Consider the following 48571-nt stretch of genomic DNA (forward strand, 5'->3'; position numbering starts at 1 on the left):
CTGGAACGAATTTCCTGGGCCTGACGAAAGATGCCGGTCAAGGTATCTTTATCTCCGGCCGCCATAACCGCCTCAAATTGATCCAACCAATGCCGGAAATGCCTGATCATCTTTATTATTTTTTCCGCATTGGCCAGGCAAATATCCCGCCACAATTCCGGGTTGCTCCCGGCAATACGGGTTGTGTCCCGGAAACCGCCGGCGGCCAGGGTAAGAATATCCGGATATTCGTCCGCCAGCCCTCCCACCGTGTTTACCAGCGCGGCGGCAATCACATGGGGAAGGTGACTGACGGCAGCTACAATGAGGTCGTGTTCCTCGGGAGAAACCGTTTTAACCCGGGCACCGGTTTTTTCGATTAAAGCCGTCACAATTTCCAATGCCTGCCGATCGGTACGTTCCGTCGGCGTAAGAAGGTAAACGGCATTTTCAAAAAGATAACGATCGGCAGCTTCAATTCCCGCCCGTTCTGAGCCCGCCATGGGATGACCGCCTACATAGTGGATTTGCGGATAAAACAGTTCTTCTAAATTTTTTACAATGTCCACTTTAGTACTGCCTACATCAGTAACTATACTGCCGGGAGCGAGAAAAGGTTTTATCTCCCGGGCCACAGGCACAATCTGCCCGAGGGGAACGGCCAAAATGACCAGGTCAGCCCCCCGTACGCCCTGCTCCAGGTCCTGGGTTCCATGGTGAATGGATTGGGTGGCCAAACCCAGTTCCAGGCTGTTCCGGTCCCGGTCAATGCCTACCACTTGTTCTACCACATTTCCCTGCGTAAATGCCATGCCCAGAGAGCCGCCGATTAGGCCCAACCCTACTATGGCGACTTTTTCAACTCGTTTCATTTTTGTTCCCCCATGTCCCTGGGATATGAACCGAGAATCCTCAGTAAAGCCGTTTTCCGCCGCAGTCTGTCTAACACCCGGCTGAGCTTGGGGTCGGTAGCATGGCCTTCACAGTCCAGAAAAAAGAGGTACTCGCCCAGTTCCTTTTTAGTCGGCCGAGACTCTATCTTAGTCAGATTGATCTCCTCAGCGGCGAACTCCTCCAAGACCCGATAAAGCCCTCCCGGTCGGTCCTGAGGCAGGGCCAGTACCATGGAAGTTTTATCTTTTCCGGTAGGTTTTACCGGACCTCTCCCGACGGTTATAAAGCGCGTCTTATTTCCCCGGTAATCTTCTATGTTTTCGGCCAGCACTTGAAGCCCGTACAGTTCGGCGGCAAAACGAGAGCTGATGGCAGCCCAGCTATCCGGTCCCGAAGCTACTATGCGGGCAGCTTCTGCCGTACTCGCCGCCGTCCTGAGACTTACCCCCTGAAAATTTTGCCGAAGGAAGCCACGGCACTGGGCTAAAGCCTGGGGATGAGAATAAATAGCCTGGACTCGTTTCCAGTCCGTCTGTTTGCCTATCAAATGGTGGTGAACCTCTAATATTACCTCGCCTATAATGCTCAGACTTTTTTCCTCGACCAGCATATCCAGGGTGACATTAACCGTCCCTTCAATGGAATTTTCTACCGGAACTACCGCTGCATCCAATCTTTTCTCCGCTACTCCCAAAATAACTTCCGGTATGCTTTCATAAGATACTAATTCCCACCCAGCTTTGTCGGCAATCCAGCGCTGAGCAGCCTGCTGGGAAAAAGTTCCCTGCGGTCCCAGGTATCCCAGTTTCATGACCGGTCACCGGCAATTCTCCGGCCCAGAACCCGGGCTACTCCTGTTAGTTGCTCCATCATTTGGCCGAAGTCTTCCGGCGTCAAAGATTGCGGTCCGTCCGACAAGGCTTCGCTGGGATTGGGATGTACTTCCACCAAAAGCCCGTCGGCACCGGCCGCTACTGCTGCGCGGGCCATAGGAGCTACCAGCTGCCGTTTTCCTGTACCGTGACTGGGATCAACTACTACCGGCAGGTGAGACATCTGCTTAACCAGGGGAACGGAACTCAAGTCTAGAGTGTTACGGGTAGCGGTCTCAAAGGTCCGGATCCCCCTCTCACATAAAATTACATCATAGTTTCCCTCGGACATAATATATTCCGCCGCCAGGATCCATTCCTGTACGGTAGCGGAAGGCCCTCTCTTGAGAAGGACCGGTTTCCTGATTTTTCCTAATGCTTTCAAAAGAAAGAAATTCTGCATATTGCGGGCGCCTACCTGAAGCACATCGGCATATTCAGCCACCAAGGGAATGGTTTCCGGATCCATAACTTCGGTCACGATGGCCAGTCCCGTCTTTTCCCGGGCTTCCGCCAAAAGCTTAAGGCCTTCTTCTCCCAGGCCCTGGAATGAATAGGGAGAAGTTCTCGGCTTGAACGCACCTCCCCGGAGAAGGGTAGCGCCGCATTCCTTAACCTTGTAGGCCGTCTCTAGGAGTTGATCCCTGTTCTCCACCGCACAGGGCCCGGCTATAACCTGGATTTCCTCTCCGCCGATCTTGATGTCTCCTATCTGAATTACCGTATCCTCCGGTTTAAATTCCCTCCCGGCCAGTTTAAAGGGCTGAAGAATAGGAACTACCTTTTCCACTCCCGGCATCGCTTCCAGAGCACCATTCTCCAGACGGGTTTTATCTCCTATAGCTCCAATAATGGTTCGAGCCACCCCCTGAGATAGGTGTACCTTGAATCCTTTATCTTTTAACCGTTCAATCACTTTGTCAATATGTTCTTTCTTGGCATCATGCCTCATAACCACAATCATTCCCTTATCCCCCCTGATAAATATTCTGGTCAGTCGTATTTCGACCAACATCCGAACATTCCCGCCTACCGTCCGCTTTCATCTCCCTTCTTTACAGGCAGCGGGTAGGGGAGGAAAAAAACAAAAAACACTCCGGCCAGGAGTGATGACTGCTCTTCCCTGAGCTTCCCCTCCTACCGTTCTGCCGTCCTACTAGGTAATTTTTTGTTTAACGTCTACCGTTCTACCGTCCCCCAGCTTGAAATGAAGGGGTATTAAAGTCATCATACCATAGCCGTGCGGAGATTACAATAGGGTCTCAAGGGACTGCGTTTTGCGAAGCGCTTCGCTCGCGGCCAAGCGGGGTTAGCATGACGGTTTGCCCATTGAGTTAGATCTGTTGCATCAACTAACATGGTTGCCTAACACCTCCGCCGGCGTTTTCCTTCCCCGTTCTGTACGGTCAAAGTCGCTATCAAAGCTTACAATGGTAAGGTTGTATTTTTCGGCAGTTACATACTGGTAAGCATCGTCGAAATCCATGTTAAATTGTTCTATTACGCGAACGAGGTGTTGGGTATCTTCAGGCTCAAGGTGAATCAGGACAACTGCTCCGTCCATAAAAGCATCCCGGACAAAACGCAACAGTGCCTCTACCCGGTTCAGTCTGCTCAACACCACCCCGATAGAATGAAAGGCAAAATCTGTGATGAAGAGACGCTCCGATGGCATGTGGTCGAGAAAGGCTCTGACCTCTTCGGATCTTGCCTGGTCCAAAAGCCGCTCCAGCCATACGTTGGTGTCTACCAGGTACATGGGTCAGTCACCTCGCCATTCCAATGCTTTTTTCTGGAGTTCCAGCGATGTATATTGGTCACGATAATCCCGCAGCGCGCCCGCCCAATCCTGGCGCAGTTTTCTCCCAGGTTTCTGTGCCCGCCTCTCCAGCAGGAATTGCACAAAGTCCTTGACTTCCTGCTGAAGCTCAGGGGGCAACTCCTTAATCATCTCTTCCAGGGTCTTCATGCCTTCACCTCCTGTCGAAATCTAACGCCACCATCCATACCGCCTCATGCCGTCGGAAATCAATCACCTTTACGGCAATCCGCTGGTGCTCACCCGGTTTTGAAGGGGAATGAAACAGAAAATAACTGTGAGCCCAAACATGACAACCTTTGTTCAACCGGTACTTCATGGTCTTATTATACCAGGAAACCGAAGCGGAACCATAGCTCAGGGGTACCTCCAAATTTCATGGCTGATTTTTATTCCTAAAAGTTCTTCCAGGAGTCTAGTCCACTAACCTACTAGGGCCTGTTTTAAGTGGGCGGTGAAAGTTTTGACCCGCCGGAGCATTTCTACGCGACTACCAGCATATTCTTCGATGATTTTGACCACGGCACTCCCCACTATCACCGCCTCGGCATGGCAAGCAACGTGCCTCGCCTGCTCCGCCGAGGAGATACCGAAACCTACCGCTACCGGCAGAGAAGTGTACTGGCGCACCATCCGGGTAAGCTGCTCCAGACCCGGCGGAAGTTGGCGACGCATACCGGTTACTCCGGTAAGGGAAACGCAATATATAAAGCCGTCCGCCTGTTCGACAATCTTCTTAACCCGTTCAGGGTAAGTAGTGGGAGCCACCAGGGGAATATAGGCCAGGCCGGCCCTGCGTGCCGGTTGATAAAGCTCGGCCCCTTCGTCTACCGGCAGGTCGGGGACAATCACCCCGTCTGCGCCGGCATTGGAAGCGTCCCGGACAAAGGCTTCCACCCCGTATTTCAATATGGGGTTGAAATATCCCATTAACACCAAGGGGATCTGACTGCAACGGCGAATATCTTCCACCAGATGAAGTATCTTAACCACACTCGTACCTGAATTCAATGCCCGTTGGGAGGCCCGCTGGATGACCGGTCCGTCGGCCAGTGGGTCGGAAAAGGGAATGCCCAGTTCTACAATGTCGGTTCCGCCTTCCTCCAGGGCCAACACCAGTTCCGCGGTAGTCTCCAGGTCCGGGTCGCCGGAACATATGTAAGTAATCAGGCCTTTGGCCCCTTCGGCCTGCAGTTGGGAAAACTTCTGCCGGATTCTAGCGGACATTTCCTTCACCTCCCCCCAGTTGCATAACGGTAGCCAGGTCTTTATCTCCCCTGCCGGACAGGTTAACGACTACTATATCCTCGGGGGAAAGTTCAGGCGCCTTTTTCACGACCCAGGCCAGGGCATGGGCGCTCTCCAGAGCCGGAAGAATACCTTCCGTCCGGGTTAAAAGGTGGAAGGCTTCCAGAGCCTCCTCATCGGTTACAGCGACGTAATCTACCCTTCCTGTTTCTTTCAGGTAACTGTGTTCCGGTCCCACCCCCGGGTAGTCCAGCCCGGCGGATACGGAGTGGGCGTTAAGGATCTGCCCGTCTTCGTTCTGCAGGACATAGGTATAAGAACCGTGAAGAACACCGGGGGACCCAGCCGTAAGAGTGGCGGCATGCCGTCCGCTTTCCAGACCTTCCCCGGCCGCTTCTACTCCCACCAGCTTTACTTCTCGGTCTTCGAGAAAGGAATTGAAGATGCCGATGGCGTTGCTACCGCCCCCTACGCAGGCCACTACGTAATCAGGCAATCTTCTCTCCAGTTCCCAAAGCTGTTTTTTTGTTTCCTCTCCAATAATGGACTGGAAATCTCTAACCATCATGGGGTAGGGGTGGGGACCTCCTACCGAACCCAATACATAGTAGGTGTTATTAACATTGGTCACCCAATCCCGAATGGCTTCGTTCATGGCATCTTTAAGCGTCCGGCTTCCGCTGGTTACCGGGATGACCCGGGCTCCTAAAAGTTTCATGCGGGATACATTCACCGCCTGTCGCTCTATATCTACTTCTCCCATGTAAATGTCACATTCCAGGTTAAAGAGAGCAGCCGCCGTTGCCGTTGCCACCCCATGCTGTCCGGCTCCGGTCTCCGCAATAACCCTTTTTTTGCCCATAGTGCGGGCCAGTAGAACCTGGCCAATGGTGTTGTTGATTTTATGGGCTCCCGTGTGGTTTAGATCTTCCCGCTTTAAATAAATTCGGGCGCCGCCCAAATGTCCGGTCAGACGCTGGGCGTAATAAAGCGGGCTGGGACGCCCTACGTAATATTTTAAATAATATCTTAATTCCCCTTTAAATTTAGGGTCATCTTTAACCTTCAGATATGCGGCCGTGAGTTCCTCTACCGCCGGCATTAAAGTTTCCGGCAGAAACCTTCCCCCGAAGCGCCCGAAATATCCTTTCTCGTCAGGTAATCCTGTCACTCTCAAAAGCCCTCCTTACTGCCGCCATAAACTCAGCTATTTTACGCGCATCTTTCTTCCCGTCCGTTTCCACACCACTGCTGACATCCACCGCATATGGCTTGACCCGGGCAATGGCTTCCCCCACATTATCGGGGTTGAGGCCGCCCGCCAAGATAATGGGCCTGCCCAGCTTCCGGGCTTCTGCGGCAATTTCCCAATCAAAGGTCTGCCCCGTTCCTCCCCGCTTACCGGGGACGTAAGCATCCAGTAAGTAGGCGTCAACCTGGTACCGGGACATATCTTCCAAGACTGAACGGTCCTTTACGGAAAAAGCTTTGATTACCTGCTGGCTGTAGCCCCGGCAGTATTCCGGGGATTCCTCTCCATGAAATTGAAGCACGTCCAGCCGGCAGAAAGTTGCTATTTCCTGCACTGCATAGCGTTTCTCATTGACAAAAACCCCTACCCGGGTAACAAAAGGAGGCAGGCGGCAGATGATCTCCCGGGCCTTTTCCGGATTAATATACCGCCGGCTGGGAGCAAAGACAAAACCTAAAGCATGAGCCCCCTGATCCAAAGCTACCCGGGCCTCCTCCCATTCAGTAATGCCACAAATTTTAACCCGAACGGTCATGGTCCACCTCTTCTAAATTATGGCCTAGAAATTCTGCCATCTTCTTTTCTACATTTTCGCTCATCATCAAGCTTTCTCCTATCAAAAAGGCGTTAACTCCGTGATTTTTTAAAAATTCAATGTCCCGCCGCGTTCTAATGCCGCTTTCACTGACCAAAATCCTATCCGGCGGAACCAATCCAGCTAGCTCTACGGTAACCTTTAAGTCGGTCGTGAAAGTATTAAGGTCGCGGTTGTTAATGCCTATAACTCGAGCCGGAGTGTCTAATACCATTTCCAGTTCCTCCCGGGTATGTATTTCCACCAGGCAGGTTAATTGCATTTTCCGGGCCAGTTGTAACAGTTCTTCCAGCAGGTCCCTGGTCATGGCCGCAGCTATGAGAAGTATGGCATCAGCTCCATGAGCCCTGGATTCCACCACCTGGTAAGGATCAATGATGAAGTCCTTCCGGAGGAGAGGAAGGGAAACAACCTCTTTCACCCGGGAAAGAAAGGACAAATCTCCTTGAAAGTACTTCTGGTCGGTTAACACGGAAATCGCGGCGGCACCACCCCTTTCATATATACGAGCAATGGCTGCCGGGTCAAAGTTGGGTCGAATAACTCCCCGCGAGGGAGAAGCTTTTTTCAGTTCGGCTATAATGCGGATGCCCGGTGCTTGTAATGCGGCTACCAGATCCCGGGTCGGAGGCAGTCCCTGGATGCGTTCTTCCAACAAATGAAGGGGAACTTTACGCCGCCGGTTCTTTATTTCCTCTTTTTTGTCCACCAATATACGCTGTAGGATCATGCGGCACTGCTCCTGGAAAATTCGATTAGGTCAAGTAATTTCTGCCGGGCCGCCCCCGAATCGATACTTTCCGCCGCCAGAGCTATCCCCTCCCGAACCGTATCGACCAAACCGCCTGCCATCAGTCCGAAAGCCGCGTTCAGGAGAACCACATCCCGGCAGGGACCCGGCCGTCCTTCCAATACCTGCCGGGCAATAGCCGCATTTATCTCGGCCGAACCGCCCTGGATATCTTCCAACCGGCCTCTTTCCAGTCCCACCTCTTCCGGTTCCAGGAAGAAAGTGCTGATTTCATCTCCTTCAAGCCGGGTTATTTTGCTGGGACCCGTCAGCGTAACCTCATCTAAACCGTCAGTGCCATGGACTACAAAGGCACGGCGACAACCCAAACGCTGAAGCACCTGGGCCATAACTTCAGTCAAATCGGGATGGAAAACGCCCACTACCTGGGCCTGGGCCCCGGCAGGGTTGGTTAGAGGGCCTAGAATGTTGAACACCGTCCTTATACCGATTTCCCGCCGCGGTTGGACAGCATATTTCATGGCACCGTGGAAGCGGGGAGCAAATAGAAAGCCAACTCCTACTTCCTTCAGGCAGCGGGCCACCTGCGATGGCGCCATATCGATATTGACCCCCAAACTTTCCAGAACGTCAGCACTACCGCACCGGCTGGAAACTGAACGATTGCCATGCTTGGCTACCGGCAACCCCGCCCCCGCTACTACAAAAGCTGCCGTGGTGGAAATGTTGAAAGTATTCCGGCCATCTCCGCCGGTACCGCAGGTATCTACTAGGCCGGAAATATCTACCTCCACTCTTTCCGCTTTGGCCCGCATAGTCCGGGCAAAACCGGTAATTTCTTCTACCGTTTCTCCCTTAATACGCAGGGCCGTAAGGAAAGAGGCTATCTGGGAAGGAGTTGCTTTTCCCTCCATTATCCTTTCCATAGTCTCCTGAGCTTCTTCCTCGCTCAAATCAATTCCATTAACCAGCTTTTCCAAAATATCTCTCATTATTTAGCCTCCTCTCAACTAATCTCAACTCGGTCTAATTATTCAACTAATCGCAAAAAGTTAGCGAGTAGCTCCTTCCCCCTTTCCGTCATAATGGATTCCGGATGAAATTGAACACCTTCTACTGGAAATTCTTTATGACGGATGCCCATTATTTCACCGTCCTCCGTCTGTGCCGTAATTTCCAGACATTCAGGCAATCCTTCCCGGCTGACAACCAGTGAGTGATAGCGGGTGGCGGTAAAGGGATTGGGTATACCGGTGAAAATTCCCCGGCCGTCATGATAGATGGTGGATGTTTTGCCATGCCTCAGTTCCCGGGCAGCGGTCACTTTGCCTCCATAAACCTGGCCGATACACTGATGCCCCAGGCAGACACCTAAAATAGGCAGGTTTCTGCCAAAATGCCTTATAACCGCCAGGGATATACCGGCTTGTTCGGGTCTACCGGGACCGGGGGAAATAACTATACCGGAAGGATTTAAGTCTTCAATAGCTTCCAGGGTTAACTGGTCATTGCGGTAGGTAACTACTTCCTTCCCGAACTCCCCTAGGTATTGCACCAGGTTATAAGTGAAAGAATCATAATTATCTATCACCAACAGCAACCGGCTCACCCCCTGCCTGCCGGAGGGCAGCTAAAAGCGCTCTCGCTTTGTTTAACGTCTCCTGGTACTCCCTCTCCGGCTCGGAATCGGCTACAATCCCGGCCCCGGCCTGTACGTATGCCCTGCCCTGGTGGAGCAGGACGGTACGGATGGTGATGCAGAAATCCAGGTTTCCGTTCAGTCCCAGGTAGCCTATACCACCGGCGTAGGGCCCTCTTCTGGTCGGTTCCAGTTCCTCAATGATTTCCATGGCCCTTACTTTCGGCGCCCCCGAAACCGTCCCTGCCGGGAAGCAGGCCTTCAAAGCATCGAGAGGGGTCTTATCCTCCGCCAGCTCTCCCTGCACCGTAGAAACCAGGTGCATAACGTGCGAGTATTTCTCTACTTCCATAAAGTCCGGCACCGTGACCGTACCGTAGCGGCTTACCCGTCCTACGTCATTCCGCCCCAGATCTACCAACATTAAGTGTTCAGCCCGCTCCTTCTCGTCGGCTTTCAGTTCCCGGGCAAGTTCTTCATCTTCTAATTCATTTTTCCCCCTCGGCCTAGTTCCGGCGATAGGACGGGTTTGAACTATTCCTTTTTCCACCCGCACTAGCATTTCCGGTGATGCTCCGACCAACTGCAGGTTTTCAAAATTTAGGAAAAACATGTAGGGAGACGGGTTAATTGCCCGCAAACTGCGGTACAGGTCAAAAATGCTGCCCTGGTAAGGCGTATCTAATCTTTGGGAAAGCACCACCTGAAAAATATCTCCGGCTCTTATGTACTCTTTAGCCTGCATGACCTTCTCGGTAAATTCCCGGCGGGAACAGTTGGAACGGTAAAAAATATCTTCCCCGCCCGTTCCGGGACTTTCTCGCAGGGAAAGAGAAGCCAAACCGCCGCTTCCTTCCAGCCTCTCTTTCACCTGTTCCACCCGCCGGCAGGCTTCTTCATAGTCCTTTTCCGGGCTGTCCGTTGGCTCAGAAAGAAAGACAATCTTCAACCGGCAGCGCACGTGGTCGTAAATTAAGACCAGGCGGGTCATGACAAAATAGCAGTCGGGAAGATAGAGGTCGTCCCGGGCCCGGTAAGGCAGCGGCTCCAGGTATCTTACCATGTCGTAGCCAAAATATCCCACGGCCCCTCCGAAGAAACGGGGGAGTCCCGGGTGATCAGTTACGGCAAAACTTTCTACAATCTGCTGCAGCTTGTCAAAAGGATTCCCGTGGGTACGGTAACTTTTTTTGCCCTTGACTATACTAATAGAACCGTTTTTGGCGCTAAAAGTCAGCCATGGATCCAGTCCGATAAATGAATAACGGGCGATGTTTTCTCCCCCCTCCACGCTTTCCAGAAGATAGCTGGGGCTTTCTCGACAAACTTTCCGGTAGATAGAGATGGGAGTCTCCATATCCACCAGGACTTCATCCCATACCGGGATCAGTTTCTCATGGCGGGACCGCTTCAGGTACTCCTGCCGGCTAGGGTTTATCACTTTTATCCCTCCTGTTTGCAACTTAAAAAACAAAAACCAGCACTCAGTGAGTGCTGGTTGTAGCCTTTAAACAAACGTACTCCAGCCCTCATCTCAGCTCTCCTAAACTCAACTAAACTCGCCTCGTCTCTAAATGTTATATTTGGTTGTTCAGGAACTACCCTTACCTAAGCTCTCCTGCTCCTCTTAAGGCTAACCACAACTGTTGATTGTATAATACTACTTCCACCTCTCCCTGTCAAGAATTTTTAGTTTTTACCGGAAAAATCATCTCAGGCATTTGCCCGGCGCATCAAGTACCCGGGTACGCAAAAATTGCCCCAGGATGTCCACCAGCGCAATCAGGATGAGGATAGCCAAAATAAGCGTCATTACCTCGTTATACCGGAAAAGCTTCATGCTGATCATGAGCTGAGTTCCAATACCTCCGGCTCCGACAAAGCCTAATACAGTTGCCGCCCGCATGTTACATTCCCAACGAAAGAGGGTGTAGGAAAGAAATACAGGAAGGCTGAGAGGTAGCCTAGCAAAAAATAACACCTGCATTTCCGTGGCACCGGTAGAACGTACCATTTCTACCAAACGTTGATCTACACTCTCGAACATTTCAGCGTAAAGCTTTCCCAGGATGCCGGTACTATGAACCGCCAGTGCCAGTACACCTGGAAGTGGACCTAATCCTACTGCGGTCACAAAAATCAGTGCCCAGACCAGTTCCGGAATGCCTCGAAAAAGATTAAGAAAAGCTCTGGCAAGGTAATATAGGCTCCAACGCAAAACCCACCTCGCCGTCCCCAGCCGTTCCCGCGAAAATTCTTCACCGCGTTGCCTGACCGCCAGCAGTGACAAAGGAAAAGCAACGAGCACAGCCAAGGCAGTACCAACCAGAGATATTTCAATCGTTTCCACCATTAAGCCAAAGATAGTTCTTAGAAATTTAACATTAGTTTCAGGTGGCCATAGCCCGCGCACAAAGCGGGTAACCGCCTCGGCATTGCCAGCCTGAAAAAGGGTTGTTAAAGAAAACTCGGTTTCCCTTGCGCTAACACCCAGGACAACCAATATAATAACTACAACTGCCAAATTTGTGGGACTAAATTTTGGTTTCAGCGGACTGTTGAGCTCCAATTCCTTTACACCGGACATGGTCGAAATCCTCCTGATAAAGGTCAATTGCTCTGATTCCACCAGGGTCTCCATCATAAATGAGACGGCCGTGCGAAAAAACCAGCAACCGGGAACAATACCGCAAAGCAAAGTCTATCTGATGCAGGCTCACCAGAATAGTTGTACCTCGTTCGCTGTTAAGGCGGCGCAATGTTTCCATCACCTTAATGGCTGTACCCGGGTCCACCGACGCAATCGGTTCATCCGCCAGCACCAGCTGAGGTTTAGAAATAATGGCCCTTGCAACCGCTACTCTCTGCTGCTGGCCTCCTGAAAGTTCATCGGCCCGGGAGTACATTTTATCTTCAATCCCCAGTTCTCGCAGAACCGCAAAAACTTCTTCTCGTTCTTCCTTCCTTAAATAAAAAAACAGTCGAACAGTTTGCGCCAACGATAACGAACCACCAGAACCCATTAAAACGTTATACACCACCGGCAGGGAAGGGACGACATTATGCTGCTGGTAGATCACTGCCAACTTGCGACGTAGTTCCCGCAGGGCATTTAAGGATATCTCACTCATCGTGCGGCCCAGAATCTTTAAGCGGCCGCTGGTAGGGTGCAAAGCCCCATTAATTAAGCGGAAAAGGGTGGTTTTCCCAGCACCACTGGGCCCCAAAATACCTACCATTTCCCCTTCTTCAATCTTTAGATTTACATCCCGCAACCCGTATACCCCACCTGGGTATATTTTGGTTAAATTTCGTGCCTCAACAGCGATCAACCGCTCTGCACCTCCGGTCTATTTACGCAACAGACCCAGCCGCTGAGCTTCTTCTTCGATATACAAGTAGTCCGCATCGCTAACCCTGGCATAACCCTCGGCCCGCATCAGCTTCAATAACTCCGGGTCGTCCATGTCTAGAAAGGCCTGCGTAATGCGCTCCACCAAGTCTTTATCCAGCCCTACTCTTACCACCCAGGGATAACCTTCGATGGGGTCCGAACGGGCAATAATTTTCACTTTGTCCGGATCAATTACACCTTGCTCCACCAGAGTATAAAAAATACGGTCCTCGACTCCCCCAGCATCTACAGTCTGGTTTTGTACAGCTAGCGCCGTAGCGTCGTGCCCGCCGGTGTATATAACTTGTTTCAAATCTTCCGGGACTTTGATTCCCGCCCGGTCAAGCATGATGCGCGGATATAAGGAACCGGAAGTTGAATTAATATCGCCGAAAGCAAAAGTCTTGCCCTTCAAGTCGGCAACCGTTTCCACCGGGCTGTTTGCCGGTGCTATAATCAGACTATGGTATTTGGTAGTGTGCGAATAACGGTCAATTTCTGTAACACTGGGATAGATTTCTGCTCTTTGCTTAGCCTGAACGTAAGTAAGGCCTCCAAAATAAGCAACATCCAACTTGCCGCTGGCCATGGCTTCCACTACAGCGGTATAATCCACAGCCACAAAAAGCTCGACAGGCATATTCAGCTTTTCGGAAAGATATTTCCGAAACGGTTCATACTGTGCCTTTACTTTGTCCGGGGACTGGTTGGGAATAAGTCCTACTCTCAATTTTGTCTCCTGTGCCTGACCGCTACACCCCGCGGCAAAGAAAAAGACCAAGCTGAGAAGAACTACAGGAAGGAGTATTCTGTGAACAATATTTAAAACCCGGTAATTAGTAAATAATGCAAACAATGCTCATCCCCCTCCCATTGTCTTACCTACCCAGAAAACCGGGCCATCCAGCCAACAGCTAACATAAATAATCTTATATTAGTAATATTTATTTGTCCAATCAAAGATTTTGATAGCTTTTTTATGTTGGTGTCAAATATTTTAATGGCTTCGTAAACGAGGTTACTCAACAACAAAACAACTATTGACCCATCCTTCAAGTATAAGGCAAAAAAAAGCGGCACCGAATGAATAAGACGCGGTACCGCGAACGGTCGGATAGTAGTTAAAGCGGGTATACTACCGGTTTACCTATTACCAGTATTTCGACCTGGCAGCCCGGTTCAAAAGCCCGGTCCGGCCTTAAGCGGCAGGAAAGCTGTATTCCGGATGGAAGCTGAACCTGGACTAGCTGGTGGTGGCCAAAGTACTCACACGATATGACCCTGGCTTTGCCCCCTTTAACCGGACGTAGTTCCAGATTCTCCGGTCGAATCATTACCTCCACCGGGCCTTCCCCATCTTCGGACACATCGGCTTTTACCAGACCGGCCCGTTCAAAATCAAACACTCCCAGCTCACAGTAGACCTTTCCGCCTCTGATTTCTCCCCTAAGGAAGTTTGCTTCCCCTACCAGGGTGGCTACCTCTCGAGTTGAAGGACGAGAATACACCTCATAGGGAGAACCGTGCTGCAACACTTTTCCCTCCCACATAACCACCAGCCGGTCCGCAAGGCTTAAAGCTTCCTCCTGATCATGGGTAACAAAAATTGCCGATGCTTTCTCTTCCTTCAAAATGCGTCGGATATCTGAACGCAGCCTCCTGCGTAGCCCGGCGTCCAAATTGGAAAAGGGCTCGTCAAAAAGAATTACCTCCGGTCGGGGCGCCAGAGCCCTGGCCACAGCCACACGCTGCTGCTGGCCACCGGAAAGTTCATGCGGCATACGGGATCCCAGACCGTCAAGACCCACCAATTTCAGGACTTCCTCAACCCTGGCCCGCGAGGAGTTCCGCAATCCGTAACTCACGTTCTGTTCTACCGTCATGTGGGGAAACAGGGCATAATCCTGAAAGACAATTCCAATGTTCCTTGCTTCCGGAGGGACATGACAATGTTTGCTGGACAACACTCTCTTACCCGTCCTGATTATTCCTTCGTCCACTCTCTCCAGCCCGGCAATCATCCGCAAAACAGTAGTCTTACCGCACCCGCTGGGGCCCAGCAGGCAGAGAATTTCCCCCCTGCGCAAAGTTAAATCTATACTGTCCACAGCGCAAAAATGTCCAAAGTATTTCGTTATCTCGTGACACCGGATAGCAAAATCTCCCACTGGCGCTCCCCTATCCAATGCAACATCTCCTTTCAGCGATCTATGCGTTTTAGCAGGCCAGTAACGGATAGCAAGGAAACCAGAACTAGCAGGAGCGAAGGCAAGGCAGCCCGGGCATAAAAACCTTCTTCCATGGCCCCCCATACAACGGTAGCCAGGGTTTGAAACCCTGTAGGGCCCAATATCATGGTTATCGGTAATTCTTTCATTACCGACAGGAAGACAATAATCATTCCCCCAAAAAATCCCGAACGCATCAAAGGCCAGGTAATGGTTGCCATTACTTCCATGCTGCTACGTCCAAGGCTTCTGGCCGCTTCCTCAATTCTCGGGTTGATCCGCAACAAAGAAGCACGGATTGCACCGCCTGCTTGAGGCAAAAACTGGACCATATATGCAAATACCAGGAGGGTCATTGTCTGGTATAAAGGCCGGGCGTATTTTATCCCGAAGAAAACCAAGGCAAGTGCTATGGCAACTCCGGGCTGTCCATAGCCGATGTAGGTTAGACGTTCCAGGGCATGGCTGAGCTTGCCGGGCTTGCGTACAGATAATAGCATTACTGGTAACGCTGCTACAGCAGTAACTACTGCAGCTACGGCTGAGATATAAAAGGAGTTCCAGACCGGTTTCAAAAGCAAACGCAAACTTTCTCCTGCTGCCACACCGCGAACTAACCAGTATGCAATAGTTAATACCGGGATAACCAGAGAAAAAAACACAATTCCCCCGCAGAACAAGAGTGCCGGCCAGCGCCAAGCACCCAACGCAACCCGGGGAGGATAACGACGGGCCCCGCTATCGGTTCGATAATACTTGGCCCTCGACCTGACCCGCATTTCGGCATACAGAATTATAATGCTCAACAACACCAAAATAAGGCCCAACGCCGCCGCGTAACTCCGGTTGAAAGCAGCCTGATACTGAGTATAAATGGCGCGGGTAAAGGTATTGTACTGCAGCATGGAAACTGCACCGAAATCACTCAGAGTATACAAAGCCACCAACAAACCACCCGCCGCTAAAGCCGGGCGCAATTGGGGAAACGTTATCCGCCAGAAAGTAGACCAGCGGTCATGTTCCAGGGTTTGCGATACTTCCTCCAGTGCAGGGTCAATGTTCTGCAGTGCTTCTCGAACATTTAAAAAAAGATAAGGATAAGTTAACAAGGTCAGAACTAAGAAGGCCCCGGGAAAGCCGTAGATATCCGGCAAACGCTGTATGCCCAAAGGCCCTTCCAGCATTTGTTGTACCATACCCTTTGGCCCCAGCGCTCCGACAAAAGTGTACGCACCGACGTAACTGGGGATAACCAGCGGAAGCGTGGCGAGTACTGTCCAGAGCCTCTGAAAAGGTAAATCGGTACGGGTAGTCAACCAGGCCAGAGGTAAAGCAACAGCCACCGCAGCTACGGTTACGGACACAACTAGAACTGTGGTGTTCAGAATGAGTTTCCAGGTTTGAGGTCTAACAATTTGTTCCCAAACTCCCGGTCCAGCCTCCAGTGTCCTTATTAAAAGATACGCTAAAGGTAAACAGAGGCTCCCCGCTACCAATATAGCGGGGAACCAGAGCAAATTGAAATGCCGGTGACCGTAGACTTTCATCACTTAATCGAGAACTCCCGTCTCCTGCAACAATTTCAGGGTGTTTTCGAGGTCGGACAGGTCACCCAGGTCAATATCGGGCGTTTCTATTTCCGACAGCGGGACCAGATCCGGGTGGATCTTAATTCCCTCCACTAAGGGATATTCGTAAGTCTCATCGGCAAAATATTGTTGAGCTTCATCGGAAAGCAGGTACGTTATTAATTTCTCTGCCAAATCCTTCTGCTTCGACGATTTCAATATTCCCGCTCCCGCTACATTAATTAAGGCTCCAGGGTCGCCACCTTTGAGATAATAATTTTTGGCCGGGAATTCATCGCCGTACTCTTTCTTCAGTCGGAAAAGATAGTAGTGATTTACAAAGCCGACATCAATTTCGCCTTTCCCGACTGCTTCTACAATCGGAGTGTTTTTAGGGTAGACACGAGGCTCATTAGCCAGTATCCCCTTCAGCCATTCCCGAGTTGCCTCCTCGCCCAGACTGACCCGCATTGCCGTAACGAAGGCCTGGAATGAACCGTTGGTGGGCGCCCAACCGATACGGCCCTTCCACTTGGGATCCGTAAACTCCAAAATGGAATCGGGGAGGTCTTTCTCCTCTAATTTATCAGTGTTATAAACGACTACTCGCGCGCGGCCCGATATGCCTACCCATTCTCCTTCAGGAGACCTGAAACGCGGTTCTACTCTCTCCAAAATACCGGCAGGTAGCTCGGCAAAAAGCCCCTGTTGGGCCACCGCTCCCAGAGCACCCGCATCTTGTGCCAAGAACACATCAGCGGGACTGTTTTCTCCTTCCTCCAAAATAGTCGCTGCCAGCTCGGCGGTCTTTCCATACCGCACCTGTACCTTTATTCCGGTCTTTTCTTCAAAGCGCTTGAATAGCGGTCCTACAAGTTCTTCACTTCTTCCGGAATACACGGTAACACTTTTCTCCTCAACCGGCTGCCGGTCAGAAGTTTGCTGCTCAGTAACCTTTCCTTCTTCCTTCGGCTGCTGAGAACCGCAACCTGCCAGGATGACAGCTAAAACCAGTAGCATGCTGAGCATAACAATCTGCCCGTATCTCTTTCGCCAAGCTTTTAGAGCCATAAATTGCATCTTCCTTTCTCCCATCGTAATTGGTATTAGATGATCATTTGCTAATGGATTTCATTATCAATGTTTATGTAAAGTGGTATTTTTTCACCCCTTCTATTGTCTCACCTCCCCGTCTTTATGTGGCCAAGACAATTATCGTATTTGTAAATGAAATTCATTCTCATTGTATAGCTATTAATACATCCCATGCAACATTGGATACCGATCAAATTTTGTCTTTTCAGCAAACTAACACTCATATACACTGTATTCCACTGTATTCCGTCCGTTTTCAACAATTTTCTGCCAGCCAGGGGATGGGGTTTCTCGAACTACAGCGGTAGAGGGCCTGAATAAAGGGCTATGTATCATCCGACTTGAAGTTGACATAGGACCTGTTATTACTACTTCAAGTCTTTTAGTAGCTCTTCTGCCATTTCTTTATCGTCCCGGCTAACCCGGATTTCAACAGGTCCAAGTAGCGGGTTAAATCCCGACCCAAAACGGCCCAATGCAAACAGGTCCTGTAATCTTTCACCTTTTGCAAAATATCGAATTCCAGCGCCCTCTAAAATGGACTTGGCAATCATAATGACGGCCGGATTTTCTGATTTTAAGACGGTAACCAGATCTACATACTCTAACTCCGGCTCCGGTGGTAGTTCTTCTACCAAGGCAACTTGGCAATCAGGACATTCTTTAACTCCCTCTACATATTCATACTTGCATTTGGGGCAAAACACATTAAATCTTCCTTTCCTTCAGTAACCTAATTTTTGATAAATCCTGTTCTTATAATAACGCAGGGCAGCATTTTTTACCCTTCTCTTCTCCATGAGAATGTTAAAGCGTAAAATTTTCTCGCTTAATTTTTGGGTTAATAATTGTTTTTCCTCTTCCTCATAACAACAGTTTATTAAATCCTGCAGGGAAATGATCTCCTTTTTGAGCTCTAATTCTTCCGGTAAAATACCGGCATTTTTAAGAATTTTATACCCGGCCCGCAGTTCCTCAGGAACACGGGACAGGTCTTCCAGTTCCAAAGGCTTCCCTTTACCGGAAAGGTTATCAAATTCACCTTTTTCCATCGCTTCACGGATCTTGTCTTCAGCAATTTTTTCAAAAATATCCATCGTCCTCACCCCTGACTTGTAGTAAGCCAGCGCAGGCCCTCGGTATCGGACCGTTCCCCCTTAGATTACAAAACCCTTCTTTGTTAGAATTGTCTGGCATGCTGGAACAGGTTAATAGAACACATAAAAAAGGGGTAGCCATAGTAAAAAGGCCCCCTTTTATTCTTCCTTTTCGTCAATTGCAACCAGGTCTTTTCTCAAATTTGCCGCTTCTCTTAAGTAAATATGTTTGATCTCCTCCTGAGATTTTAAGGTGTTCACATGCATCAGTACCCTGATTACACTAGGAATGCTACCGGGTACACTTATCTCCGTCGCACACAAAAGGGGTACCCGCGTCCAACCCAAGGCTCGGGCAGCAGCAGCCGGAAAGCTGGCATTCAGGTCATCGGTAACGGTGAAGAATATGCTAGCTATATCTTCCGGTTTGACTTCATTTGCCTCTACCAACTTTAGCAGTAGTTCTTTAGTGGCTTCAATAATTTCCTTTTCGCTGTTCTCCGTAACGGAGGTGGCTCCGCGGATGCCGCGGACATACATGAATTTCACCCTCCCCTTACGGAACGGCACGATGGCCCAGACCGATGGCTACCTCATCCAGATGCAGCAGTCCAATTCCAAAGAAAACCGCCACGCTGACATGATCTTTCTGCCGGGCAATACCGATCTTGCCTCCCACGTTTAATCCCAAGGCCTTAGGCATAATCTGCGATAGTGCTTCCCGCGTTGCGCCGGCAATCGCTCCTTCATCGGTGTGGGTTTCCCTGATCACACCTTCCCTTTTAGCGGCTACTACCGCTCTTTCCACAATCTTGTTTACCGAGCTTATAAATTCACCGCCGTAATCCACCGCAGCCGTCTTAATGCCCATTTGGTGAAAATGAGCCTTGAGTTCATTCTCTTCCTGCCGGCTTTCAGACAGAGCCATCCTTATAGCTACGGCTGCTATCTTTTTACTCCCGTAGTCGGGCATGAAACTAGCCTCCTTGACATAAACAATTAGACACTCCTGCAGGAGTGTTAGCCTAAAGGTAGCCGTCCTGCCATCCTACCTTCCGTTCTTTGTTCTTATGTGCTCTTGATTATAATACAATTCCTAAAAATGGACAAGAGGAAACGTAAGGTCAAGGCCCCGTTTCTCTAAAAATCACTTTGCCTACCTTCGCCACCCCACCCTGTACTTCAATCACCTGGCCTACAGATGGCCGGGCAATATTGGAGGAGGTTGCTACCACTTTGAACCGCAGGGGAAGAGTATAAAAGCTGCCGTCAATTTCTAAAAAATCACCGGGAAACACCCTCACGGTGACCTGTTTATCCCTGAAGTCCGCTACTTTTTCTCCGTTAACCAGTAAGATGGCTTTCTGGAGGGTGGAATAATTCTCTAACCTCAGCGTAACCGTAGCAAAGGCAACCGACCCGCTAGTAACGATCCGGGCCTCCGGATTATCCATATAAAATTCGGCTAGTTTCCCTTCCATTCTTTCTGAAAAACTGAGATAAAAGCGAATAGGGTCATGGGTTAAGAATGCCTGGACTACTACTAGAAGTACCAGCCCCAGTAAAACAGTGCGAAACAGGAAAGTTTCCGCCGCTTCCGTCCATACCAGAAATCTATCTCCCCGGGAATGCCTTTTCATCGGTTCCCCCACCTCAGTTTTTGGAGTTGTCTACCAATCGTTATATTTTATGCCTCTGGGGGAACCTTTATTCTCTACTCAAAGACGTATCGGCTGGAACTTCCAACAACGGTGACCAATCACCCAGCCACTACCCGGTTGGTCAGGGATCCAATCCCCTCAATTTTTACCGTTACTGTGTCCCCCGGCTGCATGGGGCCAATACCGCTGGGAGTACCGGTAATTAATACATCTCCCGGGTATAAGGTCATTATTTGAGATATGTAACTTACCAGCTCGTTCACCGGGAAAATCATCTGATTGGTGTTGGAAGACTGTTTAACCTCACCGTTTAAAGTTAAAGATATTTTCAAGTTGCCAGGATCAATATCAGTGGCAATGACCGGTCCCAAAGGACAAAAAGTGTCAAAAGACTTGGCTACCGTCCACTGGCCGTCTTTCGGTTGCTTATCCCGTGCGGTAACATCGTTGGCACAGGTATAGCCCAGGATTTTCTCCCATGCTTCCTCCGGGGTGACCCGGTGGGTCGTTTCTCCGATAACCACGCCTAATTCCGCTTCGTAATCCACCCGGTTGCTGAGAGGCGGATAAATTATATCCTGCTGGTGTCCAATAACCGTAGAAGGAGGTTTCAAGAAAAGCACCGGCTCCTCGGGAAGGGGCAGGTTTAACTCCTCGGCATGGTCCCGGTAGTTAAGCCCGACACAAATTACTTTAGAAGGCTCACAAGGCGCCAACAACATAATATCGTGATAACTGTACACCCGGCTGGTAGTTTCATATCTGCCGTAAATAGAACCTTCAATAGCCGTAATTTTATCTCCCCGCAGGATGCCATACTGAACTTTCTTCCCATCCCAAAAACGAACAAATTGCATAACGACCTCTCCCCCTTATTTACCTGCCGTTCATTTTGCGTTCCATCAAAAGACGGTAGCTCTGCAATTCCTCCCGGATTTGAAATAAAATCCTTTCTACTTCCTCCCGTTTCAACACCATCTCTCCAGGCTCGAGTATTTCTACCTGGCGAAATTCATCTCTCATAACAAAACGTATCACATCCGCTATGGAGTCGGCGGATATGGTCAGGATTACCGGAGCATAAGCCGTTTCAGCGCCGGATATTTCATCCGTTACAGTATATACATTGCCCGAAGCGTCAATATCTTCAACGGTCAGCCCCGGTAAAGGTACGTTGCGCAGCATGGTTATTTTCTGTTCCCGTACTTCTTCTGCCGCTTTTTCCAATTTGTTACCGCGGAAGAAAAAACCGGACGGCTTAGTCTGCCCTTGGTAGTCAAGCCGGATTTTTAGTTTCAGCGGCCTCTCTCTCACCCCGGACCCCCGCCTCTGAATAAAAATTTATCCCCAGCCTTGTCGCCAGGGATGCCCCCCATTTGCCAGTCGTATTTATTTATTCGATTTTTGTCGTCAATATCCTCCAAAATTAATTAAGAGATTACGGCCAGATCAGGTCGGAAGAACCACAGTAGGTACACCGGTCAAAGTAGGCTTCCGGCGTCTGGCATACCTGTTGTAGCCTCTGGTGGTCGAGCCCCCGGTTTTCTACATGACGAATACTTCCCTTCTCATCAAAAACAGCTATCAACCCGGGCACGGAGCCGGTTACGCCGGGAAAAGCAGCGGGAACGGAACTGCTGCCAAAGCTGGCAGTGTTGCCGCAACGGAGACACCGGGGCATGATATCAACTCCTTATATAAATATAAATTCACTCTAACTTTATTTTTCGCCATTTGCTTCCCAATATACCCTTTTATCAATCGCTTGCTGTATAAGTAAGCCCGTAACACGCCATAATACTTGGGAAAGGGGGGTAAATCAATGAGTGTAAGAAGAACTATTGTGGGTACCTTCAAGTCACTGGATCAGGCTCGCAGGGCTATTAAGGAAATCTGTGAAGAAGGCCTGGCCAACAATCAAATATCTTTAGTCCTTAAGAAAAACTATAAAGTCGATGCCGAATACGCGGAAGAAGTAGCCGGAGATTTATTTGAAAACAAACTCCATGACTTTCGGGGTATTTTAGTTCAGGCTGATGATATAGAACTACCGGAGGTAGGCACAGTGGAAGCCGGAGGCCCCCTGGCGGGAGCCTTGCGTCAGGGAGATAAGACCCTACAGGAGGCCCTCACCTACTACGGCGTAAGCAAAGATATGGCCGCCTACTACCAGCAACAGGTAAGTCAGGGTCGTGTACTGGCGGTTATTGAAACCAACAACGACAAGGTAAACCAAACGGCCAACATTTTGGACGGATACGGAGCGAAAGACGTTTTCAAGTGGAGTAAAAGAATAAACAAGCCTCTTCGCTAGGCTTAAGACTTGTCCAAAACCTTCTTCTCAATCTCCTTTAACTTTCTAATTTCCTTGGTAGTGAGAGAGCGGTACCGGCCCACCCTGAGGTTCCCAAGGTAGAGGTCGGCTACGGCCGTCCTTTTTAATCGTAATACCCGGTGTCCCACGGCATCACACATGCGTCTTACCTGCCGATTGCGGCCTTCATGGATTTTTATCTCCAGCCAGGTGTTGCCCTTTTCCCGGCGGAGTAACCGGACTTTGGCCGGGGAAGTCCACCCGTCCTCCAGCAACACTCCTGAACGCAATCGTTCCAGGGCTTTTTCGCCAGGATGGCCCTGAACCAGAGCTAAGTATGTCTTTTCTACTTCATGCCGGGGATGGGTTAGAGCATAGGCGAGGTCGCCGTCGTTAGTCAATAGAAGCAAACCTTCCGTATCGTAATCCAGTCTTCCCACCGGATATATCCTTTGGGGCACGTCTTTAACCAGGTCCATGACCGTATTTCTTCCCTGGGGATCACTGACCGTAGTAACATAGCCCCGTGGCTTGTTGAGCATTATATAAATTTTCGGTTCTCCCGCCGGGACGGGCTTACCGTCAACTTCGATCTTATCGGCTACCGGGTCAACTTTGGTACCCAGCCGGGTAACCACTTCCCCGTTAACTTTGACCCGCCCTGCTTTAATGAGTTCTTCACTTTTCCGCCGTGAAGCTATTCCGGCCTTGGCCAGTACTTTTTGTAATCTTTCCACCCGCTTCCCTCCCGCCTCTTAACTTTAATTTCCTGCAGCGGGTACCAAATTATACAGAGCGTCAGCCGTTTCAAGAATTTTATCTCTGTCCTGTACCCGGTCTTTCCAAACCAGGGGAATTTTCCCGGCACCGTGATACGCTCCGGCAATAGCCCCGCAGATGGCACCGATGCTGTCGGTGTCACCACCGGCATTCACCGCGGCAACCAAAGCATCGCGAAAACTATGGATATGCTTGAGGAAACAGTAAAAGGCGGCGGGGACGGTTTCCAGTACAAACCCGCCGGTTCCCAACCGGGCCAACCCCTCCTCCTCTTCCAAGGAAAGGAGAGGCAAAATCATTTTGATCCGCTCCGCCATCTTGTAGTTAAGGTCCTCCACAAACTCCGCCGTTTCTCGTATAAAATATTCCTGACTGAAACCGCTTTCAGCAGCAGTCAGGCAATAACTGACCGCAAAAGCCACGGCCGCAGCTCCGGCGCAGGCCCGGGAATCGGTGTGCGTTATCACGGAGGAGGTAACGGCGTCCTTCTTAAGCTCTCCCCGTCGGCAGTAGTGAAACAGTCCTAAAGGGGCAACCCGCATGGCCGAACCGCACCCGGCCGAAGGAATCCCTGCCTCCCGCCACGGGACGCCGCAGGCCAGTCTGGTGGCCGCCTCCCAGCAGGCGCGGCCGGGCCCAACCGCGTAGTCCCGCCACCGGGCAAACCTGCCGGCAATATCTTCAGGACAAAACCGGCGGTGCTCCACCAGGGATTGGGCGATAATAAGGCTCATCTGCGTATCGTCGGTGTAACTGCCCGCCGGCAGGCCGCGAGCAGGATGGAAATCCTCCAGAATACCGAACTTTTGCCGGATTTGTTCCCGGCTCATACCTTCAGCCGGCATCCCCAGCGCATCCCCAATCGCCATACCCAGCAGGCAACCCAGGAACCTGTCCCGCAGTTTTTCGCTTCTTTTCATAGGGGAACTCCTACCACAAAATTTGAATCTATATCGGTTGACATTCTACATTTTTCCTTAAATTCCTTTGCGTCACATATAACCAGCCAAGTGCTCCAAAATAGTGCCCCTCAGTTGGTTTGAGCAAACAAAAAAATCAGGTGCCGAAGTTCTCCAGAGATCGATTTACTGCTGGTTTTTCTAGTTTAATCTCCAGGTCTCTTTTCGCTTTGGGGCTCGTGTTCTCTCTCGCTTATAATAAACGTACTTTTGGAAGCGTTAGACGAAGTCATAGTCAATTGCTCAACCACCACTGGCTGGACTAAAAAAGAGAACCTCATCATCAGACTTGAGTTCATAATCTTCTCCAACAAGTTTTCCATTCACGGAAGAGCAAGCCTCGGGCAAGCCCAAGCGTTGACGCAAATCTCTTATCGTATCACCCTGCCTGACATCAATAGTACGGAATTCCCTAAATGCTGGGTAAGAAAAAGAAATAATCCCCAATAACTTTACTCTTACCTTCATAATCTCTTATCCTCCACTAATTTCATCCACTCTCCAGACTTATTTTAACTTTCATCTTACAAATCACAGGATCTTTAAACTAGTCCCTTCCGCTGCAAAAGAAGCTCTTACTCGTAAATCTGAACCACAGGCTAAAGAGATTACGAGGGAAAGGAGAAGACCTGCTTCCGCTCCTCCCTAGCGCAAGCCGCTCTCCCTTCCCTCCTCCTCTGACATACAGGGGCAATATCTTCACTGACTATTGATATAGCTCAAACTCTCCCTGATCCTCGGCCGCTCAACTGTTACTGATATCGATAGTGTTTATGTAGACCTTTTTTTGGTCGCTATTTGTCAACCCAGGGCTCTTTCTTTGTTAAAAAACATTAGTTTTGTTAGCACCTGTCATCTTTTCTTAATTGATCGCGAACTCGAGGCCTAACTCTCTAAGCTTCTCAGGTCTCGGCAGGCCGGTCTGCTTATCCCAACCCATGGCTTCATAATACGCGTCAAGCATTGTATCCAGATTTTCTACCTTAGCTCCAGCAGAAGGCCCATTGGGAATAGCCTGACTAAACCGCCTGGGCAGTTTATCATCCTTGCGAGTAAAGCCTTCACGGGCGTTAAAACACCGTTTAAGATTCCAGGAACGCTCTGCTGCAGTCAACAGTTCTGCGGCTGTTACATCCCATCCAGTAAGGGCACTGACAATCTCAGCGTAAAGCTGCGGCGTAATGCAACTACCCTCACCACCCCAGGAGTAGAAGATACACGCCCCCAGAATTTCGCTGATTTCACCCTGTAATGCCACATACCGGTAAACAACACCTTTTTGTGACGATTCATCCTGAATTTCTGCAGGCGGCCACGGCAAGCCAAATTCTTTCATACCACAGTCAAGTTGACCAAAATCCCATGTGCTAGCCCAGTTGGGATGCATATGACAAGCTCCCCTTGGAGAAACAGCATACTGAAGAGCCAGCACCTTGGATTCAGAACGCGGCTCGTGAGCTGGTAATTCCAGGCCCTTCACATGGACAGCTGCCTCTTCAGCCGCAGGACCTAGTTGTTCAGCCATACGTTTTACACCCTGGGCAAGCAATGCCCCAATTCCTTTCTGGTGAGCGATTTTTTCCACCAATTTTACCATTACTTCTGCATCGCCCCACCGCAGAGGCATTCCTTCCGTTTCCTTATCAGTTAGTAAACCCTTTTCATAACACTCCATAGCAAAAGCAATGCTCATCCCCGTGCTGATTGTATCCAAGCCATAAACATTGCACAGATAATTGCCTTTAATAATAGCTTCCAAGTCATCAACTCCACAAATAGCCCCTAACATATCTACAGTTTCGTATTCTGGACCCTCCATGGGCGGCGTGACAAACTTTCCGGTAGGCACTGAAGTATAGCGCCCACAGGCAAAGCTACATCCATAACAAGCCCGCCGTTTAATTTGGTACTTCCTGTTAAGAGTCTCACCAGAAATTTGGTCAGCCTTTTCAAAATAGGCTGTTTGGAAGTTCTTAGTTGGGAGTATACCCAGGCTATTGTTCACCGATACCAGCCCAACCGTACCCAGAGCGGGAATGCTGCCGAAGGGGTAATTATTCAACCATTGCTCCGCTTTCTCAATAGCCTCCGCAAATTTCTTCGCCTGTGCTACTTTAATACCGCCATGTCCGTTTACCACAATTGCTTTCAAGTTTTTGCTTCCGAATACCGCTCCAATACCGCCACGGCCGGCAGCCCGTCCTCTGTCGTTAATTAGAGCAGCATATAAAACCCCGTTCTCACCCGCCTGACCTATAGCAGCCACGGAGATTTCAGGATCATCAAGTTCTCGAATTAAAGTATCTGTAGTTTCTTCGACATTCAACCCCCATAAGTGTTTAGCAGGTTTAATTTCCACTTGCCCGTCGTGGATATACACATAGACAGGATCTGCCGCCTTACCCTCAATAACCACAAAATCAAATCCTGCGTACTTAAGCTTGGGACCAAAAGCACCCCCTGACCGAGCCTGATTCCAGGTACCGGTTAAAGGCGACCTAAAACACACCTCGTAACTTCCTCCGCTAGGACAAAGGGTACCAGTTACAACACCAGTAGCCAGTACCACTTTAGCCTCTGGGGCTAGGGGGTCAACCCCGCCCGGCATTTCCTGATAAAGGAGCTTGGCGGCGTAACCTGTACAACCCATGTACTTACGCAATTCACTTTTGTCCAGTTCTTCTACCTTGGTTTCACCACTGGTTAGATTAATCCGCAACAGTTTACCGGCAAACCCGTACCACATTAGTTAGCCACCTCCCATTAACTTCTAATCTTACCTGCCTGGGCCATAGCCCAAAGCTCCCGGCGCTTGGCCGCAGCTTTGCGCACATCCTCATATCGAATAGCACCGTGCGGACAATGGTCTGCACATGCCGGCGAACCACTGCACAAGTCACACTTGGCCGCTATATCCATTTCTTCATCAATTCTGAGTACTCCGTAGGGACAAACCTTTACGCAGGCACCGCAACCAGAGCAGAGATCGCTGTCCACCACGACTGCGTCAGTAGTTCGATCCCGTTTGAGCGCTCCAAGGGGACAAACGTCTATACACAAACCACAATGTATACATATTACGGGCACATCCACCCCCGGCTCCCGCCGTATCACATAAACATTACTGCGGGAAGGATTTATTTCGCCATATTTTGTGAGCGAGCACCACATTTCACACCGGTGGCATCCAGTACATAGAGTTGGGTCTACTATCAACACCTTAGACACAAGCAGTCACCTCCAAAACCTAAACTTTTAGTTTTGTTCGGTATTATCGAATGATGTTCATTTTTCCTATAAGTTTATTCGACTTCTTTTTTAAAAATCCTCTTTGTTTTGAAAAAATTTAAAAAACGAGAGATAAATTATCCTCCCCGATAGCGGACAAACCCGGGGTTTTACCCCGGGTTTGTCCGCTATCTGACCCTTACTGCCACCAGGCTGTAAGGGGTTTACCGGAAATCCGCCAGTATGTCACCAACCGACCAGGCATCACGCTCTTTTGTTCCATTTTCATTTCTTCTTAAGCAGTGCATACGCCTTATTCTTAACCAAGTCGTAAACAACCTTTATGGGAATACCTTGTTGCAAAGCAATTTGCCTGCATTCTTCATATTCAGGAGCTACGTTCAACGTGCCACCCGGGGCCCGGGCCACCTTAACCCTAACCGGACCCCATTCCGTTTCTACTTCAACAAAATCATAAGGAAGATTTTTCTTGATAACTTCATATCGCCTGACTCCAATAGTGGTGGTCTCCTCCAAAAGTACCTGCACAAGCTCCTGGTACTTGCTATACGGTGAAAGAACGCTTATCATCACCCCGGGACGGTTTTTCTTCATCTGCACTCTGGTAAGAAATACATCCAGTGCTCCCTTTTCGAACAGCCGATCCATTATGTGGTCATAGAATTCCGGGTTCATGTCGTCCAGGTTGGCCTCCAGCATGAGGGCCACTTCTTGATGACCCTTTCTACCGTCCAAATGACTGGTTCTTGATTCGTCCTCGCCGGCCGGCTGGCCTATGAAAAGGCGCAACAGATTGGGAATTTCTAAATCTCTTTCCCCTGCCCCGTATCCTATTTCTTCGATACGCATCGGCGGAAGGGGCCCAAATCCTTGCGCCAAGGCGGTGATTATAGCCGCACCCGTAGGGGTCACCAATTCCTGGTTAATGCCCCGGGAGTATACAGGCACATGGCGGGTAAGTTCCACGGTAGCGGGAGCGGGAACAGGGATGGTCCCGTGCATGGAGCTGGTAAATCCTGTTCCCACATGAAGCGGGGAAGCCAAGATTTTTTCTACCCCCATGGTCTCCAGGCCGATGACTGCGCCCACTACATCGATTATCGCATCCACCGCACCTACTTCATGAAAGTGTACCTCTTCTACTGTGGTCCGGTGGACCCGGGCTTCTGCTTCTGCCAATCGGCGAAAAATTTTGAGGCTTGTTTCTTTGACGTAATCTGATAGCCTGCTCTGCCCTATTATCTCTTCTATGTCCCGGAGAGTGCGGTGGCAAGAATTTTTGTCTTCTAAAATTACGTCCACTTTGGTAGCGCTTATACCGTGTTTCTTAATTTTCCGGCAATTTAAGGTAAACTTTCCAATTTTCAACTCTTGCAATTTCTCTTCTAAATCTTTAGGCTGTAACCCGGCATCTATCAAGGCGCCCAGCGTCATGTCCCCACTTATGCCAGCAAAACAGTCAAAATAGGCTATTTTCATTCTTCTTTCTCCCCTATCCTGTTGATCAGGGCCGCCGTGTAGCCGGCACCGAATCCGTTATCAATATTTACTACAGCTACCCCGGAGGCACAGCTGTTAAGCATAGTCAGCAGGGCAGCCAGCCCTTTGAAACTTGCCCCGTAACCGACACTGGTGGGTACAGCTATAACGGGTTTGTCCACCAAGCCGCCCACCACGCTGGCCAACGCCCCCTCCATCCCTGCTACCACCACAATTACTCTGGCCGCAAATAGTTGTTTGTGATTTAATAAAAGGCGGTGAATGCCGGCAACCCCTACGTCATAGAGGCGTTCAACCCGGCTCCCCATTGCTTCCGCGGTCAGTGCTGCTTCTTCCGCTACCGGTAGGTCGGAAGTGCCGGCGCTCATGACCAGTACGTTGCCGACTCGCTTTTGTTTGCCTTTTTGAATAACCATCATGCGGGCCAATTCATGATATTCTGCCTGGGGTATCTTCGCCAGTACCTTTTCGGCTACCTGAGGAATCATTCTGGTGGCCAGAATGTTGCTGTCGGTCCGCTGGTTCAATTGTTCTATGATGGTTATTATCTGCTCTACGGTTTTCCCTTCACAGTAAACTACTTCCGGAAAACCCTGCCGGATCGCCCGGTGGTGGTCTATCTTGGCAAATCCCAAATCCTGATAGGGCATCACTCTGATTTTTTCACAGGCCTGCTCTACGGAAATTTTCCCCTCCCGAACCTGCTGAAGCAGTGTTTTTAGCTGTTCGCCGTCCACGCCTGCCTTTCCTCCTTCAACACTTCATTCATGCTACCCGTTCGGTATCCTTCCAGGTCCAGCGTCACGTAGTTATAACCCAGGCCTTTCAATTTGCTCACTATGTTAGGAGCTTCTTTCAATATCAGAGGAAATGCGTCAGGCTTTACTTCTATACGCGCTATCTGGCCGTGATGTCTTACCCGGAGTTGCTCCAAACCCAGCTGGCGTAAATAGTTTTCGGCTTCTCCCACCATTCTCAGTTTCTCCCTAGTTATTTTGTCCCCATACGGAAAGCGGGAAGACAGGCACGCAAAAGAAGGTTTGTTCCAGGTTGGTAAATTCATAGCCCGAGAAAGCTCCCGGATCTCCTCCTTCGTCAGCCCCGCCTCACGCAATGGGCTGCGCACGCCTAGCTCCCGAATTGCTTTCATCCCCGGCCGATAGTCATGGATATCGTCTGCATTAGAACCGTCAATTATATAGGCAAGGCCTTGTTCTTCGGCAACCTGTTTTAACTTGGAGAAAAGTTCTTTCTTGCAATGGTAGCAGCGGTCAGGCGGATTGTCGGCAAATCCGGGCACTTCCAGCTCTTCCGAGCGAATTATCAGGTGCCGTACACCCAGGCTGCCGGCCAATCTTTTGGCTTCCTCCAGTTCATGCTGAGGATAAGTTTCCGAAGTAGCCGTGACTGCCAAGGCTTTGTCACCCAGCACTTCATGGGCTACCTTCGTTAAAAAAGTGCTGTCCACGCCACCGGAAAAGGCTATAACAACGCCCCCCATCTCAGAAAGGATGTTTTTCAGTTTTTCCAGTTTATGCTCTGCCGTGTTATTCATTCTCCTCCTCCTCGTACCCCAATACTTTATACTTTAAGGCTTATAAGACAGCGGTGCCTTGAAAAGCCTAGGCTAACAAAATTAAATACTTTTTTATAAAAAGCAGGGCTGTACTTCGTTAAATCCGGATCAATTCCCTGGGGTAATTAGTTAAGATTTCGGCACCATCATCTTTTACAAGAATCGTATCAGTTATCCGCGGTCCACCAATACCTTTTTTATATATAGTCGGTAATAACAGGTCTACTACCATCTTCTTTTGAATTACTTCTTTCCTGCCTTTGCCAATGATAGGATAAAACTCTGACTGCCGAAGCCCTACTCCGTAGCCAATATAGGTCAAAAAGGCTTTTTCGAACCCTGCCTTGGCAATCACTTCTCGGGCAGCAGCATCTACCTGTTCGGACGTTACTCCGTCTCTCAATTTGCCTATAGCTGCTTCTTGGGCCTGAAGAAGAAGTTCATACGTTCTTTCCTGCTCTGGGGGAATATCGCCGAGGGCTACCGTGCGGCACATTTTGGAGCAGTATCCTTCGTATGTCGCACCTATGTGGACAACAACCACCTCTCCTTCCTGGATCACTTTGTTGCTGGAATGGGGGTGACTCATGAGGGTTTTTTCCCCCGAGACTATCTGTGGTCTGAAAGGTAAGCCACTGGACCCGGCCTTTAACATGGTATACTCTGCTTCGGCAAGAACTTCAAGCTCAGAAATCCCTGGACGTATTGTTTTGATAGCTGCTTCCATTCCGCTGCAAAGTATCTGGGAAGCTTTTCTGATCTTTTCAATTTCATCTTCGTCTTTAATTGACCGCACACGATAAAACAACTCGGTGGCGTTGATAAATTCTGCTGCAGGAAATCCCTTTCTAAGTCCCTCGTAAACACTAAACTCTACAAAATACTTTTCAAAACCAATCCGCGGCGCCTTATAGCCAGCCTTCTTCAAACAGTCAACCGCTTTATCTACCAGGGTTTCCTGCGGGAAATAGTACGGTACTACCTCCATGCCCTTCTCCCGCACATGCGCTGCATCAAGCCAAAGTACGATGGCTTGGGGTTCTCCTGCTTTCGGGATGAGCAACGCCATACATTCTATCTGGGTGGTACCTACGAAATATATCAAATTTTCCCGACCCACCACAAACAAAAGATCAAGATTTCGCTCTTCCATAAGATTTTGAATACGCCGCACTCGTTCTTGCCACATAACACCCGCTCCTTACATTAATAAACCCGGGCCGGGGCTTAAACCCCGCCCGGCTTAGAACGGATTATTCGAAGTCCTGAGGTTCCACCAGTAAGGATGCGATAACGCCACCAACTAAAGCCCAGAAAGGAGCGCTGATCTTCAATAAGGTGATACCAGACATGGCGATTACCAGAGCGAAAAATGCCCCGACACGGAATTTCTTGGTAGCAAACGCCAGTTCAAAAGCGCTCAGGAGAACTCCTATCATGGCAAGACCCGCAAGTAAACTTACCAGTTCTTTGGGTAAGGCCTTTACAAACGGTACCGCTATACTAGCAAATAGTCCAAAGGAGCCAAACACAATACCGTTAACAACAGTAGCAGCGTAACGTCCTTCCTTATCCGGGCCAGCTTCTTCCGAGCTGCAGATCGCGGTCATAGGCCCAGCAATGTTAGCGTTATGGCCGCCAAAAAAGGATGTAATAATTCCTCCTATACCGCTAATAATAGTCATAGCATTTATCGGAACTTTATAGCCTTGGGTCGTTAGAACACCGTAGGCCTGAGCGTTCTCAGCGCCTATGACCAGCACTGCCAGCGGAACGGCAATGGCAAGAAACGCTCCTAACGAAAAGGACGGTGTGAAAATTTGCGGAGGCATCCAGGCAATGTTTATATCGGTAAACTTAAAACCACCTGCCCACACGGCTGCGATAATCCCAACGATCAAAGACCATAAGACTGGAGATATTTTTTTAGTTAATCTTTGCCCGAAGAAGTAAGCCGCCAGAGCTGCACCGCCGATTATGGGAGCCTTTTGGGTGGAAGTAACAATTCCCAATCCAAATTTAAACAATGCACCAGCGACCATACCCATGACTATAGGCAATGGAATCCAGCGCATTACCTTTCCGATCAGGCCGGAAATACCCAAAATGAAAACTAAAATTCCCGCCAGTAAGTAGGCACCCACTACTTGGTTGAACGGAAATAAAGTTAAGGCTGAAACAAGCATCACTGCCCCTGGGATAGACCAGGCACCGGTAATCGGTTGTTTGTAATAGAGTCCCATTACAATACTGATGAGACCGCCAAAGAAATACACGGCAAACAGCCAAGATATGGTCTGAGCATCCGTTAATTTTCCGTTTTGAGCAGCGTTCATAATAATCAGCGCGGGACCTGTACATCCAAAAACAGCAGCTACGACACCTGCAGTAATAGTATTGTAATTTAATTTACTCCAGAAATCAAACAATCCCTCTTTAAATCCCGGCCCTTTTTCCCAAACAGTCCTCTTTTTTGCCGTAACCGTCTCGGACGAAACTGACATGGTTAATTACATCCTCCCCACTAAAAAATTTGTGTACACCCCTCCGGCCCGAGGCCGGAGGGGTTTTAGTTTTAGCCCGCGACTTTTTTCAAAACCGACAGATCCACGCCCCGCTGCCGCAGCCACTTGGGCAGCAGTTCTTCATCTACCCTACGGCTCACCTCCGGAGCTTTTTTGAGTAACAGCTCCGCCAGCGGCTCGCTGACGTTAATGCCTCCCATGGCACCGTCGAAAATAATTACCTTTCTGGTACCGGTGACCTTATAGGCAAACTCCATAGCCGCCTCGGTGCTTTCCGCCACTACCGCATACTTCATGTAGCTCAGATTCTGCGGGTCGCGGTTGAAAAGCTCCGCCTGTTCCTGTCCAACGACTACCGTAGGAATATGCTCAGAGAAGAAGGCGCTGGGATAACCAGTCCAGGCGTAGTTGTGTACGCACATCTTAATGGCCGGATTGACCGGCGGAATATCCTTCAGTAGCGGTCTACCTTGCTTGCCGTAAAAAGCTTCCGTATACCATGTGTAGGCCGGTAGAGGTTTTTCGAGGTCATAGAGATCTGTATTGGCTCCGGCAAAGTTGGCGTAAATAACTCCTGCAGAAAATACGTAGGGTACCGGACAGGGGAAATCGAGAACAGCAATGCACTCGTCAATCTCTCCAAACAGGGTCATAATCTTCCCGTAGTACTGGCAGCCGGTAAAGGTTACCCGGTCGTTTAAAGCATACAAGTCGTTGTCCACGTCTACACCTACCACGCCGTTGGGAGCAATAGTGAGGAAGGCAGCAAAGGCAAATTTGCTCTGAACGAAGGGCGAGTCAAAGATGGCTCTCGCTATGAAGTTCGCTGCCCGCGGGCCAAGGTTCTGGTGATAGGTAGAGCGCGTTTCTATCCTAGCGTAGGACATACCAAAGGGTTTGACGGCTTTGTCAACCTGACGATGGAAGTGAACCTCCCGCACATCGCTGTGGTGAGTATGCACAATCCAGTCGGCGTCGTAAATTTTCTTTATCCCATACAAGGTACCAATTTCTGTCTCGATAGGAATACCTTCGTCAATAGGTGCTACCCCTATGGCCTTTCCATTATAGTGCTTGTCCAACCCATACCGTTCGATATATTCTTCCGTTTCACGAAACCGCAGACCTACACCCGCGCGAAGCCGGATGTTTTTACACCCGGTACGCTCTTCGATAATGTCTTTAACCGCTTTTAACAGTTCTGCATACGGTTCGCCTCCAAGCAATGTGAAACCGTGGTGCGAAGCCAGAACGTTTACCGTGTGCTCCGGCTTGATCATGCTCATGTCCACTTTCCTCAACGCTTCTTCTGCCGCCTTCCGCACTGCAGCAATCCCCTGCTCGCCGGGATAAATTACTTCCGGAAGATCTGGAAACAGTTCCTTAAGCAGCACCGAGGTCATCCCGGGCAGCTCCGATACCCTCGTCTTTACCAGGGAAGGATCAATACCATACTGGGATTCCCGCGGCGGAATAGGGGTAATGGGAGCCCGCACTTAAGAATCACTCCTTTCCTCAGATGTGGCGGTTGCCACTACCTGGTCTAAAACTTTGATATCTTCGTCAAAGTAAAACCCTCGCTTGCCATGTTTTTCTTTGACTTCTGCCGGCACTTCCCAGGCAGTGACTGTAATACCGTACCATTGCCAGCCCTTAGCAGGCGGCTCAGGATTTATCCCCGCTGCTCTCAGCAACCTCAACACCGGCTGAATGCACTCTACTTTACAACCCGTCCGCACTCCGGTAACCAGTGAAATCTCTTCCGGTGTCTTGGCCCCTCTTAATATCGCCGCCGCTACTTCTTCCGCTCGAGTCGCTGTGCAGTAGCATATTATCTGTTCCGGATTAAAGTTCGCCTTACGGCAAAGAGAGGCAATTTCTTTGTAATCCAGTCCCTCTAAATCAACTTTTACTACTAAAGGCTCCGCACGCTTCACCATAGTCACCGCATATTGCGGACACCGCTGCTCACATGCGGCACAACCTCGACATCTTTCTTCGTCTACCACCGCCACCCGGTCAACAATTTTGACAGCAAGTACCGGACATACCCTTTCACATGTCTTGCACCCTATGCATTTCTCCGCATCTACTTGCGCTAAAAGGTTAACTACTTTCAAACTTTAAGCTCCCCCTTTCCTTTGAGCTAGTTGGTATGCCACATCAACAATCATGTCTTCCTGCCCCCCGACCATCCGCCTCCTTCCTAATTCAACTAGTATGTCTCGAGGATCAAGGCCAAATTTCTCTGCCGCACGATAGGTATGCAGCAGAAAACTTGAATACACTCCCGCATACCCTAGCATTAAAGAAGCGTTGCGTATTACTTGAGGACGGTGCATGAGCGGCTCCAGGATTTCTTCAGCCACGTCCATTACCTTGTAAAAGTCCACTCCTGTTTCATAACCAAATTTTCGGAGCACTCCCACCAGCACTTCCGTCTGCGTATTTCCTGCTCCTGCCCCCAGGCCTCTCAAACAGCAGTCAATATAGGTTGCCCCCGCCTCCAGAGCAGCCAGGCTGTTGGCTGTAGCCATAGAAAGGTTGTTATGGGCGTGAAAACCTACCGGTACATTAACTGCATCACATACGGCGCCAACTCGCGCTTTTACATCATCAGGCAGCATGGCACCGGCTGAGTCGGCTACGTAAATAACTTCTGCCCCGTAAGATTCAAAGAGTTTGGCCTGTTCCGCCACTTTTTCCGGCGGCACCATGTGGGAAAGCATTAGAAATCCGAAGGCCTTCATGCCCAGCTTCTTGGCCAGACCAATATGCTGTTCACCTATATCAGCTTCAGTAACATGGGTCGCCACTCGAACGGCCTGGGCACCGCAGTCCCGGGCCATTTCTAAATCTTCCTGGGTCCCAATACCCGGAAGCAGAAGGACCGTCAATTTGCCTCGTTTGATGACCGAAGCAGCGGCTCTGAGATATTCTTCGTCACTGGCAGCGGCCCAGCCATAGTTGTAGGAGGACCCTGCCAGTCCGTCTCCATGCGAAACTTCGATGTACTCTACCCCCGATGCATCCAGGCCCTCGGCTATCTTGGCCACCTGTTCGGGAGTAAACTGGTGGCTAACGGCGTGACTCCCATCCCTTAGCGTGGAGTCAACTAAATGCACGCGCTTTGCTTCTCCCATACAGCTACCCCACCTTTCTTCAGCATCCTTTGCGCCAAACGCTCACCAACTGCTACAGCAGCTGCGGTTATGATATCCAAATTTCCGGAATACTTGGGCAAAAAGTCACCTGCCCCTTCCACCTGGATAATAGTGGTCACTTTGTTACCGTCCAGGATAGGAGGTACGCGAAGCTTATATCCAGGAACGTAGCTCTGGACCTCTTTGACCATGGCTAGTACCGATTCCCGGATGGCTTTTTCATCCGGTTTTTCCACTTCCACATAAACAGTGTTAGTCATCATAATGGGAGGCTCGGCCGGGTTTAAGATAATAATAGCCTTACTTTTTTGAGCGCCGCCGACTATTCTTAAAGCTTTTGCCGTGGTTTGGGTAAATTCATCAATATTTTGTCTAGTGCCAGGACCCGCGCTCTTGCTGGCTATGGCCGCTACAATTTCGGCATAGCGCGCCCCAGCAACCCGGTTAATGGCGTGAACTATAGGTACCGTCGCCTGCCCACCGCAGGTCACCAGGTTCAAATTGGGCTCTTCCGCCACTTCGTGCAAGTTCACGGGCGGAACCACATAAGGCCCAACTGCCGCCGGCGTAAGGTCAATGGCAATTTTACCCGCCTCCTTCAAAAGAGGAGCATGCTGAAGGTGCGGTTTGGCGCCGGTAGCATCAAAAACGATTTTTATGTCTTCGTCTTCCAGTATCGGCCCGATGCCTTCGATAGTGGTCTTGACTCCAAATGAACGCGCTCGCTTAATCCCTTCTGATTCAACAATGCCCGCCACCATTTCCAATTGGAGGTACGGGCTGCGCCGGATCTTGTACATCAGGTCTGAACCTATGTTGCCTGGTCCAATGATAGCTACTTTGATTTTATCCATGTGCTTCCACCTCCTAGATAATTCGCAAGGATACAGAACCTAAGCTATGGAAGGAAAAATGGAATACATCGCCTTTAGCGGCGTCAACGGCGGCGGTAAAGGCACCGGACAGGATAATTTCACCTGCTTCAAGGGCGATGTCAAATTCACTAAGCTTATTGGCCAGCCAGGCTACTGCTGCCGCAGGATGCCCCCACACAGCAGCCCCCGCACCTGTGTTTACCAGCTCGCCGTTTTTCTCTAAAACCATGCCTATGTGTCTCAGATCAAGGTCCTTCAGCGGTAACATGCGCCCGCCAAGTACGAAAAGCGCACTGGAAGCATTATCAGCTACCGTATCGGGAAGCTTAATCTTCCAGTCGCGAATCCGGCTATCCACTATTTCTATAGCCGGCATTACCCCTTCGGTAGCGCGGTACACATCCGCTATGGTCACGCCTGGACCCCGCAAGGTTTCCTTCAGGATAAAAGCAATTTCTCCTTCGACTTTGGGCTGCAGTAAGGACTCGCGTGGTACCGCTTCACCCTCAGGTACCAGCATGTGGTCCAACAGATGGCCGTAATCCGGTTCGTTTACGCCCAGAAGCTGTTGCATCCCCCTGCTGGTAAGCCCTATTTTTTTGCCGATGATTTTACGCCCGCTTTTTACTTTTTTTTCTACTCCTGCCAGCTGAATGCGATAGGCAGTTTCTACGGTGAGTTCTGGATAGGTCACCGTAAGCGGTTCAATGGGTTGCCTGTTCTTTTCAGCCTCAAGTAACTTTAAGGCTAGTTCTTGTACATCCAATTGTTTCTCCACCTCCATGCATAAACTTTTGCCACCGCTCCCGCAGAGCAGAGGCGATAACCTGGGCCAGGCTATCTTTGCTAAGCCCTTTGCGCAGCCCCTCGAGGAGATATTCACAGGCTAGCTTGACCTCGTCGTGGGGTCCCGGCAGGGCAATTAGCTTTGTTACTCCTACCTCCCCAACGGCAATCCTGACGCCGTCTTTATGATGGCGCAAGCCATCAGGAGTGAAGTTTAAAATATATGGCGTACTGGCTTCCGGATCTAGTCTCAAAACAGCCTCTACGGTAAAGTCTTTATCTTCAGCTCCCACCCCGCCGGTGGTCACGATCAGTCCGTAGCCCTTCCCTAAAGCATCTTCCAATCTGGCTGCACTTGCATCTGCATCATCAGGTAAAATACCACCGTACTCGGCCTTGTAGCCAGCCTGCTTTAAGGCAGCTATCAAGTAAGGAGAATTGGTGTCTTTGATATTTCCCGCCAAAACTTCACTCCCTGAAGCAAAGACTAGCGCCCGTTTGCTCACTGTATCAGCTACCCTGTTGGCCAACTCAGAGGAAGCTCGTAATACATCTCTGGCTTCACCAGGATCCAAGGCTATAAGACCCAAGACGCCTTCTGAGTGAATTTCAGGACTATTCATGGTAACTCCCGGAATACGCCGGAGACGCTCCATAAGCTCTTCACCTTTGCCGGCTACAGCCTCTGCCGGCACCTCCCGCCGTAATATATCAAAAGCTATCAGGTTTGGCCTTACGTCAACTACCAAAACTTCGTGAGGTGCTAGTCCCAGTACGGCCGCTGCTTCTCTGGCGATTAATCCCAGATCGGCCTTCTCCAACTGAACGCCTTCAATCCAAAAAGTAGTCTTTTCTAGCAAATTCCAATTCATTTTAACCCGCCTTTCTATCCAGTAACATCCAGCCGGAAGTCCAGAAGCGGTGCATCTATAATGGCCCGCCCCACATCTACTATGTCTGCCCCTAAATTTGCCAGCCGCGGTATTTTATCAAAAGTAACTCCTCCCGCAAAGGCTATTTTAACCCGGTCTCGCCACCCATCCCGTTGGGCCAGCTCAATAACTCGTTTTAGATCAGCTTCGTCTCCCGTATCTATCATCAGGATGCCGGCTCCAGCCTCTACTGCCTCTTTTGCTTCGCCTTCAATAGCCGGGCCGTTACCTCGCAATTGCACTACTACGCTCCGCCCCGGCAGCATTTTGGCCCGTTCAACGGCCGGCGTAATACCCCCTAACATGCGGATATAATTTTTGTCTAAATATACAAACGGCTCCTCGGTTATTCTAATGCCAGCACCCCCCAGTTTGATGGCCTGGCGAAGTTCCTGGCGCACTTCAGCAGCCACCTTTTTCCAGGCGCCGCACACCACTTTTAGTCGTTCACCAGCAAGCTCTACTGCCCGGTTCGCTGCCGTGGCAACCCCCGACGGCTTGCCCAGGCAGCCCAGCATCATTTCCTCCGCCCGTACGATTTTTTCCGCCTCACCCTTACCGCGGAAAACGCAATGCCCCGGTTCCACCCGGTCACCGTCCTGAGAGAAGAACTCAATTTTCAATCCCAATTCTGTAGCAAACTCAACAGCCTTCCTGACCCCAGCCAAGACTCCTGCTTGGTTAACCCTAATTTCAAAGCCAAAAACCTTTTGGTGCAGCTCAGCAAAGAGATGTTCTCGAATATCCAACAAAATCTCCTCCTCTAACGCAGGCCGCTAATGTTTCGTTCGGTTCAGAAATTGTACAACGCTCACACCACCAGTAATGCCTTTCTCCAAATGTCTTTAAGCAATTGTTTCATTCGATATTATCGAACTGCGTTTCTATTATTTAAATTCTCTTATTGTTTTAGCATTTCCTCTTTTTTTTATAATTTTTTATTCGATAATATCGAAACCTTTTCAATAAGGTCGTACCAAGACAGCTAAAAAAATAAAGCGCCCGAAGGCGCATTTTAAGAGCAGTTTATACCTCTTTCGTTCTCATGCAGTTTAATAGACAGATGCTTCATAACTCCCTGCCATACCGTCTGCCGCCGGACGGTAACCCAAGGCTCGGGAAATCTCATGCGCTGTCTCTACCACCAGTTTGACCATTTTCTGAAACCGTTCTCCCGAAAGACGCGCCACAGGCCCCGCAATGCTCATGGCCGCAATTACTCTTCCTTCATGGTTTCGAATAGGTGCCGCTACACAACGCAGGCTATCCATTATTTCCTCGTTATCTACAGCGTATCCCTGCTGGCGGATTCTAGCCAAATCCTCCGCCAGTTTCTCGGGGTCAGTGATAGTGTTCTTGGTAAAACGCCGCAAACCCTTTTCAGCTATTATGCGCCGAACTTCACTGGGAGATGAATAAGCCAGCAGGACCTTACCCACCCCTGTACAGTGAGCGGGTAGTCTCGTTCCTACTTCTGAAACTATGCGTAACGACTGCCGACTCTCCCGCTTATCAATGTAAAGCACTTCGCCTTTATCGAGCACTACCAGGTGCACCGTTTCGCAGCATTCATCTACCAATTTCTGAAGATACGGCGCCGCCACTGCCCTTACATCCCAGTTCCTAGCTACAGCACTTCCAATTTCAAAAAGGCGAAGTCCTAATTTGTATTTACCGCTAAAAGGCGACTGTTCGATGAATTCAAATTCTTTTAAAGTACTCAACAAGCCATGTATTGTCGACTTAGGTAACTGGAGCTCACGGGCAATTTCCCCCAGACTCATTTCGCCTGCCTTGGCCAGTAATTCAATAATTGATATGGCTCTTGCCACCGCCTGCACTTTAACATTTGGGTTATAAACATCTTTGCCTGGCATTTGTTTCAACCGCCCCACATTTTGTTCGATATTATCGACCGTCTTACTAAATAAATTCTCTTTCTTGTCCAAATTTCCTGTTTCGTATCCGCTATTTTAGTTTCGATAAAAAATTATGGTAAGTTTCCGCTTAATTGCTATCCACTGAAGACTTCATCGTTACCGAACAGCCACCCCACATTGCTCTCAATCCCCTAAGTACTCCTCCAGCCTGATTTTCTCAAAACCGGGGATTCTGATTCTCTCAAAACGTTCCGCGGGAGCACTAAGCGGTACGGTTGCATCAATGCCCATTTTATCACTCAAGCCGTCATCACTGGATGGGTCAAGTCTGTTTCCATGGGCTTGAGAAATTATAATAACATCTTTGCTCGCCTGACACCGAGTAGCAATAGCCCACTCTACATCTTCAGGATTAAAGATATCTACATCCTTATCTACAACTACTACATGTTTAACCTCCGCACTACTGGCAAAGGCAGCAAATATGGCGTTTTTTGCCTCTCCTTCATGTCTCTTATCGATAGCTATAACAGCGTGGTAGCGACATGTGCCTCCAGGAGTTAAGTGCACTGCCCGAACCGTAGGAACTGCCTGCCTAACCATTTGGAAGAGTGTAGCCTCCCGTGGAATAGCTCCCAAGAGCAAATGCTCCCTTGTTGCCGCTACAATGGTTTGATATATCGGCCGGCGTCTACAGGTAACAGCATCAATAACGATTACGGGCTTTTTACTGGCAGGACCGTAGTACTTCGGATACTCACCAAACGGACCTTCTATCTCCCGCACCCCGGGTAGCAACCGTCCTTCCAGGACTATTTCTGCATGAGCTGGTACTTCTATATCCACTGTTTCACATTTTACCAACTGAAGAGGTTCTCCATGCAAGGCACTGGCAATCTCCAGTTCATCCACTCCAAAGGGTGTAATTGCCTGCGATGCCAGTAAGGTAAGGGGATCTACACCGATGACCAGAGCAATCTCCAACGGCTGGTCTTTTTCTTCCACCTGCCGAAAAATATGCCACAGGTGGCGGGGTAAAATTAAGATACCCAGCCTGTTTGGACCCAGCAGCTGAAGCCTATGAATGGAGACGTTACGTACTCCAGTGCAAGGGTCTTTGGCAATAAGAAGAGCAGCAGTAATGTACGGTCCGGCATCCTTCTCGTGGTGGGTCGGGATGGGAAACATACTACCAAGGTCAATATTATCCCGGACTATAACTTCTTTGACAGGAGCTTTTTCTCTATCAATTAGGCAGCATGGCAGCGGATTAGCTTGCGCCTCAGCAAATTTAGTCACTAGTTCAGCTACGTTTATTTTCATAGCTTCAGCAATCAGCTGCCTGTTATGCAATATTCCGGCTACTACAGGAACAGAATACCCTTTCACTTTTTCAAACTTCACAGCCCACTGCCCGTCAGCCTTCTTAGCCACAGCAGCCAGTTCGTATACCGGGTCAACTTCCCTTTTGACTTTCTTCAGATACCCCTTGGTTTCTAATGTTTTCAACCAACTGCGCAGGGAACGAAAACTCATTGGCACCACCCTTTTTGTTATAGAGCCTTCCTAAGTATTCCTACAATGTCTTTTTCCGTAGCCTTTCGAGGATTAAACTTTAACATACCATGTCCCATGGCGTCCTCAGTCATACTCTCAATCATGTCCTCAGTTACTCCTACTTCTCTCAGCCGGCGTGGTAAGGCAATGTCTTCAACCAGCTCGCGCACAGCTTTAACTGAACGGAAAGCTGCTTCTCTTAAATTTAATCCTCTTACATCCTCACCCAAAGCAACTGCGATGTCCCTAAACTTTTCCAATCTGGCCATGGCGTTAAACTCCATTACATGGGGCAGAAGCAGCCCTATAGCTACTCCATGTCTTACATGCGCGTGGCCGCTTAAAGCCGCTCCGATGGAATGAGTAAGACCTAATAAAGAATTGTTGAACGCCATACCAGCTAATAGACTACCTAGAGACATTTTAGTACGCGCTTCTTCATCGCTCCCGTTAGCAACCGCGGGTCTAAGACTTTCTCCAATAAGTTCAATAGCTCTTAGAGCGAGCACTTCAGCGGGTGGCTGGGCCTTAAGGGATACGTACGTTTCTATAGCGTGAGCCAAAGCATCTATTCCGCTCGCCGCAGTTACGGAGGGCGGCGCCGTTAATGTAAGAAGCGGATCAACTAAAGCAAGCTCGGGTGCCAAATAGGGGCTTGCAACGGTTATTTTCATATTATTTTCCCAATCGGACAGAACAGCAAACATCGTAACTTCACTGCCTGTACCAGAAGTCGTAGGAACTGCTATAAGAGGTATAGCCGGAGCTTTGGGAACCTTGTTCACACCAGCATAGTCCCTGATATGACCGCTGTTTTCCACTACTACTCGGGCGCCCTTTGCCGTGTCAACCGGGCTACCCCCGCCCACCGCTAAAATGAGATCGCAATTCTTCTCCCTAAAACGTGAAGCACAGCGGTGAACAGTCTCCAGGCTCGGATCCGGTTCAACCTCATCAAAAACCACAGTTTCTATTCCCGCGTCATTTACTACCTTTTTAACTTGTTCAAGAATGCCAGCTTCAACAACTCCCTGATCTGTAACAATAAAAACCCGCATCGCATTGTATTCGCGACACTTGTTACCGATGTTAAACACCTCATTGACACCAAAACAGACTCTAGTCTGCAGTTGAAACGCAAATCCTTCCACTGAATTACTCCCTCCCGCTAACTATAAACTCACTTAGGTCCAAACTTTCCAGTGTTTCCCGGGTTGGAATACCGTTCTCGTTCCAGCCGCGGACAGAATAATACTCGTCGAGCATCTTATCCAAAGGAGGTAAATTTTCAGCTGCTCCTCCACTCCCCCGTTTTTGTTTGAGGATACGCGGCGGCAGAACATCATCCTTACGACTGATGCCGCATTTTACGTTGTAAAGGCGTTTAAGATTAAATATCCTCTCTCCAATTTTCATTAGTTTTTCCGGAGTCAAGTCCAAGCCCGTGGCCAAATTAACCCACTCAGCCAAATCCGTTATTTGGACCCCGCCAAACAACAGAAACTTACATAATGCCAGCGAGTCAAAAACACTCATGAGATTTTGAGCCAAGGCTACTAGTTTCCCTTTTCCTTCAACAGAAAACCGGTCAAGCGGCTCATTCAGCCCAAATTCCGGCATGGCCACGTTGCGCTCAAAGGCATGGCTAAACCCTTCCAAATGACACGCCCCTCTGTTTGCGGTAGCGTATCCTACAGCTATACTGTTGTACGCCCTTGGATCATGAGCCGGAAACCCCATACCTTTAACATGGATGGCAAATTCTTCTGCCTCCGAGCCAAACTCGGCAAGTACACCCTTAAATCCCTTGGCCAGAACAGACCCGAAGCCCTTGTTCTGCCCTAACTGGTGAATAAGTTCAATTAAAATCGCGGGGTCACCCCACCGCAAAGCCAAACCACCTGTATCTTCTTTCCCAATAATACCTTGTTCGAAAGCTTCTATGCTGAAAGCGATTAGATTTGCTGCATCTATCGTGTCTATGCCGTAACGGTTGCAGAGCTCATTAGCATAGCAGATAGCTTCCAGGTTATCTATAAGGCAGGAACCTCCCATCAGGCCAAGAGTTTCATACTCGGGGCCACCCCCACTGACTCCCTTATAGGGCCCGGTGGTAATGTTTACCCGCCGCCCGCAACCTATAGGGCAGCCTGCACAGTGAAAGCGGCCGCTGAGTACAGTCTCAACCATCCGTGGACCGCTAATGTTTTTGGCTCCTTCTTCCCACTTTCCATCCCGCCAGTTTCTCACAGGGAAATCGCCTATTTGCTCGCAAGGTATTACCAGACCTGCCGTACCGAATTCCCTGAGACCCTTGGTTTTTTCTTTGATTCTTTTTATAGCCTCTTTTACTTTAATCTTTAGTTCTTCTTCAGCAGCCAGGTTTGGTCTTCTTGTTCCCTGTACTACAAGAGCTTTCAGCTTCTTAGAACCTGCAACCGCTCCCAAGCCGCAGCGCGCTGCAGCCCGTCCTTCCTTACCATCGGTAAAAATCCCGGCAATTCTAACTAAACGTTCCCCCGCAGGACCAATAGCACACACTTGAGCACCAGGATGGAATTCCTGGAGCCTCTCTGCAGTTTGATAGGTATCCAGCCCCCACAGCTCCGAAGCATCTCTTATTTCTACTCCACCTTCGTTTATCCAGAGGTATACCGGACTGTCGGCCTTCCCCAGCAGTACTACACCATCATAGCCGGCCCTTTTTAGTTCTCGCCCCCAACTGCCTCCGACACTAGCTTCTCCCCAGATCCCGGTTAACGGCGACTTACCGACTACCGAATGCCGACCCGAAGACGGTACCATCGTACCCGTGAGCGGTCCGGTAAAAAATCCCAGAACATTGCCCTCCCCCAGCGGGTCTGTTTCTGCACCGGTATTCCTGGCTAATGTAACGGCACCAAAACCGCTCCCTCCCAACCATTTGGAAGCATAATCGCTCTTAATTTCTTCTTCCCACCATTTCCTTTCCGTCAAATTTACCCACAAAATCTTACCAGCATAACCACCCTTCATAGCCACATCACCTTAACCTCCCATAGGCTGTAACATAACCCATATTTCCATCCCTTCTGGGACCAGGTCATTGGGACCAACTATTCTATCGCCAGCAAGAATCATCACCTGGTCTCGGCCATATTTATCTATGTTGCTTTTCTCGGCAATCAAACTGACCAGTTCGCTAGCTTTACTATTTCTAGGTATCTCTAATTCCGCCTGCTCAATACCGTTCCAAAACTTAAAAGGTGCCAGCAGTTTAACTTTTACTTTCAAGATGAAACTACCCCCCGCCACAACAACTAATCGGTTGAACAGAAAGTGTGGAAGCCACGTCACGAGTCCAGGGATATAAGTCAGGACCATTAGAACAACAACTGCAGCGCCAACCCAAACCCACATGGGTTTAACCAGCTTTTCCAGAGCTGTCCCCGAATTTGTTTCTGGTTAGAGATAGCTGTTCCCCAACCATCCGCCTCCCTCCTGCCCAGACTCATTTCGATTTACTATGTTGTTCGATATTATCAAACCTCGTTCCTCGTTCTTACAATTTAAAATTCTCTGTTTCATCGTTATTTCCTGTTGTTTACTGGCATTTTCTGTTCGACAATGTGAAAAGTTTTTGAAATATCTTATTTAACAGTAATACTCCATTAAATTAAAACTGAATGCCCTGAGGCGCTTTTTCAACGAAACAACAAATTACAAATAAGCAGAGAAGCCAAAAGACCTGAGACATCTGCCAGAAGGCCTAGGGTTAACGCATACCGGTAGCGGCGTACTCCTACGGAACCGAAATAAACGGTGAGCACGTAGAAGGTGGTATCAGTGCTGCCCTGCATGACGGAAGCCAATCGGCCGATAAAGGAGTCCGGACCGTAAGCACTGATCAGCTCAGCGGCAATGCCCAGGGCACCGCCGCCGGACAGGGGACGCATAACCGCCAGGGGTAAAACTTCCGGGGGCGCTCCCACCACCCGCATAACCGGATTTATGAGCCTCACCAAGAGTTCCATGGCCCCGGATTCCCGGAACACGGCAATGGCTACCAGCATCCCGACTAGAAAGGGTATGATACGAACGGCCGTACTGAAGCCTTCTTCTGCTCCCTGCACAAAAACTTCATATACTTTAACTCCCCGCAGGTAACCCAACAACGGTATAAAAAACAACAGGGCGGGAATGGCCCAGCGGGAAATCTCGGATATTACGACCGACAGCATACTCTTACCTCCTATGACGTTTAGCCCAGCGCCGTCGTAAAACCCGGTCGGCTATTACCGCCACCACCATACCGGTAGCAGTAGCGAAAATGGTGGGCCCCACGATTTCAGTCGGGTTGGAGGAACCGGCAGCCACGCGAATACCGATAATCGTCGCCGGAATAAGGGTTATACACGATGTGTTCAGGGCCAGAAAAGTACACATGGCTTCGGTGGCTTCCTCCGGATTATCGTTCAGCCTCTGTAGCTCCTGCATGGCTTTAAGCCCGAAGGGAGTAGCCGCGTTCCCCAAGCCCAAGATGTTGGCGCTGAGGTTCATAATGATAGCCCCCATGGCTGGGTGACCTTTGGGGACGCTGGGAAACAGAAACTCCATCACCGGCCTTACCAGCCGGGCTAAAAACCTCACCATGCCCGCTTCTTCCGCAATACGCATGAGGCCCAACCAAAGGGCCATCAGTCCTATAATCTCCAAAGCAATGTTGACTCCCGTCTGGGCAGCCTGCAAGGCCGCTGTGGTTACAACTTCTACATCTCCGTTGAGGGCCGCTACTACTATTCCGGTAAGCAAAAGGAGAAGCCAGACAACGTTAACCATGCCTCTACCTCCGGTTTCGGTCTTTCATGGTAAAATTTATGAAAACATGGGACAATCTAGAACGGCCCTCTAGCAAAATTTAAGGGAGACCTTGCGGTCTCCCTGGAGAAAAAAGTTCCTTAATGCTTTTCTTTCTCTTCCCTCTCTCCCCTTCCCAACAGTGATTGTATCTGGTTCAAAACCTGGGGAGTCAGGTCTATCAAGCGATCGATAGTTGTATTGCCGTCTACGGGGAGCAACCGGATCTGGTTATTCCCTACTACCAGGAAACCAACCGGCTGTACCGAAACCCCGGCACCGCTACCCCCGCCGAAAGGCAGGCTGTTAGCCTCGTTCTTGCCGCCGGTATCACCGCTTTCATACTCGCCTCCCCCGGCAACAAAGCCGCAACTCACCCGCGAAACGGGAACAATTACGCTGCCGTCAGGAGTTTCTACCGGGTCGCCCACCACGGTATTTACATCTACCATTTCCTTAATGCTTTCCATGGCCGTTTTCATAAGCGTCTCGATGGGATGATTATCCGGCACGTCCCGTTACCCCCTTCAGGAAAAATAGGCGTATGAAGCTCCAGATGACTTTAAAACCTGCAATTATAATATAGCCTAATCGAATGGCGAATATACAATGATAATCCATTTGTAGCCTGGAACCGGTAAAATGGGGAATTACCCTGATTACCGGGTCAACACAGTCTACTTTCACGACCCGCCGGAAGTGATGATACAGGTAACTTTTGACCCCCCACAGAAACCCTACCGCTATTCCCGTAACCGCAGGATCGTTAAAACCGATTTCTGTTACCCAGCGCACCCTTATGCAGTTAACCTTCCCTAATAGATAACGGTTGATCTGAATGATTCTCCATAGAAACGCAACACTAGGAGCCGATAAGGACATAACTTTAGGAAATTTAAACCAGGGAACTTTGACCTTGCGCCTGGCTAAAACCTTACCTTCTTTATCCTTGCCGGCTTTTAACCGAAAAATAGCAGACAGATTTCTACCCTGCCATTGAAGTAGTGGAACCTCCAGGCGACTGACCAAGCCGCGCCACAGGTAGAGCTTTATCTGAAAGCGCTCATCTTTTTCCTGCCAGCGGTATCGCACATCAAAATACACAGGAAGAAGAGGTAATAATAAGAAACTTAAAACTATCAGAAGTATGAAAAGCATGGAAACAGTCGCTCCTGTTCCAGGGGCTAATCTAATTGTATTAGTGTTCCACCGGAAGGCAAGAATATGTGGCAAACAAAAAGGCCTGCTAAATAGCAGGTCTTCTCAACTAAAAAATTAATCAAATTCCATCTACAGACAGTATTCCCTTTAAGAAAAGTTCCACCACAAAACGGGCATTCTTGTCCGGCGAAAATGGTTCCTCAGGGTTTAAGATATAGTGAGCGGCAAAATAATTGACCATCCCCACAAAGGCGAGGGCTGCCTGACGCGGGTTTTGCAAGGGGAGGCGCGCTCTAACTATTTCTTCCTTTTGCGTATTCCGGTCAAATTGGATACCGATTCCGGTTCAAACTGGACGGCTAGTCCGGTTTAAACTGGACGCTCG

Annotated in this window: 54 protein-coding genes; 1 reads left to right on the plus strand and 53 read right to left on the minus strand. The window is 49.6% G+C overall.

What is annotated here, in order from left to right:
- The 26 genes from KKC1_RS00645 to KKC1_RS00775 form a co-directional block, all read right to left on the minus strand.
- The coding region (locus KKC1_RS00645; RefSeq protein ID WP_088552586.1) for a prephenate dehydrogenase at positions 1–851 on the minus strand (851 nt) is incomplete at its 3' end.
- Positions 848–1684: a prephenate dehydratase gene (pheA, locus tag KKC1_RS00650; protein WP_088552587.1), complete on the minus strand. Its 837-nt coding sequence runs from the start codon at positions 1682–1684 to the stop codon at positions 848–850. The genes KKC1_RS00645 and pheA, both read right to left, overlap by 4 nt.
- On the minus strand, positions 1681–2709 hold the full coding sequence (gene aroF / locus KKC1_RS00655; RefSeq protein WP_088552635.1) for a 3-deoxy-7-phosphoheptulonate synthase: 1029 nt from the start codon (positions 2707–2709) through the stop codon (positions 1681–1683). The genes pheA and aroF overlap by 4 nt, the downstream gene beginning before the upstream one ends.
- A 384-nt stretch (positions 2710–3093) precedes the next feature.
- Positions 3094–3504 (minus strand): type II toxin-antitoxin system VapC family toxin, encoded by a 411-nt coding sequence (locus KKC1_RS00660; RefSeq protein ID WP_088552588.1) that lies wholly within the window; start codon positions 3502–3504, stop codon positions 3094–3096.
- 3 nt (positions 3505–3507) lie between these two features.
- Positions 3508–3714, minus strand: a complete 207-nt coding sequence (locus KKC1_RS00665; RefSeq protein WP_088552589.1) for a DUF2281 domain-containing protein — start codon at positions 3712–3714, stop codon at positions 3508–3510.
- A 273-nt stretch (positions 3715–3987) separates the two neighbouring features.
- Complete coding sequence (trpA, locus tag KKC1_RS00675) at positions 3988–4791, minus strand: tryptophan synthase subunit alpha (protein WP_088552591.1); 804 nt, start codon at positions 4789–4791, stop codon at positions 3988–3990.
- Complete coding sequence (trpB, locus tag KKC1_RS00680) at positions 4781–5983, minus strand: tryptophan synthase subunit beta (protein ID WP_088552592.1); 1203 nt, start codon at positions 5981–5983, stop codon at positions 4781–4783. Before trpB ends, trpA begins: the two co-directional genes overlap by 11 nt.
- Positions 5967–6599, minus strand: coding sequence for a phosphoribosylanthranilate isomerase (locus tag KKC1_RS00685; RefSeq protein WP_088552593.1), 633 nt, complete (start codon positions 6597–6599; stop codon positions 5967–5969). The genes trpB and KKC1_RS00685 overlap by 17 nt, the downstream gene beginning before the upstream one ends.
- Positions 6583–7389 (minus strand): indole-3-glycerol phosphate synthase TrpC, encoded by an 807-nt coding sequence (gene trpC / locus KKC1_RS00690; protein ID WP_088552594.1) that lies wholly within the window; start codon positions 7387–7389, stop codon positions 6583–6585. Before trpC ends, KKC1_RS00685 begins: the two co-directional genes overlap by 17 nt.
- Complete coding sequence (trpD, locus tag KKC1_RS00695) at positions 7386–8405, minus strand: anthranilate phosphoribosyltransferase (protein WP_088552595.1); 1020 nt, start codon at positions 8403–8405, stop codon at positions 7386–7388. Before trpD ends, trpC begins: the two co-directional genes overlap by 4 nt.
- A gap of 35 nt (positions 8406–8440) precedes the next feature.
- Positions 8441–9010, minus strand: a complete 570-nt coding sequence (locus KKC1_RS00700; protein WP_088552596.1) for an anthranilate synthase component II — start codon at positions 9008–9010, stop codon at positions 8441–8443.
- Positions 8991–10490 (minus strand): anthranilate synthase component I, encoded by a 1500-nt coding sequence (trpE, locus tag KKC1_RS00705; RefSeq protein WP_088552597.1) that lies wholly within the window; start codon positions 10488–10490, stop codon positions 8991–8993. Before trpE ends, KKC1_RS00700 begins: the two co-directional genes overlap by 20 nt.
- A 267-nt stretch (positions 10491–10757) precedes the next feature.
- Positions 10758–11636 carry a phosphonate ABC transporter, permease protein PhnE gene (gene phnE / locus KKC1_RS00710; RefSeq protein WP_088552598.1) on the minus strand — a complete coding sequence of 293 codons (879 nt, stop codon included), beginning with the start codon at positions 11634–11636 and terminating at the stop codon, positions 10758–10760.
- Positions 11584–12381 (minus strand): phosphonate ABC transporter ATP-binding protein, encoded by a 798-nt coding sequence (locus KKC1_RS00715; protein ID WP_088552599.1) that lies wholly within the window; start codon positions 12379–12381, stop codon positions 11584–11586. The genes phnE and KKC1_RS00715 overlap by 53 nt, the downstream gene beginning before the upstream one ends.
- 18 nt (positions 12382–12399) lie before the next feature.
- Positions 12400–13299, minus strand: coding sequence for a phosphate/phosphite/phosphonate ABC transporter substrate-binding protein (phnD, locus tag KKC1_RS00720; RefSeq protein WP_088552600.1), 900 nt, complete (start codon positions 13297–13299; stop codon positions 12400–12402).
- Positions 13300–13564: 265 nt separating this feature from the next.
- Complete coding sequence (locus KKC1_RS00725; protein ID WP_202819890.1) at positions 13565–14629, minus strand: ABC transporter ATP-binding protein; 1065 nt, start codon at positions 14627–14629, stop codon at positions 13565–13567.
- 14 nt (positions 14630–14643) lie between these two features.
- Positions 14644–16218, minus strand: coding sequence for an ABC transporter permease (locus KKC1_RS00730; RefSeq protein ID WP_088552636.1), 1575 nt, complete (start codon positions 16216–16218; stop codon positions 14644–14646).
- A gap of 3 nt (positions 16219–16221) precedes the next feature.
- Complete coding sequence (locus tag KKC1_RS00735) at positions 16222–17310, minus strand: iron ABC transporter substrate-binding protein (protein WP_202819892.1); 1089 nt, start codon at positions 17308–17310, stop codon at positions 16222–16224.
- 392 nt (positions 17311–17702) lie between these two features.
- Positions 17703–18041, minus strand: a complete 339-nt coding sequence (locus tag KKC1_RS00740) for a putative signal transducing protein (protein WP_088552602.1) — start codon at positions 18039–18041, stop codon at positions 17703–17705.
- 18 nt (positions 18042–18059) lie between these two features.
- Positions 18060–18431, minus strand: a complete 372-nt coding sequence (locus KKC1_RS00745; protein WP_088552603.1) for a DnaJ family domain-containing protein — start codon at positions 18429–18431, stop codon at positions 18060–18062.
- 159 nt (positions 18432–18590) lie between these two features.
- Entirely contained in the window at positions 18591–18971 is a 381-nt protein-coding gene (gene aroH / locus KKC1_RS00750; protein WP_088552604.1) for a chorismate mutase, read from the minus strand.
- A gap of 16 nt (positions 18972–18987) precedes the next feature.
- Positions 18988–19404, minus strand: coding sequence for a HutP family protein (locus KKC1_RS00755; RefSeq protein WP_088552605.1), 417 nt, complete (start codon positions 19402–19404; stop codon positions 18988–18990).
- Between the two features lie 151 nt (positions 19405–19555).
- Positions 19556–20071 carry a hypothetical protein gene (locus tag KKC1_RS00760; RefSeq protein WP_088552606.1) on the minus strand — a complete coding sequence of 172 codons (516 nt, stop codon included), beginning with the start codon at positions 20069–20071 and terminating at the stop codon, positions 19556–19558.
- Positions 20072–20190: 119 nt separating this feature from the next.
- Positions 20191–20949, minus strand: coding sequence for a fumarylacetoacetate hydrolase family protein (locus KKC1_RS00765; protein WP_088552607.1), 759 nt, complete (start codon positions 20947–20949; stop codon positions 20191–20193).
- 19 nt (positions 20950–20968) lie between these two features.
- A complete protein-coding gene (locus KKC1_RS00770; protein WP_088552608.1) occupies positions 20969–21406 on the minus strand; it encodes a hypothetical protein in 438 nt (145 codons plus the stop codon).
- A 124-nt stretch (positions 21407–21530) separates the two neighbouring features.
- On the minus strand, positions 21531–21773 hold the full coding sequence (locus KKC1_RS00775) for a hypothetical protein (protein ID WP_088552609.1): 243 nt from the start codon (positions 21771–21773) through the stop codon (positions 21531–21533).
- 141 nt (positions 21774–21914) lie between these two features.
- Between KKC1_RS00775 and KKC1_RS00780 the strand changes: the two genes are divergently transcribed.
- Positions 21915–22406 (plus strand): general stress protein, encoded by a 492-nt coding sequence (locus tag KKC1_RS00780; RefSeq protein ID WP_088552610.1) that lies wholly within the window; start codon positions 21915–21917, stop codon positions 22404–22406.
- A gap of 2 nt (positions 22407–22408) precedes the next feature.
- Here KKC1_RS00780 and KKC1_RS00785 read toward each other — a convergent pair whose 3' ends face one another.
- The 27 genes from KKC1_RS00785 to KKC1_RS15925 all read right to left on the minus strand — a co-directional run bounded on the left by KKC1_RS00785 (position 22409) and on the right by KKC1_RS15925 (position 48466).
- Entirely contained in the window at positions 22409–23143 is a 735-nt protein-coding gene (locus KKC1_RS00785; RefSeq protein ID WP_088552611.1) for a pseudouridine synthase, read from the minus strand.
- A gap of 24 nt (positions 23144–23167) precedes the next feature.
- On the minus strand, positions 23168–24106 hold the full coding sequence (locus KKC1_RS00790; protein ID WP_088552612.1) for an ADP-ribosylglycohydrolase family protein: 939 nt from the start codon (positions 24104–24106) through the stop codon (positions 23168–23170).
- 282 nt (positions 24107–24388) lie between these two features.
- Complete coding sequence (locus tag KKC1_RS00795) at positions 24389–24613, minus strand: MoaD/ThiS family protein (RefSeq protein ID WP_088552613.1); 225 nt, start codon at positions 24611–24613, stop codon at positions 24389–24391.
- A gap of 394 nt (positions 24614–25007) precedes the next feature.
- A complete protein-coding gene (locus KKC1_RS00800) occupies positions 25008–26891 on the minus strand; it encodes an aldehyde ferredoxin oxidoreductase family protein (RefSeq protein WP_088552614.1) in 1884 nt (627 codons plus the stop codon).
- Between the two features lie 17 nt (positions 26892–26908).
- Complete coding sequence (locus KKC1_RS00805) at positions 26909–27373, minus strand: 4Fe-4S dicluster domain-containing protein (RefSeq protein ID WP_088552615.1); 465 nt, start codon at positions 27371–27373, stop codon at positions 26909–26911.
- A 285-nt stretch (positions 27374–27658) separates the two neighbouring features.
- Entirely contained in the window at positions 27659–28873 is a 1215-nt protein-coding gene (gene larC, locus KKC1_RS00810; protein ID WP_088552616.1) for a nickel pincer cofactor biosynthesis protein LarC, read from the minus strand.
- Positions 28870–29631, minus strand: a complete 762-nt coding sequence (gene larB, locus KKC1_RS00815; protein ID WP_088552617.1) for a nickel pincer cofactor biosynthesis protein LarB — start codon at positions 29629–29631, stop codon at positions 28870–28872. The genes larC and larB overlap by 4 nt, the downstream gene beginning before the upstream one ends.
- Positions 29613–30449 (minus strand): ATP-dependent sacrificial sulfur transferase LarE, encoded by an 837-nt coding sequence (larE, locus tag KKC1_RS00820; RefSeq protein WP_088552618.1) that lies wholly within the window; start codon positions 30447–30449, stop codon positions 29613–29615. Before larE ends, larB begins: the two co-directional genes overlap by 19 nt.
- Before the next feature lie 118 nt (positions 30450–30567).
- On the minus strand, positions 30568–31659 hold the full coding sequence (locus KKC1_RS00825; RefSeq protein ID WP_088552619.1) for a M24 family metallopeptidase: 1092 nt from the start codon (positions 31657–31659) through the stop codon (positions 30568–30570).
- 64 nt (positions 31660–31723) lie between these two features.
- The gene (locus KKC1_RS00830; protein ID WP_088552620.1) at positions 31724–32974 is read right to left on the minus strand and encodes a benzoate/H(+) symporter BenE family transporter; all 1251 of its coding nucleotides are present in this window, start codon (positions 32972–32974) and stop codon (positions 31724–31726) included.
- A 71-nt stretch (positions 32975–33045) separates the two neighbouring features.
- Positions 33046–34491, minus strand: coding sequence for a hypothetical protein (locus KKC1_RS00835; RefSeq protein ID WP_088552621.1), 1446 nt, complete (start codon positions 34489–34491; stop codon positions 33046–33048).
- A complete protein-coding gene (locus KKC1_RS00840) occupies positions 34492–35115 on the minus strand; it encodes a 4Fe-4S binding protein (protein ID WP_088552622.1) in 624 nt (207 codons plus the stop codon). It lies immediately after the preceding gene.
- Positions 35116–35118: 3 nt separating this feature from the next.
- A complete protein-coding gene (gene dmpG / locus KKC1_RS00845; RefSeq protein ID WP_088552623.1) occupies positions 35119–36138 on the minus strand; it encodes a 4-hydroxy-2-oxovalerate aldolase in 1020 nt (339 codons plus the stop codon).
- Positions 36111–37013 (minus strand): acetaldehyde dehydrogenase (acetylating), encoded by a 903-nt coding sequence (locus KKC1_RS00850; protein WP_088552624.1) that lies wholly within the window; start codon positions 37011–37013, stop codon positions 36111–36113. Before KKC1_RS00850 ends, dmpG begins: the two co-directional genes overlap by 28 nt.
- 13 nt (positions 37014–37026) lie before the next feature.
- Positions 37027–37800, minus strand: coding sequence for a 2-keto-4-pentenoate hydratase (locus KKC1_RS00855; protein WP_088552625.1), 774 nt, complete (start codon positions 37798–37800; stop codon positions 37027–37029).
- Positions 37766–38692 (minus strand): molybdopterin-binding protein, encoded by a 927-nt coding sequence (locus tag KKC1_RS00860; RefSeq protein ID WP_088552626.1) that lies wholly within the window; start codon positions 38690–38692, stop codon positions 37766–37768. The genes KKC1_RS00855 and KKC1_RS00860 overlap by 35 nt, the downstream gene beginning before the upstream one ends.
- Before the next feature lie 14 nt (positions 38693–38706).
- Positions 38707–39501, minus strand: coding sequence for a nicotinate-nucleotide diphosphorylase (locus KKC1_RS00865; RefSeq protein WP_088552627.1), 795 nt, complete (start codon positions 39499–39501; stop codon positions 38707–38709).
- Positions 39502–39804: 303 nt separating this feature from the next.
- On the minus strand, positions 39805–40629 hold the full coding sequence (locus KKC1_RS00870) for an IclR family transcriptional regulator (protein ID WP_088552628.1): 825 nt from the start codon (positions 40627–40629) through the stop codon (positions 39805–39807).
- A gap of 186 nt (positions 40630–40815) precedes the next feature.
- Positions 40816–42168 (minus strand): UbiD family decarboxylase, encoded by a 1353-nt coding sequence (locus tag KKC1_RS00875; RefSeq protein ID WP_088552629.1) that lies wholly within the window; start codon positions 42166–42168, stop codon positions 40816–40818.
- A 17-nt stretch (positions 42169–42185) separates the two neighbouring features.
- Positions 42186–43340, minus strand: a complete 1155-nt coding sequence (locus KKC1_RS00880) for an iron-containing alcohol dehydrogenase (RefSeq protein WP_088552630.1) — start codon at positions 43338–43340, stop codon at positions 42186–42188.
- Positions 43341–43344: 4 nt separating this feature from the next.
- A complete protein-coding gene (locus KKC1_RS00885; RefSeq protein WP_088552638.1) occupies positions 43345–45204 on the minus strand; it encodes an aldehyde ferredoxin oxidoreductase family protein in 1860 nt (619 codons plus the stop codon).
- 12 nt (positions 45205–45216) lie between these two features.
- Positions 45217–45462, minus strand: coding sequence for a hypothetical protein (locus KKC1_RS00890; RefSeq protein ID WP_088552639.1), 246 nt, complete (start codon positions 45460–45462; stop codon positions 45217–45219).
- 410 nt (positions 45463–45872) lie between these two features.
- On the minus strand, positions 45873–46409 hold the full coding sequence (locus tag KKC1_RS00895; RefSeq protein WP_088552631.1) for a spore maturation protein: 537 nt from the start codon (positions 46407–46409) through the stop codon (positions 45873–45875).
- A gap of 4 nt (positions 46410–46413) precedes the next feature.
- Positions 46414–47007 carry a nucleoside recognition domain-containing protein gene (locus tag KKC1_RS00900; RefSeq protein WP_088552632.1) on the minus strand — a complete coding sequence of 198 codons (594 nt, stop codon included), beginning with the start codon at positions 47005–47007 and terminating at the stop codon, positions 46414–46416.
- Positions 47008–47126: 119 nt separating this feature from the next.
- Positions 47127–47537 carry a GerW family sporulation protein gene (ytfJ, locus tag KKC1_RS00905; protein WP_088552633.1) on the minus strand — a complete coding sequence of 137 codons (411 nt, stop codon included), beginning with the start codon at positions 47535–47537 and terminating at the stop codon, positions 47127–47129.
- Complete coding sequence (locus KKC1_RS00910) at positions 47527–48183, minus strand: DUF2953 domain-containing protein (protein ID WP_088552634.1); 657 nt, start codon at positions 48181–48183, stop codon at positions 47527–47529. Before KKC1_RS00910 ends, ytfJ begins: the two co-directional genes overlap by 11 nt.
- 121 nt (positions 48184–48304) lie before the next feature.
- A complete protein-coding gene (locus KKC1_RS15925) occupies positions 48305–48466 on the minus strand; it encodes a hypothetical protein (protein ID WP_153802833.1) in 162 nt (53 codons plus the stop codon).
- Positions 48467–48571 lie beyond the last annotated feature (105 nt).

Origin of the sequence: Calderihabitans maritimus (assembly GCF_002207765.1) — a bacterium.
GTDB lineage: Bacteria > Bacillota > KKC1 > Calderihabitantales > Calderihabitantaceae > Calderihabitans > Calderihabitans maritimus.

What these genes read in the sequence shown, in the direction of transcription:
- pheA (WP_088552587.1), bottom strand. Translation starts at nt 1,684, where the DNA reads ATGAAACTGGGATACCTGGGACCGCAGGGAACTTTTTCCCAGCAGGCT.
- aroF (WP_088552635.1), bottom strand. Translation starts at nt 2,709, where the DNA reads ATGATTGTGGTTATGAGGCATGATGCCAAGAAAGAACATATTGACAAA.
- KKC1_RS00660 (WP_088552588.1), bottom strand. Translation starts at nt 3,504, where the DNA reads ATGTACCTGGTAGACACCAACGTATGGCTGGAGCGGCTTTTGGACCAG.
- KKC1_RS00665 (WP_088552589.1), bottom strand. Translation starts at nt 3,714, where the DNA reads ATGAAGACCCTGGAAGAGATGATTAAGGAGTTGCCCCCTGAGCTTCAG.
- trpA (WP_088552591.1), bottom strand. Translation starts at nt 4,791, where the DNA reads ATGTCCGCTAGAATCCGGCAGAAGTTTTCCCAACTGCAGGCCGAAGGG.
- KKC1_RS00685 (WP_088552593.1), bottom strand. Translation starts at nt 6,599, where the DNA reads ATGACCGTTCGGGTTAAAATTTGTGGCATTACTGAATGGGAGGAGGCC.
- trpC (WP_088552594.1), bottom strand. Translation starts at nt 7,389, where the DNA reads ATGATCCTACAGCGTATATTGGTGGACAAAAAAGAGGAAATAAAGAAC.
- phnE (WP_088552598.1), bottom strand. Translation starts at nt 11,636, where the DNA reads ATGTCCGGTGTAAAGGAATTGGAGCTCAACAGTCCGCTGAAACCAAAA.
- KKC1_RS00730 (WP_088552636.1), bottom strand. Translation starts at nt 16,218, where the DNA reads ATGAAAGTCTACGGTCACCGGCATTTCAATTTGCTCTGGTTCCCCGCT.
- KKC1_RS00735 (WP_202819892.1), bottom strand. Translation starts at nt 17,310, where the DNA reads ATGGCTCTAAAAGCTTGGCGAAAGAGATACGGGCAGATTGTTATGCTC.
- KKC1_RS00745 (WP_088552603.1), bottom strand. Translation starts at nt 18,431, where the DNA reads ATGGATATTTTTGAAAAAATTGCTGAAGACAAGATCCGTGAAGCGATG.
- aroH (WP_088552604.1), bottom strand. Translation starts at nt 18,971, where the DNA reads ATGTATGTCCGCGGCATCCGCGGAGCCACCTCCGTTACGGAGAACAGC.
- KKC1_RS00755 (WP_088552605.1), bottom strand. Translation starts at nt 19,404, where the DNA reads ATGCCCGACTACGGGAGTAAAAAGATAGCAGCCGTAGCTATAAGGATG.
- KKC1_RS00760 (WP_088552606.1), bottom strand. Translation starts at nt 20,071, where the DNA reads ATGAAAAGGCATTCCCGGGGAGATAGATTTCTGGTATGGACGGAAGCG.
- KKC1_RS00765 (WP_088552607.1), bottom strand. Translation starts at nt 20,949, where the DNA reads ATGCAATTTGTTCGTTTTTGGGATGGGAAGAAAGTTCAGTATGGCATC.
- KKC1_RS00775 (WP_088552609.1), bottom strand. Translation starts at nt 21,773, where the DNA reads ATGCCCCGGTGTCTCCGTTGCGGCAACACTGCCAGCTTTGGCAGCAGT.
- KKC1_RS00780 (WP_088552610.1), top strand. Translation starts at nt 21,915, where the DNA reads ATGAGTGTAAGAAGAACTATTGTGGGTACCTTCAAGTCACTGGATCAG.
- KKC1_RS00790 (WP_088552612.1), bottom strand. Translation starts at nt 24,106, where the DNA reads ATGAAAAGAAGCGAAAAACTGCGGGACAGGTTCCTGGGTTGCCTGCTG.
- KKC1_RS00795 (WP_088552613.1), bottom strand. Translation starts at nt 24,613, where the DNA reads ATGAAGGTAAGAGTAAAGTTATTGGGGATTATTTCTTTTTCTTACCCA.
- KKC1_RS00800 (WP_088552614.1), bottom strand. Translation starts at nt 26,891, where the DNA reads ATGTGGTACGGGTTTGCCGGTAAACTGTTGCGGATTAATCTAACCAGT.
- larC (WP_088552616.1), bottom strand. Translation starts at nt 28,873, where the DNA reads ATGAAAATAGCCTATTTTGACTGTTTTGCTGGCATAAGTGGGGACATG.
- larE (WP_088552618.1), bottom strand. Translation starts at nt 30,449, where the DNA reads ATGAATAACACGGCAGAGCATAAACTGGAAAAACTGAAAAACATCCTT.
- KKC1_RS00825 (WP_088552619.1), bottom strand. Translation starts at nt 31,659, where the DNA reads ATGTGGCAAGAACGAGTGCGGCGTATTCAAAATCTTATGGAAGAGCGA.
- KKC1_RS00830 (WP_088552620.1), bottom strand. Translation starts at nt 32,974, where the DNA reads ATGTCAGTTTCGTCCGAGACGGTTACGGCAAAAAAGAGGACTGTTTGG.
- dmpG (WP_088552623.1), bottom strand. Translation starts at nt 36,138, where the DNA reads ATGGGAGAAGCAAAGCGCGTGCATTTAGTTGACTCCACGCTAAGGGAT.
- KKC1_RS00850 (WP_088552624.1), bottom strand. Translation starts at nt 37,013, where the DNA reads ATGGATAAAATCAAAGTAGCTATCATTGGACCAGGCAACATAGGTTCA.
- KKC1_RS00860 (WP_088552626.1), bottom strand. Translation starts at nt 38,692, where the DNA reads ATGAATTGGAATTTGCTAGAAAAGACTACTTTTTGGATTGAAGGCGTT.
- KKC1_RS00870 (WP_088552628.1), bottom strand. Translation starts at nt 40,629, where the DNA reads ATGCCAGGCAAAGATGTTTATAACCCAAATGTTAAAGTGCAGGCGGTG.
- KKC1_RS00875 (WP_088552629.1), bottom strand. Translation starts at nt 42,168, where the DNA reads ATGAGTTTTCGTTCCCTGCGCAGTTGGTTGAAAACATTAGAAACCAAG.
- KKC1_RS00885 (WP_088552638.1), bottom strand. Translation starts at nt 45,204, where the DNA reads ATGAAGGGTGGTTATGCTGGTAAGATTTTGTGGGTAAATTTGACGGAA.
- KKC1_RS00895 (WP_088552631.1), bottom strand. Translation starts at nt 46,409, where the DNA reads ATGCTGTCGGTCGTAATATCCGAGATTTCCCGCTGGGCCATTCCCGCC.
- KKC1_RS00900 (WP_088552632.1), bottom strand. Translation starts at nt 47,007, where the DNA reads ATGGTTAACGTTGTCTGGCTTCTCCTTTTGCTTACCGGAATAGTAGTA.
- KKC1_RS00910 (WP_088552634.1), bottom strand. Translation starts at nt 48,183, where the DNA reads ATGCTTTTCATACTTCTGATAGTTTTAAGTTTCTTATTATTACCTCTT.